The sequence below is a fragment of the Streptantibioticus parmotrematis genome (genome assembly GCF_019890615.1).
In the GTDB taxonomy this organism is placed as follows: domain Bacteria; phylum Actinomycetota; class Actinomycetes; order Streptomycetales; family Streptomycetaceae; genus Streptantibioticus_D; species Streptantibioticus_D parmotrematis.
Genome location: NZ_JAINVZ010000007.1, coordinates 113,337 through 170,249 on the forward strand (window position 1 = coordinate 113,337; position 56,913 = coordinate 170,249).

Consider the following 56,913-nt stretch of genomic DNA (forward strand, 5'->3'; position numbering starts at 1 on the left):
GTTCGGCGTGGCGCGGACTGAGGTTCTGCGACCACTGGCCGACCGCCCCGCACACCGTCACCGACCACGACCTGGGGTGCGACAGGTCCACGACCACCCGCCCGGCCGCCACCGGCTCCCGCTCCCCGCCCGGATCGACGCGCACCAGCCAGCCGCCCGGCAACGGCTCCAGCGCGCACCGGCCGAACGCGGGCAGCCACATCTCACCGGCCGCCGGCCGCTCGGGCAGCGCGATCCGGTCCACCGGCGCCATCCCGGTGACCGCCGCCGTCCACCCGTCCCGGTCCACCGCGATCGCCCTGCCGCCGGTGCGGGCCAGCACCGGCGCGGCGACCGACCGCAGCCGCCCCACCGACTGCCAGTGCCGGGCGCGCAGTTCGCCCTCGGCGACCTTGGCGACCGCGGTCACCAGCGCGAACATCGCCGAGGGGCGGCAGTCGGCGGGCGAGGTCACGTTCACCACGCCCAGCAGCCGCCCGTCGCACGGGTCGTGCAGCGGCGCCGCCGCACAGCTGAGCCCGTGGTAGGCGCGCACGAAGTGTTCGGAGGCGTGCACCAGGATCGGCTTGCGGGCCACCAGCGTGGTGCCGATGCCGTTGGTGCCGGCCACCTCCTCCAGCCAGCCGGTGCCCTCGACCAGCTCCAGGCGGTCCGCGCTGCGCCGCATCGACCGGCTCCCGTCGCGCCACAGCACCCGGCCCTCGGTGTCGCAGACCAGCATCAGATGGCTGTCGGCGTCCGACAGCGCCGACAGCCCGTCGCGCAGCGTCGGCAGCATCTCCCGCAGCCGGGTGTTGCGGCGCAGGCCCTCCAACTCGTCCAGCGGCAGGTAGCTGGGCCGGTTGCGGCGGTCGGGATCGAGGCCGCTGCGCAGCGTGCGGTGCCACGACTCGCCGATCAGCGGTCTGGGCGCGCCGCCCTGGCCGGACGACGCCGCCCGCCCACCGGTCGTCCCGAACGCGGCCTGCCCCTCCACCGAAGCCACTGACTCGCTCCCCCCATGTCGTTCCGCGTCGGCCGGACGCCGGGTGGCTCGCGCCCGCAACCCCCCGTCGCGAGACTTGCAACGTACTGCAACTGTTGTGTGTCGTCTGTGCCCTGACGGAGAGTTGGGCGGGGCCACGTCAGCAGCCCAGACCCCCTCCGGGCCGCTGACCGCGGACCGGGGGTGGTGCCGAGTCGGCGCGGCACCACCCGTATTCTTCTGCCTCCTGCCACGTCCGCGCCCCCCAATCACCCGAACAGGGGACACAGCAAGGGGTTTGCGCGGACGGCGTACGAAGAGCGAACGGCCGGGGAAGAGGGGGCGCCTCGATCGCCGTGTGCGCCCCCGCCCGCGTGCCGGTCACGCCATGGCGGCGCTCACTCCACGACCGGGCGCGCCCGGTCCACCACCGCCGCCAGGTCCAGCGTGTGCGGCAGCGTGCCGAAGGCCGTACCCCAGTCGCCGCCCAGCCGGGACGCGCAGAACGCGTCGGAGACCGGCGCGGGCGCGTACCGCACCAGCAGCGAGCCCTGGAGCACCACCGCCATCCGCTCCACCACCCGCCGGGCCCGCGCCTCGACGCCCTCCAGGTCGCCCAGTTCCGTCAGCAGGTCCTTGACCGCCGCGTCCAGCCGGTGGTCGGCGCCGCGCGCCTGCCCGATCTCCACCAGGAACGCGTTCAGCGCCTGCGGTTCCCGCTGCATCGCGCGCAGTACGTCGAGCGCCTGGACGTTGCCCGAGCCCTCCCAGATCGAGTTCAGCGGCGACTCGCGGAACAGCCGCGGCATGCCCGACTCCTCCACGTAGCCGTTGCCGCCCAGGCACTCCAGCGCCTCCCCGGCGACCGCGGGACACCGCTTCGTCACCCAGTACTTGGCGACGGGCACCGCGATCCGCCGCAGATGCCGCTCGTGCTCGCCGTCCGCGTCGTACGCCGCCGCCAGCCGCAGCGCCAGCGTGGTCGCCGCCTCCGACTCCAGCGCCAGGTCGGCCAGTACGTTGCGCATCAGCGGCTTGTCGATCAGCGGGCCGCCGAACGCCTCCCGGTACGCGGCGTGGTGCGTCGCCTGCGCGACCGCCTGCCGCATCAGCGCCGCCGAACCCGACACGCAGTCCAGCCGGGTCGCCGCGACCATCTCGATGATGGTGGCGACCCCGCGCCCCTCCTCGCCGACCCGGCGCGCCCAGGTGCCGGAGAACTCCACCTCGGACGAGGCGTTGGAGCGGTTGCCGAGCTTGTCCTTCAGCCGCTGGATGGCGAACGGGTTGCGGGTGCCGTCCGGCAGCACCCTCGGCAGCAGGAAGCAGGTCAGCCCGCCCGGCGCCTGCGCCAGCACCAGGAAGCCGTCCGACATCGGCGCGGAGCAGAACCACTTGTGGCCGGTCAGGACGTAACAGCCCTCCTCGGCCAGCGGTTCGGCCCGCGTGGTGTTGGCCCGCACGTCCGAGCCGCCCTGCTTCTCCGTCATCCCCATGCCGAACAGCGCGCCCGGCTTGGCGCCCGGCGCCATCAGCTCCGGCTCGTAGGTCCGCGAGGTCAGCCGCGGCTCCCACTCGGCGGCCAGCGACGGCTCCGCGCGCAGCGCGGGCACCGCGGCGTGCGTCATCGACAGCGGGCAGCCGTGGCCCGCCTCGGCCTGCGTCCAGGTGATGAAGCCGGCGGTGCGCCGCAGGTGGCCGTCGGGACGGGCCCAGGCGGTGGTGAGCCCGGCCGACACCGCGTGCCCCAGCAGCCGGTGCCAGCTCGGGTGGAAGTCGACCTCGTCGATCCGGTGGCCGTAGCGGTCGTGGGTGCGCAGCACGGGCGAGCAGGCGTTCGCCTCCTCGCCCCAGCGCTGTGCCTGCGCCGAGCCTGCGGAACGGCCCAGTTCGCTCAGCTCGGAGGTGATCTCGTCCAGTCGTTCGGGCGCGGCGTGTCGTGCGACGCCCTCGGTGAGGGCCGGGTCGGACGCGTAGACGTCGTATGCGACCAGGGGCGGAACCTGGTTCGTCACCGTGTGTGTAGGGACTGCCATGACAGCTACGGTAGGCAGGTGCACGCAGCAGAGGGAACACCACCGAGGAGACCGGGGAGGTTGCACCGGGCCCGCGCCCTGTACGCGGAGGTCTCCAAGCGCAAAGTGCTCTGGCTGCTGGTGAAGGACACCTTCGACGCGTGCATGGAGTACCGCGTCACCGGCCTCGCCGCCGAGGCCGCCTTCTTCGTGCTGATGTCGCTGCCGCCGCTGCTGCTCGGCCTGGTCGGCGCGCTCGGCTACCTCGACACCGCGCTCGGCGCCCACACCATCGACCACATCCGGCAGAACATCCTGACCGCGTCCGGCACCGTCCTGTCGGGCAAGGGCGTCAACCAGCTGGTGCGCCCGCTGGTCGACACGGTCTTCCGGCGCGGGCGGCCCGACATCATCTCGGTCGGCTTCGTCATCGCCCTGTGGTCCGGCTCCCGCGCGGTCAACGTCTTCGTCGACACCATCACCATCATGTACGGGCTGGAGGGCCGCCGCGGCATCATCCGCACCCGGCTGCTGTCCTTCGGGCTCTACGTGGTCGCGCTGGTCGTCGGCGCGGTCGTGCTGCCGCTGCTGGTGGCAGGACCTGACGCGGTCGTGAACTGGATCCCGCACAGCGCGGGGACGGTCCGGGTGCTGTACTGGCCGGTCGTCCTGGTGCTGTCCATCGCGTTCCTGACGACGCTTTACCACGTTTCCGTACCGGTGCGCTCGCCCTGGCTGGAGGACGTGCCGGGGGCGCTGGTGGCGCTGCTGATGTGGGTGCTCGGCAGCTTCCTGCTGCGCATCTACCTCACCCACACCGTCGAGGGGCCCACCCTGTACGGCTCGCTGGCGGCGCCGGTCGCGGTGCTGCTGTGGATCGGCGTGTCCGCGTTCGCCGTGCTGGTCGGCGCCGCGGTCAACGCCGCCGTCGACCGCGTCTGGCCGTCGCTGGCCACCGCCACCGCGCGCGAGGAGCGGGCCCGGGCCAACGAGGCGGCCGCGGCGGAGGTCGTGGCCCGGGCCGCCGCCCGGCGCGCCGGACGCCGGTACGGGGAGACGGCGGGGGAGTCCGACGACGAGGACGAGGACGACGAAGAGGGCGAGGACGACGGCTCCGACACCGGGGACGACGGCGAGCCGCCCTCCGAATTCCCCGAGCGCTGGGCCGACTTCCTGCCCCCCGACGACGTACGGTCCCGGCTGCGCAAACACCACGAGCCCGGCGGCCAGGGGAAGCGGCGACTCGAACGGGACGAGGGGAAGCACCGGGGTAACGGGGACTCAAGGGACTCCCGGGACGGCGGGGCGCCGCCCGGCGACAAATCGGTGGACGGCGACGAGGACGATCAGTAGCGTCGCCCGCGACATCGAAGAGCAGGCCCCCAGCGGCACGCGTGAGCGAGGAGGAGGTGGGACCCATGGCCGTCATCGCGCCGGGCACCGCCCGTACCCGTACGACCGTTCCTCAAGCCTCGCTCACCTCGAAGGGCCTTCCCCTTGAACTCCACGCTCTCCGGCTACGGCTGGGACAGCACGCTCGACACTGACTTCACGCCGCACGCCGCCCGGGGCCTCGTCCCCGCCCGCGTGCTGCGCGTCCACGGCACCCTCTGCGACGCCATCACCGGCGAAGGGCCGGTGCGCGCCGACATCTCACCGGTGACCTCGCCCGACCCGACCCGCTGGGTCTGCACCGGCGACTGGGCCGCGCTGGACACGACCGGCGACCCGGTGCTGGTGCGGGCGCTGCTGCCGCGCCGCAGCGCCATCGTCCGCAACGGTTCCTCCAAGCGGTCGGACGGCCAGGTGCTGGCCGCCAACGTCGACCACGTGGTGGTCGCCGTCTCGCTCGCCACCGACCCCGACCTCGGCCGGGTCGAACGCTTCCTCGCCCTGGCCTGGGAGTCCGGGGCCCAGCCGCTGGTCGTGCTCACCAAGTCCGACCTGGTCCCCGAACCGCAGCTCGGCCACCTCGTCGCCGACACGCAGGACGCGGCCCCCGGCGTCCCGGTGCTGGCGGTCAGCGCGGCGACCGGCGCCGGACTCGACACCCTGGCCGCCTCCCTCACCGGCGGCACCACGGTCCTGCTCGGGCAGTCGGGCGCCGGCAAGTCCACCCTGGCCAACGTCCTGACCGGCCGCGACACCCAGCTCGTCCAGACGATCAGGGACGCCGACGGCAAGGGCCGGCACACCACGACCAGCCGCGACCTGCTGCCGGTCCCCGGCGGCGGCCTGGTCATCGACACGCCCGGGCTGCGCGGCGTCGGCATGTACGACGCGGAGTCCGGGGTGGAGCGGGTCTTCGCCGAGATCGAGGAACTGGCCCGGGACTGCCGGTTCCACGACTGCGCGCACACCGCGGAACCGGGCTGCGCGGTCCTCGGCGCCGTCGAGGACGGCGTGCTGGGACAGCGCAGGCTCGACAGCTACCGCAAACTGCTGCGGGAGAACGCCTGGATCGCCTCCCGCACCGACGCCCGGCTGCGCGCGGAACAGCGCCGCGAGTGGAAGCGCAGGGCGGCGGTCGGCCAGGCGCAGAGCGCGGCCAAGCGCGGCGGAGCCTGAGGAGTCCGCTCCGGGCGTGGCACGAACGCCTCCGGCGGGGCGAGGCTTCCCTCCGGCGGGGCCTGAGGCATCCGCTCCGGCAGGGCCTGAGGCATCCGCTCCGGGCGCGGCCCGAACGCCTGTTGACCGGTCCCTGACCCGTCCCGTCAGCCGGCGCCGTTGTGGCGCCGGCGGCGGGCGGTGATGGGGCTGCCCTCGTGCCAGAACGTGTAGAGCACGGTGCCCACGCCGAGCGCGACGATCACGACGCCCAGCACGATCGTGTAAACCATGGGCTCCTCCAGGGAGTTGGCGCGGGCTTCACGCGGTCTTCACGGCTGCTCCGTGCCCGTGACATTCCCGTGAGGAGGGCTCCCCACACCATCACTTGTCCTTCGCGCGGGAATTCGGCACGAACGAACAGGTTTCCGCCGGGAGTTGGGCCCCGGGCGCCTCGGGCCGGACGGCCGGTCAGCGACGGGACGTGGAGTTGACCGCTCCCGCTGCTCCTGCTCCTCCCGCCGCCCCCGTCGCGCCGTCGCCGTTCGCGCCCTCCGGGCCGCCTTCGGCCTCCCCCTCCCGCGCCTTGCCCGTCCTGCCTGTCTTCCCCGTCTTGCCTGTCTTGCCTGTCTTGTCGTGCGTGGCCGAGTTGACCCGGTCGGCGGCCCAACTCGCCCAGTGGTGAACGGTGTCGGTGACTCTTATCCCGTACTCCAGCGCCAGCCGCCCGTTGGCCGCCAGCGGATGGTCGTCGTCGGCCGTCGGGTCGCGCAGCGCGAGCAGTTGGTCGTGGTAGGCCGAGGCGGCGGCGGCCCGGCGTTCCAGGAAGGTGCGGGCCTTGTCGGGGGCGACCTGGTCGAGGAAGAAGACGCGCAGCAGCATCCCGTCGCGACGCGGCCGTTCGGGCTCCACCTCGGTCATCCAGTGGTGGAACTCCTCGCGCCCGGTGTCGGTGATGGCGTACTCCTTGCGCCCGCGCGGGCCCTCGGCCCGGACCGTGACGAGTCCGGCGTCGGTCAGGCGGCCCAGCTCCGTGTAGAGCTGGCTCTGCGTGGCGGGCCACACGTTCGCCAGTGACTGGTCGAAGGTCTTGAGCAGGTCGTATCCGCTGGCCGGCCCGTATGCCAGCAGTCCCAGTACCGCGTGTCGAAGGCTCATGGAGGGAATTCTACCTTCCAGCATTGACATGTCGAGCAGGGAAGCTCTACCTTCGACATGTCAACAGTGGAATGTCGGTCCGAGGAGGACCGGCGTCCGGCCTCGGGGGGTTCCCATGCTCGGCTTCATCCGTCCCTTCCTGCCCTGGATCGCGTACTCGGTCGTGGCCTCCGCGCTCGACTGGCGCTGGGGCGCGCTGGTCGGCCTGCTGTGGACCGCGGGTGAGCTGCTGAGCGCCCGCCGCTCCGGCCGCGGCTGGGACTCGCTGGTGATCGAGGTCTGCTCGTCGCTCTACTTCGTGATCGTGGTGGCGGTCGCCTTCGCCGAACCGCACTCGTCCGCCCGCCCCTACATCCAGGCCGCGTCGTCGCTGTGGCTGGCGCTGGCGGCCTGGGGCTCCCTGGCGATCCGGCGGCCCTTCACCCTCGGCATAGCCAAGCAGACGGTGCCGGCCGAGTTCTGGAACAACCCGGTCTTCTACCGCGTCAACGCGGTCATCACCTCGGCCTGGGCCATCAGCTTCACCCTCAGCGGCGCCGCGATGTTCGCCCTGCGTGCCACCCACGGCTCCGACTCCCTGGTCACCCTCGTCACCATCGCGGGCTTCGTGGTCCCGGCCGTCTTCACCGCCCGCTACCCCGCCGCCGCCCGGGCCCGCGCCGCCGCCGCGACCCAGGCCTGACCCCGGCTCCCGGAGCGCCTGACCCCGGCGCCCCGAGCGTCCTTCGACCCCGTACCGCCTCCCGCGCGACCCCGTACCGCCCCCCGCGCCGCCCGCGACGCCTCGCCACCTCACCGAGGAGGAACCATGACGACCAGCCAGACCACCTCCACGTCCCCTTCCATGGGGTCGTCCACCTCGACCGGATCGTCCGCCCCGCGCTACCTGACCGGTCACTTCGCCCCGGTGCCCGACGAGACCGAGGGCTTCGGCCTGGAGGTCACCGGCACCCTGCCGCCCCAGCTCAACGGCCGCTACCTGCGCAACGGGCCCAACCCCCGCCCGGGGGAGGACCCCGGACACTGGTTCGCGGGCGCGGGGATGCTGCACGGCGTCAGGCTGCGCGGCGGCCGCGCCGAGTGGTACCGCAACCGCTGGGTGCGCACCCGCAAGCTCGAAGGCGCCCCGTTCTTCCGTCCCGACGGCACCCCGGACCGGGCCGCCGTGACCGCGAACACCCATGTCATAGCCCACGCGGACAAGCTCTTCGCCCTGGTGGAGAGCGGCTTCCCCTACGAGGTCACCCCCGATCTGGACACCGTCGGGCCCTGCGACTTCGGCGGGCGGCTGACCACCGCGATGACCGCCCACCCCAAGGAGGACCCGGTCACCGGCGAACTCCTCTTCTTCGGCTACAGCCCGGTGCCCCCCTTTCTGACCTACCACCGGCTGTCGGCGGCGGGGGAGTTGGTGGAGAGCCGCCAGGTCGAGGTCCCGGCGGGCACGATGATGCACGATTTCGCGATCACCGAGCACTACGTGGTCTGGATGGACCTGCCGGTCGTCTTCGACCTCACGCTGCTCGGACAGGGCATGCCGACGCGCTGGGACGACGGCTACGGCGCACGGCTGGGGCTGATGCGGCGTGACGGCGCGGGCGAGGTGCGCTGGTTCGACATCGACCCCTGCTACGTCTTCCACGTGGGCAACGCGTACGAGGACGCCGCCGGGCGGATCGTGCTGGACGCGGTGCGCTACTCCCCGGCGGGATTCGCCGCGCTGTGGAAGCCGATCGGCGGCGCGGTCGAGGACCCGTCGGTGACCGGGCGCCTGCCGGAGGCGGACCAGGCGGCGTGCCTGTACCGCTGGCGGCTCGACCCGGCCACCGGCACGGTGGGCGAACAGGCGCTGGACGACCGCGAGGTGGAGTTCCCCACCCTCGACGACACCCTCACCGGGCGGCCCAGCCGCTACCTCTACACCGCCGCCGAGCACGCGATCGTCAAGTACGACACCGTTTCCGGCACGTCGCACGCGTACGACACCGGTGCGGACTCCGCTCCGGGGGAGGCGGTCTTCGTGGCGGATGACGGCGCCGCCGAGGAGGACGGGGGGTGGCTGCTGTCCATCGTCTCCGACCGGGCGGGCCACGGTTCGCGACTGCTGGTGCTGGACGCCCGGGAGATGACCCCGGTGGCCACCGTGACCTTGCCCCGCCGGGTCCCGGCGGGCTTCCACGGCAGCTGGATACCGGACGCGCGGGCGTAGCCCGGCCGACGGCCGGGGGCGTCACCCGCCACCCGTCACCCGCACGTTGCCAAGGCCGCGTCTGATTTCCGCCAGTCGTGCGAGCCGGGGATGACGGAGACTGGAAGACGTGATCGACGCGGAGACCGGATACCAGGCGGTGCGCAGCCGTGACGCGCGGTTCGACGGGGTGTTCTTCACGGCGGTGCGGACCACCGGCATCTACTGCCGCCCCAGCTGCCCGGCCGTCACCCCCAAGCGGCACAACGTCAGCTTCTACCCGACCGCCGCCGCGGCCCAGTCCGCCGGATACCGGGCCTGCCGCCGCTGCCGCCCGGACGCGGTGCCCGGCTCACCGGAGTGGGACGTGCGCGCGGACCTGGTCGGCCGGGCGATGCGGCTGATCCGGGACGGCGTGGTGGACCGCGACGGGGTGGCGGGGCTGGCGGAGCGCCTGGGCTACAGCGAGCGGCAGGTGCACCGGCAGCTGACCGCCGAGGTCGGCGCGGGACCGGTCGCCCTCGCCCGGGCGCAGCGCGCGCAGACCGCGAGAGTGCTGTTGCAGACCACGGCGCTGCCGATCACGCAGGTGGCGTTCGCGGCCGGGTTCGCCAGCGTGCGGCAGTTCAACGACTCGATCCGCGAGATCTACGACCGCACCCCCACCGAACTGCGCGCGGCCGCACCCGCCCCGCGCCCCGGCCGCACCCCTGCCGGAGCGGGCCGCGCCGTCCTGTCGCTGCGGCTGGCCCACCGCGGTCCGTACGACGCGGCGGCCGTCTTCGACTACCTGCGGCGGCACGCCGTGCCCGGGATCGAGGAAGTGGTCGGCGCACCGGATTCCCGCCGCTATCGGCGCACCCTGCGCCTCCCGCACGGCGCCGCGGTCGCCGAGGTCGCGGAGCCGAACGCCGCGGCCCGTGCCGGGAGTTGGCTGGAGTGCCGACTGCGCCTGAGCGACCTGCGCGACCTGACGACGGCCGTGCAGCGGGTGCGCCGGTTGTTCGACCTGGACGCGGACCCCGGAGCCGTGACGGCGCGGCTGGGCGCGGATCCACTGCTCGGGCCGCTGGTCGCGGCCCGGCCGGGCCTGCGTTCACCGGGCTCGGCGGATCCGGCCGAGACGGCGCTGTGCGCGGTCGCGGGTTCGCCGCGGGCGGCCGGGGACCTGGTGGCGGCGTACGGCGACCTGCTGCCGGGCGGGGCGGACGGCGGGCTCACCCATCTGTTCCCGACCGCGGCGACGCTCGCCGACGCCTACCCGGCGGAGTACGTGGACCCCGCGGTGCGCGCGGTGGCCGCCGCGCTCGACGACGGCACGCTGCGGCTCGACCCCGGCGCGGACCGCGAGCGGTCGGCCGGGGCGCTGCGGGCGCTGCCCGGCGTCGGACTGTGGACCACCGGATACGTGCGGATGCGGGCGCTGGGCGACCCGGACGTGTTCCTGCCGACCGGAGTCGTGGACGAGGAGACCGCCGAGCGCTGGCGGCCCTGGCGCTCGTACGCCCTGCACCACCTCTGGCAGGCCGACCGCGAGCGCTCCGCCGCGGTCGGGGCGTCCTGACGGCCGCACCGGTGCGGCTCGTTCAGCGCACCGGGAAGCTGAAGCCGTAGCCCTGCTGCCTGAGCCAGGGCAGGATCTCCTTGAGCGCCGCGACGGTCTGGCCGCGGTTGCCGCCGCCGTCGTGGAAGAGGACGGTCGGGCCGTTGGGCAGTTCGCTCTTGAGGGTCTTGACGATGGTGGGCACGCCCGGGCGGTCGAAGTCCTTGGTGTCGACGTTCCAGCCCAGCGGGCGCATGCCCTGGGACGCCGCGATCTGACGGCTGTACGGGGTGAAGGCGCCGCCCGGCGCGCGGTAGTACATCGGCTTCACCCCGCCCGACGCCTTCTCGATCATCTGCTCGGCGTCCAGGATCTCCTTGGACTGGTAGGAGTCCGGCATGTGGTCCATGGACGTGTTGTGCGACACGGTGTGGTCGCACAGCCGGTTGCCGTCCGCCACGACCTGCCGGACCACCTCGGGGTGCGCGGCGGCCTGCGGGCCGATCATGCAGAACGTGGCCTTGACGCCGTTCTCCTTCAGCACCTGGAGCACCTTCGGCGTCCACACCGGGTCCGGGCCGTCGTCGATGGTGATGTTGACCGCCTTGCCGCCGGTGGCCGCCGCGTGCGCGATGTCCATGTTGACCAGCGGCGCCGGGAGCTTCGGGTCCGGCACCGAGGTCTGCCCGGGGACCGGGGCCGCCGCGCCGTGCGACGAGGACGGACCGGAGGCGGCGGACGAGGCGGGGGCCGCGCCGGTCCGGTGCGAGGGCTCGCCCGCCTGGGCGGTCCACACCCCGGCCAGCACGCCCGCCGCCGCCAGCCCCGCCACCGAGGCCGCCGCGATCCTGGCCCGCCGACGCCGCACGTGCCGCCCGGGCCCGCCGCCGAGCAGACCGCCGCCCGCCCCCGGCCACTGACCCCCGCCGCCGTTGCCGTTCCCGTACGAGCCGGGGCCCTCGCCGCCACCGTTTCCGTACCAGCCGGGGTCGTCGCCGCCCCCGTTGTCGTACGGGCCGGAGCCCTCACCGTTCGCGTTCCAGCCCTCGCTGCTGCCGGGTGTCCGGTCCTCGCCGCTCAACCCGCCCCGCACCCGCGCCATCTCAAGCCCTCCCGGTCCCGCTCGCTGGCGTCCCGTGTGCGGACGCCGTGTCTTCCTGCCGTGGCGGTGCCCGCGGTTCTCGAAGGACGCGGGCACGGTCGGGGAGACGCCGGAAGCCCTGGCCTTGGATGCGCTTGTTGCTATTTCCTCATATTCGGCCTTAATACTGGGCCGCATGTCGCGAGTGCTGCTGATCGAGGACGACCCCGCCGTACGCCACGGGGTGAGCCTCGCCCTGCGCCGCCGCGGCCACGAGGTCGAGGCGGCGGCGACCGGCGAGGACGGGCTGAGGGTGCTGGACACCTTCCGGCCCGAACTGGTGCTGCTCGACCTGATGCTCCCCGGCGCCTCGGGCTTCGAGATATGCCGCCGTATCCGCGACACCCGCCAGCTGCCGATCATCATGCTCACCGCGCGCGGCGACGACATCGACATCGTGCTGGGCCTGGAGGCGGGCGCCGACGACTACATCGTCAAGCCCGCGCGCGGCGAGGTGCTGGAGGCCCGCATCCGCGCCGTGCTGCGCCGCACCGCGCCCGCCGAGGCCGGGGACGCCGCCGGGGTGCTCACCCCCAGCACCGTGGAGACCTACGGCGAGCTGGCCATCGACCGCGCCGGGCTGATCGTCGCCAAGAACGGCCAGGACCTCGCGCTGCCGCCGTCCGAGATGAAGCTGCTGCTGTACCTGTCCGCCTCGCCCGGCCAGGTCTTCAGCCGCCAGCAGTTGCTGGAACGCGTCTGGGAGCACAGCTACCACGGCGACTCCCGGCTGGTGGACGCCTGCGTGATGCGGCTGCGGGCCAAGGTCGAGGACAACCCGCGCGCCCCGAAGTACGTCCAGACGCTGCGGGGCTTCGGCTACCGCTTCGGCCCGCTGTGACCGAGCCCGCTGTGACCGAGCCCACCGCGCCCGCCGCCTCCCCGACCGCCGATGCCCCAGTCTCCGTCGCCGCCGCCCCGTCCAACCCGTCCGAGCCCACCCGCGCCCGCCGCGCGTGGCGGGCGCTGCGCGGCAGCGTGCGCGGGCTGCGGGCCCGGCTGGTCGTCGCCTTCCTGCTGGTCGCCGCGGTCAGCTCGCTCACCACCGCGGCGCTCACCTTCCGTGAGGCGAGACGCGCGATCCTCCAGCGCAGCCAGGACACCGCCGTCAACGCCCTGCGCGCCCAGGTCGACTCGCTCGCCCCCGACCTGACCTTCCCGCCCAGCCAGGCGGCGCTGGAGAACTTCGTCCACCAGATCAACGGCGGCGGGCAGGCGCAGGGCTGGACCGCGTACGCGACCTACGGCGACGAGACCACCGCCCCCGACGTGGCGGACACCGCGCCCGAGGCCATCACCTCGGGCCTGCGCGACGCGGTCAGCAAGCGGGGCGTGCCGGTCTTCCAGCGCGTCGACGTCGCGGGCCGCCCGTGGCTGGCGATCGGCATGCCCGTCACCTACGCGGGCGGCGAGCGCGAGCAGTCCGGCCTCGCGGTCTACGCCGAACTGCCGCTGACCGCCGAGAAGACCAACATCGACGCGCTGATCCAGGCCGCGGAACGCGGTGCGCTGCCCGCCCTCGCGCTGTCCCTGGTGCCCGCGCTGCTGGCCGCCCAGGGCGTGCTGCGTCCGGTACGGAAGCTGCGCAGGGCCGCGGGCGACCTGGCGGCGGGACGGCTCGACACCCGGCTCGGGGTGCGCGGCGGCGACGAACTCGCCGAGTTGTCGCGCTCGTTCAACCACATGGCCGCCACCCTGGAGGAGAACGTCATCGAGCTGCGCCGCCTGGAGGCCACCGCACGGCGCTTCGCCTCCGACGTCTCGCACGAGCTGCGCACCCCGCTGGCCGCGATGACCGCCGTCACCGACGTGCTCGACGAGGACGCCGACACCCTCGACCCGGACACCGCCGCCGCCGTGCGGCTGGTCAGCGAGGAGACCGGCAAGCTGGTGCGGATGGTGGAGGACCTGATGGAGGTCTCCCGGTTCGACGCGGGCGCCGCCGCGCTGCACCTGGACGAGGTCGACGCGGCGGAGACCGTGCGCAAGTCCCTCCATGCACGCGGCTGGCTGGACCAGGTCAGGGCCGAACTCCCCGAGCACACCCGGGTGTCGCTCGACCCGCGCAGGATCGACGTGGTCGTCGCCAACCTGGTCGGCAACGCGTTGCGGCACGGCGGCGGGCCGGTCCGCGTCACCCTGCGCACCACGCCCCGCGCGGCGGACGGCACCGGCCGCCTGGTCATCGAGGTCGCCGACCGCGGTCCGGGGATCGCCCCCGAGGTGCTGCCGCACATCTTCGAGCGTTTCTACAAGGCCGATGCCGCACGCGCCCGTTCCGAGGGCAGCGGCCTCGGCCTCGCCATCGCCGCCGAGAACGTCCGGCTGCACGGCGGCGAACTACGGGCCGCCAACGCGCCCGGCGGCGGCGCCGTCTTCACCGCCGACATGCCGTTGCGACCCCTGGAGCAGTCATGAACGCGGCGAGGCGGCCGACCGCCGCGGTCTCCCGGCTCGCGGCGAAGCGGCTGATCACCGCGTCCTGTCGGCGTACCGCGAGGCGGCTGATCGCCGTCGTGCTCGGGCCGGTCGCCCTGCTCGGCGCGCTCACCGGCTGCGGGATCGCGCCGACCGGCGTCATCGAGGCGGGCGAGCCCGCGAGCGGGGTCCAGCCGCCGGGCAAGCCGAAGGAGGCCGTGGTCCGGCTGTTCTTCCTCTCCGCGGTCGGGCTGCGCCCCGCCTCCCGGCCCGCCGCCGGGATCGTCGACCCGCAGCAGGCGATCGACCTGCTGCTCGCCGGGCCCAACAGCGCCGAGCTGGCCCGTGGCCTGACCACCGAGATCGGTCCCGCGGTCGGCGGCGCCAAGGTGGTCTCCGCGCCCGGCTGGGTCCGCGTCGTGCTGACCTCCAACGCGGGCCAGCTCACCTCCGGCGCGGTCAGTCAGCTGGTCTGCACGGCGGCGAGCGCGGCCGAGGCGGCGGGCGACGGTTCCGCGTCGAACGTGGACGTCACCGTGGCAGGCGGCGACACGGCCCTCAAGCCGGTCCGGTGCACCACCCCGGCCACCGCCGTCCCGCAGCCGCCCGCCCCCACCGAGGCGGTGCCCACGGGCCCGTCGCAGAGCACGTCGGCGCCGCCCGCGCACTGACCCGCCCGCGCGTCCCCCGCCCGCCCACCGTCCTCAGGTCGCCAGGACCGCGCCCAGCCAGGCGCCCGCGACGAGCAGGCAGCTGAACAACTCGGCCAGCACCGAGAGCCCCACCGCGCGCATCGCCCGCCGCGTCGAGACCCGTGCGGCGCCGTGACTGCCGAGTCGGACGCGTTCCTGCGCGTAGATCGCGCCGACGAACGCCGGGATCGCGCCGAGCACCGGGACGGCGAAGAACGCGGCGATCGCGCAGACCCCGGCCAGTGCCAGGGTCTGCCGGGTGATCCCGGCCTCCCGGGCCCGCCGTCCCGGCGCCAGCCACTTCCCCGCCTGCCCGGCCGCCAGCACCACGGCCGAGCCGAACAGCACGTACCAGGCGAGCGCGGTGTGCACGGCACCGGCCCACCACAGCGTCGCCGCCCAGCACACCAGCGGGCCCGGCAGCCCCGGAGCCAGGACCGCGAGCAGCCCGGCGAGCATCGCCAACCCGACAAGGCACAGCTGTGCGGTCCCCATGCGCACAGCCTGCCCCAAGCGGTGGGCGAATCGCGGTGATCCCGCGCGGGATCCGTCAACTACCGCCTCTCCGGGTGCGTCCCGGTGGACAATAGGGACATGAGTCCCCTGGGGGAGTCCCGTCGCCAGGCGGAGGACGCGTGGTGGCGTGAGCTCTACGACAACGGCGACAGTGACGAGCTGCTGGAACGCATGCCGGACGAGGCGGAGGCAGGTGAGGCGCTCGATGACGCTTCGGGCGCGCCGCCCAGCGGCCCGGCGGACGGCGACACGGGTGACGTCGAGGACGCCGTGGGCGACGCGCTCGGCGATCCGCTGCGCGACTCGCTGGACGCCCACTTCGCCTCCGCGCTCACCGCCTCCGGTGGCCCGCCGCAGTCGTTCCCGCGGCTTCGGCCGCCGCGCGAGGCTCCCGACGACGAGTCGTCGCCCGACACGCTCCGGCTGCGCAGACCCGTGCTGCCCGAGCCGCGCGAGCCCGAAGCGCCGGCGGCCGAAGCACCGGCGGCCGAAGCACCGGCACCCGAGGCGACGCCCGTGGCCGGCCCCGAGACGGACGCCCCGGACGACGGCGCCCCGGACGACCACGGCCCGCATGACGACGGTCCGCAGCACGGCGCGCCGCACGACGGCGGCCACGACCCCGCCCCCGCACTCGGGCCCGCCGCCGCACCGCCCCGGCTCGTGCACGTGGGCGACCGTCCGCCGACCTACGATCCTGAGCCCACCGCCTGGCCGCAGGCCGATCCGGAGCGGCTGGGCGCGCTCGAACCCGACACCGTGCTGGACGGCGCCCGCTACGGCGCGTTGACGTTGCGCGCGGTCTCGGTGCGCGGTGACTCGGCGCGCTACCGGGGCCGGGCGCGCTCCGACACGCTGCTGACCGCGCGGTTCGGCGGCGGGGCCGACGCGTTGCTGTTCGTCGCGGTCGCCTGCGGCACCAGGGCGGCGGGGGACGACGGGCACCGTGCGGCGCGCGAGGCGTGCCAGGCCATCGGCGCCGCGGTCGGCCGCAGCCACGCCCGGCTCGCCGAGGACGTGCGCGCCGCCCGCCGCACCGCGCTCAGGTCAGGACTGCAGCGCCTCGCCGACCGCGCCTACGGCAAGCTGCGCGCGGTGCCGGGCAGTGACCTGGGTGAGCCCGAGGGCGAACGGGACCACGACGGCGGGGAGTTCGCCGCCTCGCTGCGCTGTCTGCTGCTGCCCGCCGATCCCGAGTGCGACACGCGGGTGTTCTTCGGCGTGGGCGCGGGCGGGCTGTTCCGGCTGCGCGACGGGGTGTGGCAGGACCTCGACCCCGACTCCGGCGACCCCGGCGCGGATCCGGCGGCGTTCCGCTTCCGGGCCTCGGCCGCCCGGCCCGACGACGTGCTGCTGCTGTGCGGGGCCGGGTTCGCCGAGCCGGTGCGCGAGGTCCCGGCCCTGGCGGCGCGGCTCGCCGAGCGCTGGGGCCCGCCCCAACCCCCGCCGGGACTGGCCGAGTTCCTCGCCGACGCGCAGACCCGGGTCAAGGGCTACGCGGACGACCGCACGGTGGTCGGCGTCTGGGAGGAGTGACCCACCGCCAGCCGCAGCGTGAGGATCTGGAACGGCCGCAGCCGCAGCGTGAACGCCGCGCCCTCGCCGTCCGCGAGCGCCCCCGCGCGTTCCGCCGCCCGCAGCGGCCGTTCCAGCAGATCCGTCACGTCGGCGCGGGCCACGGGGAACCGGGTGGTCACGGTGGTGGTGACGCGGGTGCCGCGCGACTCGTAGAGCCGTACGACGACGTCGCCGGAGCGGTCGTCGGCCAGCTTGACCGCCTCGACGGTGACGGCCGGGTCGTCCACGCCGATCAGCCCCGCGACGCTGCCGCCGCTCCCGGGCGCGGACGGTCCCGTGCCGTTCTCGGTCACCCGCAGCGGCAGGTTGACCGCGAGCCCTTCGGCCACCGCGTCGCCGGTGTCCGCGCCGGGCAGCAGCGCGTAGGAGAAGCGGTGCGTGCCCTGGTCGGTCTCCGGGTCGGGGCTGTGCGGCGCGCGCAGCAGCGTCAGCCGTACCGTCGTCCCCACCCCTTCCGGGTGCGGCGTGCGGGTCACGTCGTGGCCGTAGGTGGAGTCGTTGAGCAGCGCGATCCCGTAGTCCGGCTCGGCCACCCGCACCCAGCGGTGCGCGCAGGTCTCGAACCGGGCCGCGTCCCAGCTGGTGTTGGTGTGCGTGGGGCGCTGGACGTGCCCGAACTGGATCTCGGACGCGGCCCGTTCGGCCTGCACGTCCAGCGGGAAGGCGGCCTTGAGGACCTTCTCCGACTCGTGCCAGTCGACCACGGTGTCGATGTCCACGCGCCGCGCGCCCGCACGCAGAACGATGTCCTGGGTGACGCGCGAGGAGTCGCCGACCCGGCGCACCACCCGGACCACCGCGCGCAGCGGCCCGTCCTCGGCCGACTGCACCGACTCGGCCTCCGTCAGGTCGGTCCCGCGCCGCCGGTAGTGGCGGTCGATGTCCCAGGCGTCCCACTTGTTGGGGTGGTCGGGGTGGAGCCGCAGCAGGTTGCCGCGCGCCCCCGGGGCCAGCGCCTCGCGGCCCGCGGCCTTGTCGCGTACCGAGGACAGCAGCCCGTCGCGGTCCACCACGATCCGCAGTGCGGCGTTCTCCAGCACGTACGAGCCGTCCCCGGCCGCCGTCACGGAGACCCGCGCGTCGCCCGGCGCCTCCCCGGCGACCGCCGCGCCCAGGGCGGGGACCGCGGCCCAGGCGGTGCGGCCGTCCGGCAGCGCCACCGGCTCGGAGCGCGGGTAGGGCGAGGCGTTGAACACCACCGGCGCACCGGCCGGGGCGATCACCCGGACCGCGTCGGCGACGAGCGACTCCAGCTCCCGGCGCACCTCTTCGTACGTCTCCCGCGCTTCCCGGTGCACCCACGCGATGGACGAGCCCGGCAGGATGTCGTGGAACTGGTGCAGCAGCACCGTCTTCCACAACCGGTCCAGGGCGTCGTACGGATAGGAGTACGCGGGATCGGCCAGCGCGGCCGTCGTCGCCCACAACTCGGCCTCGCGCAACAGGTGTTCGCTGCGGCGGTTGCCGCGCTTGGTGGCCGCCTGCGTGGTGTAGGTGGCGCGGTGCAACTCCAGGTACATCTCGCCGGACCACACCGGCGCCCGCTGCCCGTACTCCTGCTCGGCGGCGGCGAAGAAGGCGGACGGCGGCTCGACCTCCACCCGGGGCGAGCCTTCCAGCGACCGGGTGCGCCGGGCCTTCTCCAGCATCTCGCGCGTCGGCCCGCCGCCCCCGTCGCCGTAGCCGAACGGCACCAGTGAACGGGTGGCGAGTCCCTTCTCCGCGAACTGCCGCACCGCGCGGGCCAGTTCGTTGCCACGGATGCCGCTGTTGTAGGTGTTGACCGGTGGGAAGTGGGTGAAGACGCGGGAGCCGTCGATGCCCTCCCACCAGAAGGTGTGGTGCGGCATGCGGTTGGACTGGTTCCACGACAGCTTCTGGGTGAGGAACCAGCGGATGCCGGCGAGCTTCGCCAGCTGCGGGAACGCGGCGGTGTAACCGAAGGAGTCCGGCAGCCAGATCTCCTCGGTCTCCACGCCGAACTCCTCCAGGAAGAAGCGCTTGCCGTGCGTGATCTGCCGCACCAGCGCCTCGCCGCCGGGCATGTTGGCGTCCGACTCCACCCACATCGACCCCACCGGAGTCCAATTGCCGTGCTGCACGGCCTCCTTGATGCGGCGCCAGATGAGCGGCTGATGCTCCTTGACCCACGCGTACTGCTGCGCCTGGGAGCACGCGAAGACCAACTCCGGGTATTCGGTGGCCAGTTGCGTGACGTTGGCGAAGGTGCGGGACGCCTTGCGGACCGTCTCGCGCAGCGGCCACAGCCAGGCCGAGTCGATGTGCGCGTGGCCCACCGCGCTCAGCCGGTGCGCGCTGGCGTGCGCGGGACGCGACAACACGCCCGCCAGCTCCGCCCGCGCGCCGGCCGCCGTGCCCGGCACGTCGTGCAGGTCGAGCGCGTCGAGGGCGAACTCCAGCGCCCGCAGGATCTCGTGGCGCCGCGGGTCCTCCGGCGACAGCTCGCGCATCAGTTCCGAGAGCACCTCGACGTCGAGCACCAGGTGCCACACCTCGTCCGAGCGCACCGCCAGCCGCGCGTACCCGAAGCGGTACAACGGCTCGTCGCCCGAGGTCAGCACGTCGCCCAGCGGGGTCGGGCGGAAGCCGTCGCGCAGCACGGCCGGGTTGGCCGCCGCCTCCAGCAGCAGCCGCACCGGTTCGCCGCCGCGCGCCGGGGCGGCCACGGGGACGTGCCGGTTGAGCGGGTGCACGCCCTTGACCGGCACGCCGTCGGCGTCGTACACCAGCCCCTCCGCCTGGAAGCCCGGCCCGCCACCGGCGAACCCCGGGTCGAGCAGCACCTCCACCCGGCGCCCCGCCCACTCCCGCGGCACCTCGCCCTCGATGCGGAACCAGCTGGTCGACCAAGGCGAGCCCCACGCCGTGCCCGGCGCGAACGGCTCGTAGCGCGCCCGTAGCGCTTCGGCCACCGGGACCGGCTCGCCCGGGGCGTGCCAGGCGCTCACCGCGAGGTCCGTCCACTCCGGGTGGACGGCGGGCCTGACGAACTGGTCAAGCGCCCGTTCCAGACGCCCTTCGACCAGCGCGCGGTCGTCGTGCATCGGGGGACCTCCTCGGGGCCGGGGGATGGAGCACTCCTCTCACACCCTTCCCCGGACCGCCCTGCGGCGCACCCCCTCGTCCCGCCTTGTCCGTTGTCCGCTCTTCGTCCGCTGCTGTCCGGAATCCAGCGATCGGGGGGAGTGGACCGTGGGGGGATGGGCATGAATCCCGCGACACTGTTCGAAGGGGGACCGAGTGGCGGGGGCGGATACGGAGCCGATGGATCGGGGCCCGGGCGACGTGCTCGCGCGGGACGTCGCAGCGCCGGAGCGCGAGTTGCGGCACGAGTTGCGGCACGCGGACCTGCCGGCGGTGGCGGAGGTACGACGGCTGTTACGCGACCGGCTCAGTCAGTGGAAGGTGCCGGACCTGATCGACACCGCCGAACTGCTGGCCAGCGAGGTCGTGACCAACGCGCTGGTGCACACCGACCGCGGCGCGGAGCTGACCGCCCGGCTGACGGAGGGCGGCTGTCAGCGGCTACGAGTGGAGGTGCGGGACTACGTGGCCCGGCGGCCCAAGGTGCGCCGGGCGACCGACCACGCGGCGCACGGCCGGGGCCTGCTGCTGGTGCAGGCGCTCGCGGACCGGTGGGGGGTGCGGGCGCAGGAGGTCGGCAAGGTGGTGTGGTTCGAGCTGACGCAGAAGGCGAGCTGACCCAGAGGGCGAGCTGCCGCCCGTCGCGCAAGGCGGGCCGCGCGGGCTGACGCACACGCTTGAGCCCCGCCGTCCGTCCGGCGTGCCGGAAGGGGGCGGGGCTCACGCGGCGAGCGCGGGGGCGTCAGCCGAACTGCCGCTCCAGGTCCTTCAGTTTGGCCTCCAGCGAGTCCAGCCGCGGCAGCGCCTGGGTGTCGTCCTCGGCCGTCAGATCGACCACTCCTTTGTCGGACGCGGTGGTCGTGCTCCCCCCGGACGTGCCCTCACCGGAGACCGGCTGGAGCGCGGGGCGGCGGCGCACCGGCAGCTCGGCGTCTATGGCAGGCTCCGCGACGTCGGCCGGGGAGGCCGGGGTGCTCGCCGCGGGCAGCTCCACCTGGCGCCCTCCGCGCGGCCGGATCCACCCGCCGTGGTGCTGCCGGGTTATGGCCTTGAGCCGGGCGCGCTCCAGGCGGTCGTGGTCGCGGCGGCGCAGGCGGTTCTCCTCGCGCTCCCGCTGCTCCTCGCGGACCTCCTCGACCGCCTCGTCGAGGGTGCGCACGTTCTCCAGCAGCATCAGCGACCACGCCTTGTACGTCTCGCGCGGCGCCCGCAGCCAGCGGACCATCCGGATCTGCGGCAACGGCCGCGGCACCAGGCCCTGTTCGCGCAGTGCCGCCCGGCGGGTCTGCTTCAGCGCGCGGTCGAAGAGCACCGCCGCCGACAGCGACATGCCCGCGAAGAACTCCGGCGCCCCCGCGTGGCCGAAACCACGCGGCGCGTGCACCCAGTTGAACCACGCCGACGCCGCCGCGAAGGTCCACACCAGCAGGCGCGAGCCGAGCGCCGCGTCACCGTGGCTGGCCTCCCGCACCGCGAGCACGGAGCAGAACATCGCCGCGCCGTCCAGCCCGAACGGCACCAGGTACTCCCAGCCGCCGGACAGATCGAGGTTCTGCTGACCGAAGCCGACCAGACCGTGGAAGGACAGCGCGGCGGCCACCGCGGCGCAGCAGAACAGCAGCACGTAGGAGGCGCTGCCGTACATGGCCTCCTTCTTGCGCCGCCGTTCCTCGCCGCGCTCCCAGGAGTCCAGCGCGGCGTCCTGGGCGGCCTTGGCCTTGCGGCCGCGCACCACCACCAACACGGCCGCCGCCAGGACCGCGAGGCCCACGACGCACGACAGCGTCCAGTCCAGCGATATGTCCGTAAGTCTCATCTGGTCGGTCCCTTAAGTCATCTGTCTTCGCGCTGCGCGCCATCCTGACGAATGACCCGCGTTCTTGGGGTGGTTTCGGGACAAGTGAACGCCAATGAGCGGGTGTTGACCGGAAGGTGCGTGCCGAAGTATCGAACTCCCGCTCGCCACCAGGGGAGTTGATCCAATCCGCCGCACCTTATCAGGTGAGTTCCGGCCGTCCGGACCGTTGCCGCGGGGCGACCTCCGTTGCCCTGGGATGGCGCTCCAGCGTGCCCTCGCTGTTCGAAGTGGCACTTTTGTGATCGTTGGTGTTCGATCACCGTCGCCGGATGGTGAAATAGGGTGCATTCGCCCGAACGAGGGACGAGCCGACACGGGCATGGACAACGGACAGCGGAACGCCGACGAACACGGACAGCGGAACGCCGACAAACACGGACAGCGGAACGAGGAGCGACCGGTGGAGCACGACCCGCGCCGATCCGGGGCCGAAGCGCGCCCCAGGGTGCCGGGCCAGGCGGGCCCCGGGGCCGCACCCCGCCGCCACTCGCTGCGCGACCAGGTGCTCGGTGCCCTGCGCAGCGCCCTGGTCACCGGCGAGATGCGGCCCGGCGCTGTCTACTCCGCCCCGGTGCTCGCCGAGCGCTTCGACGTCTCGGCGACCCCGGTCCGCGAGGCCATGCAGCAGCTGGTGCGGGAAGGCGCCGTGGAGGTCGTGCACAACCGCGGCTTCCGGGTGGCCGAGCGCACCGGCCACGACCTCGCCCAGCTGGCGGAGGTACGGGCGCTGATCGAGGTGCCGGTGGTGCTGGAGCTGGCCCGCACGGTGTGCGCCGGCCGCTGGGAGGCGCTGCGGCCGCTCGCCCAGGCGTCGGTACGGGCCGCGGCCGACGGCGACCGGGCCGCCTACGCCGAGGCCGACCGCGCCTTCCACCGCGCCCTGCTGGCGCTGTCCGGCAACGCCCAGCTGGTCACGATCGCGGAGGAGCTGCACCGGCGGGCGCAGTGGCCCGCGGCCGACGGCGGGGCCCCGCACCCGGCCGGGCTGCTGGCGGACGCCACCGAGCACGAGGTGCTGCTCGACGCGCTCATCCGTGGTGATCTGCCCACCGTCGAGTCACTGATCCGGGAGCACTTCTCCGGTTCCGCCTGGGCCTGATCGCGGCGAGCCGCCGCCCGGCCCGCCACGGCCCCGGCTCGCCACGCCCCTGGCTCGCCCACGATCCCGTCATGCCTCGCCCAGCAGGTCCGCCAGCCACACCGGCTGCCCGCCCAGCAGCCGGAACAGCCGGGTCGCCTCGCCCCGCAGCCGGGCCGCCTTCGGCTCCGGTTCGACCTCGGCGAGCGAGACCAGCGCGGGCGGCGTGCCGATCAGGTACCCCAGCTCCTCGCGGATGCGCAGCGACTCGGCGAACCCGTGCCGCGCCTCGGCCGCCTCGCCGTCACGCAGCGCGAGCCCGGCCAGATGGCGCCAGGTGAACGAGCACAGCAGCAGGTCGCCGTGGGCGGTCGCGCCCGCGTGGGCACGACGGTAGGCGGGTCTGGCCCGCGCCGGGTCGTCCGAGAGGTTCTCGGTGATCAGCCCGCGCCGGAAGTCCAGCAGCGCGCGGTCCGGCGCGCCCGGACGCAACAGCGCGGCGGCCCGCCCCAGCGCGGAGCGCGCCTCGTCGACCCGGTCGTGGACGTGCAGCACGGTCGAGGCGTACGCCAGGTGCCCGCGCTCGCACGCCGCCCGCCCGCGTTCCTCGTCGGTGTGGGCGCTCGCCTCCGCGATCCGCAACGCGTCCTCGGCCCGCTCCCAGCCGTCCGCGGTGAACAGGCAGCCCTCGATCAGCAGCGCCGCCCGGCGCAGCGCCGTGTGCGGGCCGGAGCCGGTCAGCGCGGCGGCGGCCTCCGTCCAGCAGCCACGCGAGCGCAGCCGCCACACGGCGGGCGGATCCGCCCCCGCCCCCGCCCCCGCCCCGGCGTCGTCGGCCGGTCCCTCCTCCGGCGCCCAGGCGTCCGCCACCGTTCCCTCCCCGTTGAGCCGTCGAGCCGTCGAGCCGTACGAACCGGAAAGCGATGGGCGCAGTCCAGCACGCCGGGGCGGGCGGGGCCAAGGGGTCTGCCGGAAAGTGGGTGAACGGATTCACAAACGGCCGGATCCCACCGGGACCCGCCCGATCGCGGGTGAGGGCCTGCGGCCCACGGGCGGAGGACCCGCGCGGGGTCAGCTCATGCGCAGCGCGAGGAAAAAGTCCACCTTGTCCTCCAGCCGGGACAGGTCCCGGCCGGTCAGCTGCTCGATGCGGCCGATGCGGTAGCGCAGCGTGTTGACGTGCAGGTGCAGCCGGGTCGCGCAGCGGGTCCACGACCCGTCGCAGTCGAGGAACGCCTCCAGCGTCGGGATCAGCTCGGCGCGGTGGCGCCGGTCGTAGGCGCGCAGCGGATCCAGCAGCCGCGCGGTGAACGCCCGCCGCACGTCGTCGGGGACGAACGGCAGCAGCAGCACGTGGGAGGCCAGCTCCTCGTGGCCCGCGACGCAGACCCGGCCCGGCCGGGCGGCGGCCACCCGGCGGGCGTGCCGGGCCTCCTCCAGCGCGCCGCGCAGCCCCTCGGCGGAGTGCACGGACGCGCTCACCCCGATCGTCAGCCGCCCGTCGCCGTCCAGCCCGCGCGCCAGCGGGCCGCCGACGGAACGCAGCAGCTCGTCGGCGCGCAGCCCGCGCGGCCCGGCCGCCTCCGCCGCCTCGTCGCCTTCCCGGTCGCCCGGCGCGACCGGCAGCGGCAGCAGGGCCATCGCCTCCTCGTCGTCGTGCGCCACCGCGACGCGCTCCAGCGGATCGCCGCCCGGGCCCGACGGGTCCACCAGGATCTCCTCCAGCAGCGTCTGCGCCGCCGGGCCGCCAGAAGGCCGCTCGTCGTCCCAGTCGACCCGGGCCACCACGACCTGCCAGTGCGGCGCGGCGCCCGCCCCCGGCAGCAGCACCGGCGCCGCCACCCGCAGCCGGGCGGCCACCTCGGCGGGCGGCGCCCCGGTCTGCACCAGTTCCAGCACCTCGTGCGCGAGGCGGCGGCGTACCGCGCCCGCGGCGTCCTGGCGGTCGCGTTCGGTGGCGATCAGCTGGGTGACGCCGGTGAGCAGGTCGAGGCGTTCGGCCGGCCATTCGCCCGCGTCGGCCTCGACCGCCAGCAGCCAGTCCGACAGCGGCGAGGCGTCCGGCTTCTCGGCGCGCCCCGGGCCGCCGGGCCGGATCGCGAAGAGCGAGAAGGTCCGCCCGCCGACGGTCAGTCGGTGCGGGCCCGGGCGGCCGGTGCGGGTCGCGGCCAGGTGCTCACCGGCCAGCTCGGCCCGCACCTGCGCGGGCAGTTCGGCCGCCGAGCCCGCGATGCGCCGTCCGGTGGACGACAGCACCCAGGCACGCAGGTCCAGATCGGTGACGAGCAGGTCGAGCACCGCGTCGGGACCGCCGCCGGAGGGCCCGGACGACATCAGCCTGCGGTGCCGGTCCACCACCGCCGCCAGGTCGCCCGCGCGCTCGGTGGACACCTGCCGCACCACGTATTCGGTGATGGTCGCGAACGCCACGTCCTCGTCCACCGCGAACAGCGGCAGCCGGTGCCGCTCGCACGCCTCCACCAGGTCCCGCGGCACGCCGCCGACCTCCGCCTCACCGGCCGCCAGCGCCGCCACCCCGGCCGCCGCCACACGCCGTACGAACGGTTCGGAGTCCTCGGGGCCGCGTCGCCAGGCCAGCCCGGTCAGCACCAGCTCGCCCCCGGACAGGTAGCGGCTGGGATCGCGCAGGTCCGTGGTCATGACGCCGCGGACCGTACGGTCCAGCTCGTCCTGCCCGCCGAGCAGCCGCAGGCCCAGTGCCTCGGTGTCCAGCAGTGTGCGCAGCCGCATCGGTCCCGCCTTGTCGCCGTGTCTCGATCGTGTCGTCGTGAAGTCGTGTTGTCATGCCATCGGGCCCGCCGTGCCGCGTTCCCCGCGTGGCCGGAATCCGGCCCGCCCGGGTGAAGGTCGCGACCATCCGGAACCAGGTCTTTCAGAGGAATCTACAAGGTGCATCCACCGACCGGCCAAGCGCTTCATGGTTTCGGTGACTGCACCGAACCGGCCACGCGGCCGTGTACTGGGGTCACACCACGTGAACAGGACATGAACTCCCCGTCCGCCAGCACCCCTCAGCACCCCTCAGCGCAACCGACGCACCACGAGATCGAGAAGAGATCCCCCATGGACTTCCTGCGCCCCGCCAGCTGGGAGGAGGCGCTCGCCGCCAAGGCCGAGCACCCCACCGCTGTGCCGATCGCGGGCGGCACCGACGTGATGGTCGAGATCAACTTCGACCACCGCCGGCCCGACGTGCTGCTGGACCTGAACCGCATCGGCGAGCTGCACGACTGGGAGGTGGGCGAGGACACCGTACGGCTCGGCGCGTCGGTCTCCTACACCCGCATCATCGAGAACCTGCGGTCCGTGCTGCCGGGCCTGGCCACCGCGAGCCACACCGTCGCCTCCCCGCAGATCCGCAACCGCGGCGGCGTCGGCGGCAACCTGGGCTGCGCCTCCCCGGCCGGTGACGCCCACCCCGCGCTGCTCGCCTCCGGCTGCGAGGTCGAGGTCGCCTCGGTACGCGGCACCCGCATGATCCCCATCGACGAGTTCTACGTCGGCGTCAAGCGCAACGCCCTCGCCCCCGACGAGCTGATCCGCGCGATCCACCTGCCCAGGGCCGACGGCCCCCAGCAGTTCTCCAAGGTCGGCACCCGCAACGCCATGGTCATCGCGGTGTGCGCCTTCGGCATCGCGCTGCACCCCTCGACCCGCACGGTCCGCACCGGCATCGGGTCCGCCGCGCCCACCCCGATCCGCGCCAAGGCGGCCGAGGAGTTCCTCGCCGCCGCGCTGGAGGAGGGCGGCTTCTGGGACAACGGCAAGATCATCCCGCCCGCCGTGGCACGGCAGTTCGCGGAGCTGGTCTCCGGCGCCGCCAACCCCATCGACGACGTGCGCGGCTCCGCCTCGTACCGCCGTCACGCGCTGGGCGTCATGGCCCGGCGCACGCTGGGCTGGACCTGGGACGAGTACCGCGGCAACGAGAGGAGCGCACGATGCGCGTGACGTTCACGGTCAACGGCCGCGAGCAGGAAGCCGACGACGTCTGGGAGGGCGAGAGCCTGCTGTACGTCCTGCGCGAGCGGATGGGCCTGCCCGGCTCCAAGAACGCCTGCGAGCAGGGCGAGTGCGGATCCTGCACGGTGCGCCTCGACGACGTGCCGGTCTGCTCCTGCCTGGTCGCCGCCGGTCAGGTGCAGGGCCGCGAGGTCGTCACCGTCGAGGGCCTGGCCGACCAGGCCCGCGAGCGCGGCGGCCGCGCCACCGACGGCACCACGCTCGACCAGGCCAAGGGCTGGCAGGCCAAGCCGCACGGCGCCCAGGCCGCACAGCCCGGTCAACTCGCCCCGATCCAGCAGGCGTTCATCGACGCCGGAGCCGTGCAGTGCGGTTTCTGCACCCCCGGCCTGCTGGTCGCCGCCGACGAACTGCTGGAGCGCAACTCCTCCCCGACCGACGCGGACATCCGCGAGGCGCTGTCGGGCAACCTGTGCCGCTGCACGGGCTACGAGAAGATCCTCGACGCGGTCCGCCTGGCCGCCGCCCGCCAGGACGAGGTGGTCTGAGATGGCTGGAACGACCCGCACCCCGACCAACCTGACCCAGGGCGCCAAGGCGGACGCCGGCATCGGCGCCTCCACGCTGCGCCCGGACGGCACGCTGAAGGTGACGGGGGAGTTCGCGTACTCCTCCGACATGTGGCACGAGGACATGCTGTGGGGCTTCACCCTGCGCAGCCCGCACGCCCACGCCCGCATCCTGTCCGTCGACACCTCCGACGCGCTCGCGCAGGCCGGGGTGTACGCCGTGCTCACCCACGACGACCTGCCGACCGAGCACAAGAAGTACGGCCTGGAGTTCACCGACACCCCGGTGCTCGCCGACGGCGTCGTACGCCACCACGGCGAGCCGGTCGCCCTGGTCGCCGCCGACCACCCGGAGACCGCCCGCCGCGCCGCCGCCAAGATCAAGGTGGAGTACGAGGAGCTGCCCGTCGTCCACGACGAGGCCAGCGCCCTCGCCGAGGACGCGCCGCTCCTGCACCCGGGCCGCGACGACCACCACGCGCACGAGGTGCCGCACCCCAACATCGTCCACCGCCAGCCGATCATCCGCGGCGACGCGAACGCCGCCGCGCGGCGCGCCGACGTGATCGTCACCGGCGAGTACGAGGTCGGCATGCAGGACCAGGCGTTCCTGGGCCCCGAGTCGGGCCTCGCGGTGCCCGGCGAGGACGGCGGCGTCGACCTGTACGTCGCCACCCAGTGGCTCCACTCCGACCTGCGGCAGATCGCCCCGGTCCTCGGGCTGCCCGAGGAGAAGGTGCGCATGACGCTCTCCGGCGTCGGCGGCGCGTTCGGCGGACGCGAGGACCTGTCGATGCAGATCCACGCCTGCCTGCTGGCGCTGCGCACCGGCAAGCCGGTCAAGATCGTCTACAACCGCTTCGAGTCCTTCTTCGGCCACGTCCACCGCCACCCGGCGAAGCTGTGGTACGAGCACGGCGCCACCCGCGACGGCAAGCTCACCCACATGAAGTGCCGCATCGTGCTGGACGGCGGCGCCTACGCCTCCGCCTCCCCGGCCGTCGTCGGCAACGCCTCCTCGCTCAGCGTCGGCCCCTACGTCATCGAGGACGTGGAGATCGAGGCCGTCGCCCTCTACACCAACAACCCGCCCTGCGGCGCCATGCGCGGCTTCGGCGCGGTCCAGGCGTGCTTCGCCTACGAGGCGCAGATGGACAAGGTCGCCGCCGAACTCGGCATGGACCCGGTCGAGTTCCGGCAGCTGAACGCGATGACGCAGGGCACGATCATGCCCACCGGGCAGGTCGTGGACTCCCCGGCGCCCGTCGCCGAACTGCTGCGCCGCGTCAAGGCGTTGCCGCTGCCGCCCGAGAACCAGTGGGAGAGCGCGGGCCAGACCGCGGACGTGCGCGCCCTGCCCGGCGGGCTGTCCAACACCACGCACGGCGAAGGCGTGGTGCGCGGCGTGGGCTACGCGGTCGGCATCAAGAACGTCGGGTTCTCCGAGGGCTTCGACGACTACTCCACCGCCCGGGTGCGCCTTGAGGTCGTCGCGGGTGAACCGGTGGCCACCGTGCACACCGCGATGGCCGAGGTCGGCCAGGGCGGCGTCACCGTCCACGCGCAGATCGCCCGCACCGAACTCGGCGTCCAGCAGGTCACCATCCACCCCGCCGACACCCAGGTCGGCTCCGCCGGATCGACCTCCGCGTCCCGCCAGACGTACATGACCGGCGGCGCGGTGAAGAACACCTGCGAGGCCGTGCGCGACAAGGCGCTCCAGCTGGGCCGGCGCAGGTTCGGCACCTTCCACCCCGCGTGGGCCACCGCCGAACTGCTGCTGGAGGGCGGCAAGGTGGTCACCGACGGCGGCGAGGTGCTCGCCGACCTCGCCGACGTGCTCGGCGACGACGTGGTCGACCTGGAACTGGAGTTCCGGCACCGCCCCACCGAGGCGTTCGACATCGTCACCGGCCAGGGCTTCGGCCACGTCCAGTACTCGTTCGCCGCGCACCGCGCGGTCGTGGAGGTGGACACCGAACTCGGTCTGGTGAAGGTGGTCGAACTCGCCTGCGCGCAGGACGTCGGCAAGGCGCTCAACCCGCTGTCGGTGGTCGGCCAGATCCAGGGCGGCACCACACAGGGACTGGGACTCGCGGTGATGGAGGAGATCATCGTCGATCCCAAGTCGAAGGTGCGCAACCCCTCCTTCACCGACTACCTCATCCCGACCATCCTCGACACCCCGACCATCCCGGTCGACGTGCTCGAACTGGCCGACGACCACGCCCCGTACGGGCTGCGCGGCATCGGTGAGGCGCCGACGCTGTCGTCCACCCCGGCCGTGGTCTCCGCCATCCGCGCGGCGACCGGCCTTGCCCTCAAGCGGGTGCCGGTGCGCCCCGAGCACATCACCGGCGTCTGACCCCGGCGGCGCCGCCCACGGTGCCGCCCAGCAGCTCCGGGCGGCGGTCGCGGATCTCGTCCCTTTCCGCCCGCCGCCCGGTACGGCCGTCCCCCACCCTCTGGCCGAGCAGTACCCGTTCGCCTCGGGCCGTCCCCCGGGTCGTGCGCATCCCAAATCCCGTGCCGCAGAGCGCGGGTGTCCCTGTGAACCTTGGGAGTTGCACCCATGACCCAGTCGCAAATCGAGCCGCCGGTGGTCGCGGAGGACGCCGGAGACGGCACACGCCAGCCCGCGGGCCGCTCCTGGCTCGATCGTTACTTCCACATCTCCGACAGAAGTTCGACGGTCGCCCGCGAAGTCCGCGGTGGTCTGACGACCTTCATGGCGATGGCGTACATCCTGCTGCTCAACCCCGTACTGCTCTCCGTTCCCGATGTGAACGGTCACCGCCTGCCGCACGCCGCGCTCATCACGGCGACCGCGCTGGGCGGCGCCGTGACCACGTTGCTGATGGGATTCGTCGGAAAGGTCCCGCTCGCGCTCGCCGCGGGACTGAGCGTCGCCGGGGTGGTCTCCACCCAGGTGGCCCCGGAGATGACCTGGCCGCAGGCGATGGGGATGTGCGTCATCTACGGCGCCGTCATCGTGCTGCTGGTGGTCTCCGGGCTGCGCGAGGCGGTGATGAACGCGATACCGCTGCCGCTCAAGCACGGCATCACCGTCGGCATCGGCATGTTCATCTCGCTCATCGGCCTGGTCAACGCGGGCTTCATCGGCAAGGGCGACCCGGTGACGCTCGGCACGGGCGGGCACCTGACCGGCTGGCCGGTGCTGGTGTTCTGCGTGACGCTGCTGACCATCTTCATGCTCCAGGCCCGCAACGTGCCCGGTGCCATCCTCATCGGCATCGTCTCCGGCACCGTGCTGGCCGCGGTCCTCCAGGCCGTCGGCGCCACCCACGCCAAGGACTGGGGCCTCAACGTCCCGGCCCTGCCGCACAACCCGGTCTCCATGCCCGACTTCTCGCTCTTCGGCCACGTCGCGTTCGGCGGCTGGGGCAAGATCGGCGGGATGACGATCGGGGTGATCGTCTTCACCCTCGTGCTGGCCGGGTTCTTCGACGCGATGGCCACCATCATCGGCGTCGGCACCGAGGCCGGACTCGCCGACTCCCAGGGCCGCATGCCGGGCCTGAGCAAGGCACTGTTCATCGACGGCGCCGGCGGCATGATCGGCGGTGCGGTCGGCGGCTCGGGACAGACGGTCTTCATCGAGTCCGCGACCGGGGTCGGCGAGGGCGCGCGCACCGGCCTGTCCAGCGTGATCACCGGCCTGCTGTTCGCCGCGGCGCTGTTCTTCACCCCCGTCGCCTCGATCGTGCCCGGCCAGGCGGCCGCCGCCGCGCTGGTCGTCATCGGCTCGATGATGATGACCAACGTCCGGCACATCGACTGGACCGACCGCTCGGTGTCGATCCCGGTCTTCCTCACCGTCGCCCTGATGCCCTTCACCTACGGCATCACCCCCGGCGTCGGCGCGGGCGTCATCTCCTACTGCGCCATCAAGGGCGCCCAGGGCAAGTGGCGCGAGCCCAGCGTCTTGATGTGGATCCTGTCCGTCGTCTTCGTCGTGTACTTCGCCCTCAACCCGATCCAGAGCTGGCTCGGGGTCCACTGACCCCGTCCGGTTCACGCAGCCCTGTCAAGGGAGTTGGCACATCATGCTGGACATCGCTGACGAGTTGCGCCGCTGGTACGCGGCCGGACGGCCGTTCGCCGTCGCGACCGTGGTGGCGACCGGTGGCAGCGCGCCCCGCCAGCCCGGCGCGGCGCTCGCCGTCGACGCCGAGGGCCGTGCGATCGGCAGCGTGTCCGGCGGATGTGTGGAGGGCGCGGTCTACGAACTGTGCCGGGAGGCCCTGGAGAGCGGCACCCCGGTACTGGAGACCTTCGGGTACTCCGACGAGGACGCCTTCGCGGTCGGCCTGACCTGCGGAGGCGTCATCGACATCTTCGTCCAGCGGGTGGACCCGGCCGCCATGCCGGAGTTCGGCGCCGCGCTGGACGCGGCGGGGGAGGGGGAGCCGGTCGCGGTCGCCCGGGTCGTCAAGGGCCCGGGCGGTCTGCTGGGCTCGGCGCTCGTCGTCCCCTCCGGGGAGAAGGACGGCCAAGGGGGCTTCGGTGACGCGGAGTTGGACGCCACCGTGCGCGCCGAGGCCGCCGCCATGCTGGACGGCGGACGCACCGGCACCATCGAGGTCGGCGCGGACGGCAGCCGCTGTGGCGAGCCGTTGACACTGCTGGTCGAGTGCCGCGTCCCCGCACCGCGCATGCTGGTGTTCGGCGCCATCGACTTCGCGGCGGCCGTGGTGCGCATCGGGACGTTCCTGGGCTACCGGGTCACCGTGTGCGACGCCCGTCCGGTGTTCGCCACCGCGGCCCGCTTCCCGCAGGCCGACGAGGTGGTGGTCGACTGGCCGCACCGCTACCTCGACTCCCAGACACTGGACGCCCGCAGCGTGCTGTGCGTGCTCACCCACGACGCCAAGTTCGACATCCCGCTGCTGGAGCGGGCGTTGCGGCTGCCGGTGGCTTACGTCGGGGCCATGGGATCGCGCCGCACCCATCTGGACCGGCTGGAGCGGCTGCGCGACGTCGGCCTGACCGAGCTGGAGCTGAACCGCCTGCGCTCCCCGATCGGCCTGGACCTGGGCGCCCGCACCCCGGAGGAGACCGCGCTGTCCATCGCCGCCGAGATCGTCGCCCACCGGCGCGGCGGCTCCGGCGCCCCGCTCACCGGCGCGCACACCCCCATCCACCACGACACCGGACGCGGCCGCACCCGGGTGGGATCGGCGGCCTGAGGCCCGCACGTCCGCAACCCCGGCCACGTCAGCGGTAGTTGAGCTCGGCCAGCTCGGTGGCGAACTTGGTGCGGAACGACGGGACGCGGCCCAGCAACGGCAGCAGCGTCCCGCGGGCCACCCGGCCGCCCACGCCGCGCAGCCCGGCGAAACGCGTCAGGCGGTCGGTGAACGCCACCACCCGCTCGGCGACCGGCCGCCGCAGCGCCTCGTAGGTGTCCACGCGGTCCTCGGCGATCGCCCGGCCCAGCGCGTGGCCGTCCTGGATACCGGTGTTCATGCCCTGGCCGCCCGCCGGGCTGTGCACGTGCGCCGCGTCGCCCGCCAACAGCAGCCGTCCGGCCTGGTAGCGGTCGGCGACGCGGTGGTGCACCCGGAAGCGCGAGGACCACCGCACCTCCTCGATCCGCAGCTGTCCCGGCACCCGCTCGTCCATCACCCGTTGCAGGAAGGCGAGATCGGGTCGCGCGGGCGCCTCGTCCACCGTCGCCACCACGCGGAACCGGTCACCGGGCAGCGGCGCGACCAGCGCGACGCCCTTCTCGTGCAGCAGCAGCGCCACCGTCTCGCGCCCCGGCGCCCACCGCGCGCGCACGTCCGCCAGCACGTAGGACTCCCCGTACGATCCGCCGGGGAAGCCGATGCCGGCCGCCTCGCGCACCACGCTGTGCATCCCGTCGGCGCCCACCGCGTACGCGGCGCGCAGGGTCTCGCCGGTGGCCATGGTGAGCGTGACGCCCGACTCGTCCTGGACCACGCCCGCCACCTCGTACGGCCGGTGCACGTCGCCGCCCGCCTGCCGCAGCGTCTCCAGCAGCACGGCCTCGGTCGTGTCCTGCGGCACCAGCAGCGCGTACGGGAACGGCGTCGCGAGTCCCGCGAACGGCACGTCCAGCAGCTGCCGGGTGCCCTCCCGGATGCTGAAGCGGTCCACCGTGAGTCCCCGGGACGTCAGCTCCTTCGCCGCGCCCAGGGTGTCCAGCACCTCCAGGGTGCGGGCGTGGACCACGGCGGCGCGCGAGGTGTTGGCGCCCTCCGCGAGCCGGTCGAGCAGGACGAAGTCGACCCCGGCCCGGGTCAGGGTGAGGGCCAGCGCGAGCCCGGTGGGCCCGGCGCCGACGATGGCGACCTCGGTGCGCTCCGGCAGCGCGGGGCGGGCGGCGGCGTGTGCGGCGGTGTCCATGGCGGTGCCCCCTTTCGTGATGCCAACGGTTGTTGGCCAACGTCTGTTGTCATGGTGCGCGGAGTGCGGCCCTGAAGTCAACAGGTGTTGGCCCACGGGTGTTGGCCTACAATCGTTGACGTGAAGACGACCGACGAGAACCAGCCACTCGCGGGGGCCCAGGACGCGGACGGGGCCCGGCGCTCGGACCGCACGCGCGCCGCGATCCTGCGGGCCGCCCGTGAGCGCTTCGCCGAGCACGGTTTCGAACGCACCACCATCCGCGCGGTCGCCGCCGACGCGGACATCGACCCGTCGATGGTCATGCGCTACTTCGGCACCAAGGAACGGCTCTTCGACGCCGCGCTCGACATCGACCTGCGCCTGCCCGACCTGACCGCCGTGCCCCTGGCCGACCTGCCCGAGCTGTTGGTGCGGCACTTCCTCGACCGCTGGGAGAGCGACCCGCCGGACGACGGGCTGCTGGTGCTGCTGCGCTCGGCGGTCACGAACGAGCGCGCCGCCCAGCGCACCCGGGAGATGTTCGCCGCGCAGGTCGCCCCCGCGGTGACCGAGGTGCTGCCGCCGCGGGCCGCGGCCCGCATCGGGCTGGTCTCCGCCCAGCTGCTCGGGCTGGCCCTCACCCGCTACCTGCTGCGCATGCCCGCGGTGACGGAGCTGACGAAGGAGGAGATCGTGGCGACGCTCGCCCCCGCGATCGCCCGCACGCTGGGGGTGTGACGGCCGTAAGCGCCAACGCGCGCGGGAATCCGTAGGGCGCCGACGCGCCGGGGGAGCCGTAGCGCGCCGACGTGCCCGGGAATCCGGCGTGTTACGGCAGCAGGCCCGCCCGGCGCGCCGCCACGACCGCCTCCAGCCGGGTGTGCGCCCCCAACTTCCGCATCGCCGACCGCAGATACGCCTTCACCGTCTCCGGACGCAGCCCCAGCCGGTCCGCCACGGCGGCGTTGGTGGCACCCCGCGACACGCACGAGAGCACGTCCACCTCGCGCGGCGACAGGCCCACGGCGCCGTCTCCGCGCGCCGTCCCGCCGCAGGCGCTCTCCAACCGGGCGCAGGCGGCGAGCAGTTCGTCCCGCAGGCGCACGTCCGGCACGTCGTGCGCCAGCGTCCGCAGGTGCGCGTGGGCGGCGCGCACCTCCTCCCAGGCCGCCGGGGCCGCCGCCCGCAACCGGTCCGCGTCGTCGCGCGCCGCCAGCGACCGCTCCAGCTCCTGCGCGGCCCCCACGGCCGCCGTCAGCGCCCGGTCGCCCAGGGCCGCGGGCTCGCGCAGCGCCGCGTAGAGCACCGCGCGCACCCGACGCCGCACCACCACCGGCACGGCCAGCACCGACCGCAGGCCCTCGGCGGCCACCGCCGCGTCGTACTCGTGGCTGATCGTGCGGGACGCCCGGTAGTCGGTGACCGCGACCGGCCGGGCCAGCGCGATCGCCTTGCCGCCCAGCCCGCTGCCCGAGCTGATCGCCAGCCCGCGCAGCGCCCGGGTGGTGGTGCCGACGAGCTGCGAGATCCGGAACCCGGCGTCACCGCCGCCGGGCGTGCGGGCCGCCGCCGGGGCGTCGTCGCCGGTCAGGCCGCCGAACGCGACGGGCAGGCCGCAGGAGTGCGTCAGGGCGGCCAGCGCCTCGCGGACGTCGGCGGCCTCGCCCCGGGCCCGCCCGGTCGTGCCGTCGGCGGCCTCGCCCTCGGCCCGTCCGGCCGTGCCTTCGATGCGCATGGCTGCCTCCCGGCCCCGGTCCGCGACGCTCGCGCGGGCCACCCCCGTTCGGGGGTGGTGAGACGTGGATCACTGGTCGCACGATGTTACTGCGACGTTACCGCTGCATGGAGGCCCCCGTGACCGCACCTTCCGCCGCCGAGCCCGAGCCGTCCTACGCCAGTGGAACGGGCACCACCCCGCTGCTCGGCGACACCATCGGCCGCAACCTCGCCCGGGCCGTGGCCGCCCACCCGGACCGCGAGGCCCTCGTCGACGTGCCCGGCGGCAGGCGGTGGACCTACGCGGAGTTCGGGCGCGACGTGGACGAGCTGGCCCGGGCGCTGCTGGCGCGGGGGATCGGCACCGGCGACCGGGTCGGCATCTGGGCGGTCAACTGCCCCGAATGGGTGCTCACCCAGTACGCCACCGCCCGCATCGGTGCCGTCATGGTCAACATCAACCCGGCCTACCGCACCCACGAACTGGCCTTCGTGCTCCGGCAGTCCGGAGTGCGGCTGCTGATCGCCTCGACCGCCCACAAGACCAGCGACTACCGCGCCATGGCCGCCGAAGTACGCGCCGACTGCCCCGAGTTGCGCGACGTGGTGCACATCGGCGACCCCTCGTGGGAGGAGCTGGTGGCGGACGCCCGGCGGACGGACGCGGAACGACTCGAAGCCGTCGCCGCCGGCCTCAGCTGCGACGACCCGGTGAACATCCAGTACACCTCCGGCACCACCGGCTTCCCCAAGGGCGCCACGCTCTCCCACCACAACATCCTCAACAACGGTTACTTCGTGGGGGAGTTGGTCGCCTACACCGAGCAGGACCGGGTCTGCCTGCCGGTGCCCTTCTACCACTGCTTCGGCATGGTGATGGGAAACCTCGGCGTCACCACGCACGGCGCCTGCATCGTGATCCCGGCGCCCTCGTTCGACCCGGCGGCGACCCTGCGCGCGGTCCAGGACGAACGGTGCACCTCGCTGTACGGGGTGCCGACGATGTTCATCGCCGAACTCGACCACCCCGACTTCGCCTCGTACGACCTGTCCACGCTGCGCACCGGCATCATGGCGGGCTCGCCGTGCCCGGTGGAGGTGATGAAACGGGTGGTGGACCGGATGCACATGGTCGAGGTCGCCATCTGCTACGGCATGACCGAGACCTCACCGGTCTCCACCCAGACCCGCCGCGACGACGACCTGGAACGCCGCACCGAGACGGTCGGCCGGGTGCTGCCGCACCTGGAGGTGAAGGTCGTCGACCCGGCCACCGGCGTCACCGTCCCGCGCGGCGAACCCGGCGAACTGTGCACCCGCGGCTACTCGGTCATGCTCGGCTACTGGGACGAGTCCGAGCGCACCGCCGAGGTGATCGACGCGGGCCGCTGGATGCACACCGGCGACCTCGCGGTGATGCGCGAGGACGGCTACCTGGCGATCGTCGGCCGCATCAAGGACATGATCATCAGGGGCGGCGAGAACGTCTACCCGCGCGAGATCGAGGAGTTCCTCTACACCCACCCGAAGATCGCCGACGTGCAGGTGGTCGGTGTCCCCGACGAGCGCTACGGCGAGGAGATCGTCGCCTGCGTCATCCCGCGCGACCCCGCCGACCCGCTGACGGCGGAGGAACTGGCCGCGTTCTGCGACGGCAGGCTGGCCCACTACAAGATCCCGCGCCGGCTGCGGCTGGTGGACGCCTTCCCGATGACGGTCAGCGGCAAGGTCCGCAAGGTGGAACTGCGCGAGGCGGCGGCGCGCGAGAAGGCCTGAGACGCGGGGTCCCCACTGGGCGGGCCGCCCGCTGAGCGGGGTGCCCACTTATGGGTGAATCAGGAGGAAGGCCCTGTTCCCACCCCGTATGGGATCGTTACGTTGGTCGTGCCCGCGGTACCCGACCCTTCCCGCGGGCACGGTCGCACGATCTCTGGGGGAATTCATGCGCCTGTCATGGCGTCAGTCACGCCTTCCGCGCTCGTCTCGTCCGCTGCGCACTCCACGTCTCGCGGTGGCCGCCGTCGCCGCCTTCGGGCTCGCGGGCCTCGCCGTGCCGGGTGCCGCGTCCGGCGCCGCGCGCGGGCCCGCCGCCTTCGCGCCGGAGGGCGGCATCGTCCAGGACGGCACGTACGTCCTGGTCAACGCCTCCACCGGGCGCTGTCTCGACGACAGCGTCGCGTACGGGCTGCGGACCTTCGTCTGCAACAACCAGAGCTTCCAGCAATGGCGCCTGCACGGCCTCAACGAGGCGGGCACGCTGTGGACGCTCACCAACCTCAACACCCACCGCTGCGTGGACGACAGCGTCGCCTACCACCTGCGCTCGTTCGGCTGCAACAACCAGGCCTTCCAGCGCTTCTGGGTCGGCGCGGACTCGCGCACCGGGACACCGATCGCGTGGTTCCAGAACCAGACCACCACCGGTTGTATGAACGACGATCCGCGCGTCGGCCTCCAGTCGGCCGGGTGCGACGGCCGCAACACCGAGAAGTGGGAGCTGGAGCACTGAGCGGATCCTGATCCGATGAGCTGACGACGGTCCCGACGACGGCCGGTCGACGTGGGCGCCCCTCCGGGCGGCCCGCTTCGACCGGCCGTCGTCGTGTCGTCGCGTCTTGACGTCCTTCCCGGCCCGCCCGTAGATTCATTCCATAAAGTAGAAACGCTATTCCGTATGGCGGAAGTTGGGCGCTTCGTCACGGCAGGCGTGGTCGACACGGGAGGGCTCAATGCCTCGGATGACCGCCGCTCGCGCGGCAGTGGAGATCCTCAAGAAGGAAGGCGTGACCCACGCGTTCGGCGTGCCGGGCGCCGCGATCAACCCCTTCTACGCCGCCCTGAAAGCGTCCGGCGGAGTGCGCCACACGCTGGCCCGGCACGTCGAGGGCGCGTCGCACATGGCCGAGGGCTACACCCGCACCCACCCCGGCAACATCGGTGTGTGCATCGGCACCTCGGGCCCGGCCGGGACCGACATGATCACCGGGCTGTACTCGGCCACCGGTGACTCGATCCCGATCCTGTGCATCACCGGCCAGGCGCCGACCGCGGTGATCCACAAGGAGGACTTCCAGGCCGTCGACATCGCCTCCATCGCGGCGCCGGTCACCAAGAAGGCCACCACCGTGCTGGAGGCCGCCCAGGTGCCGGGCGTCTTCCAGCAGGCGTTCCACCTGATGCGCTCCGGGCGTCCCGGGCCGGTGCTGATCGACCTGCCGATCGACGTCCAGCTGACCGAGATCGAGTTCGACCCCGACACCTACGAACCGCTGCCGGTCTACAAGCCGGCCGCGACCCGCGCCCAGGTCGAGAAGGCCGTCGCGCTGCTGAACGCCTCGCAGCGCCCCCTGATCGTCGCGGGCGGCGGTGTCATCAACGCCGACGCCTCCGACCTGCTGGTGGAGTTCGCCGAGCTGACCGGCACGCCGGTCATCCCGACCCTGATGGGCTGGGGCGCCATCGCGGACGACCACGAGCTGAACGCGGGCATGGTCGGCCTCCAGACCTCGCACCGCTACGGCAACGCCACGTTCCTGGAGTCGGACTTCGTCCTCGGGATCGGCAACCGCTGGGCCAACCGCCACACCGGCAAGCTGGACACGTACACCGAGGGCCGCACCTTCGTGCACGTCGACATCGAGCCGACCCAGCTCGGCAAGATCTTCGCCCCCGACTACGGGATCGCCTCCGACGCCAAGGCGGCGCTGGAGCTGTTCGTCGAGGTGGCCAGGGAGCTGAAGGCGAAGGGCGAACTGCCCGACCGCGCCGACTGGGCGGCCTCCGCCCAGGACCGCAAGGCCCGCCTCCAGCGCCGCACCCACTTCGACAACGTGCCGATCAAGCCGCAGCGCGTCTACGAGGAGATGAACCGCGCCTTCGGCCCGGAGACCCGGTACGTCACCACCATCGGCCTGTCGCAGATCGCCGGCGCCCAGATGCTGCACGTCTACAAGCCGCGGCACTGGATCAACTGCGGCCAGGCGGGCCCGCTGGGCTGGACCATCCCGGCCGCGCTCGGCGTCGCCACGGCGGACCCGCAGGCCACGGTCGTGGCGCTGTCCGGCGACTACGACTTCCAGTTCATGCTGGAGGAACTGGCGGTCGGCGCCCAGCACAACATCCCCTACGTCCACGTGCTGGTGAACAACGCCTACCTCGGGCTGATCCGGCAGGCGCAGCGCAACTTCGACATCGACTTCCAGGTCAACCTGGAGTTCGAGAACGTCAACACCCCGGAGATCGGCGTCTACGGCGTGGACCACGTGAAGGTCGCCGAGGGCCTGGGCTGCAAGGCGATCCGGGTGACCGAGCCCGACCAGCTGCTGCCCGCCTTCGAGGAGGCGAAGAAGCTGGCCGCCGAGTTCCGCGTCCCGGTCGTGGTCGAGGCGATCCTGGAGCGGATCACCAACATCGCGATGAGCGGCTCGGACATCGCGAGCGTCAACGAGTTCGAGGAACTGGCCACCGAGCCGGGCCACGCCCCCACCGCGATCCGCCAGTTGGCGGTGTGAGCGGGGGCCGCGACCCCATCGTGTGATCCCGCCGTGTGGACCTGGGGGTGGTTCCGGAACCGCACGGCGTCAGGAGGGCGTGCCGTCACCTGACGACGGCACGCCCTCCGGCATGCCCGGCCCGGCCGGGCGCGTCCTCCGGCGCCCTCAGCCGTCCGCCTCTCCGTGCCCCTTCGGCCGTCCGTCCTCCGCCAGCGCCCGTACCAGCCCCCGCAGGTCCTCCAGGTCCGCCTCGAACTCGGCGTCCCAGTCCACGGGTTCGTCCAGATGCCGCGCCAGCCGGGCGTGCGCGGGCAGCGTGCCCTCCGGCAGCTGTCCGCGTCGCGCGCGCGGATCGAGGTCACCGGGACCGAAGCGGCCCCCCGCCTCCGACGCCGCGTACCCGATCACGAAGGTGCTCAACAGCCGCTCGAGGCGCGGCACATGGCGCTCCGGGACGCCCGCGTCCAGCAGCGCGGTGTAGACGCCGTCGACGGTCCGCACGCCGTCCGGTGTGACGGACGGCCGCGCGAACAGCAGCGCCGCCGCCCACGGGTGGCGTCGGCCCAGGCCACGCGCCGCGTGCGCGAAGTGCCGCATCCGCTCGTCCCACGGCAGCCCCTCGCCGCCGACCGCCGGGGCGAGTTCGCCCAGCAGCCGTCCCACCATGCCGTCCAGCAGCGCGGCCTTGCTCCCCACGTGCGGGTAGAGCGCCATCGGCGTCACGCCGACCCGTTCCGCGACCGCGCGCATCGAGACCGCGTTCAGCCCCTTCTCGTCGGCGATCGCCAGCCCCGCGTCCAGGATCTCTTCTCGTCGTGCGCTCATGTCTGTACACTGTAGATCTATACGACGTAGATCATTTAGGTCGCGGGTGCCGGGCCCGGCGGCACGAACGGCAGGGGGACAGCGATGCTGGAGACGGAAGGGCTGGTCAAGCGGTACGGCACCGCGACCGCCCTGGACGGGTTCGGCCTGACCGTGGCGCCCGGCGAGGTGGCCGGGCTGATCGGGCACAACGGCGCGGGCAAGACCACCTTCGTGGAGGTCGTCGCCGGACTGGCGCGGCCGGACGCCGGCCGGGTCGTGATCGGCGGGACGGACGCCCGGCGCGCCCCGCGCGAGGCCCGGCGGCTGCTCGGCGTAGCCCCGCAGGAACTCGCGCTGTACGGCAACGCCACCGTGCGGGAGAACCTGCGGCTGTTCGGCGCTCTCGCCGGACTGCGGCGTACCGCGCTGGCCCGTGCCGTCGACCGCGTCGCGGAGGAACTGCGGCTGACCGACGTGCTCGACCGCCCGGCCGGGCTGCTCTCCGGCGGCCAGCGGCGGCGTACCCAGGCGGGCACCGCGCTGGTCGGCGAACCCGCGCTGCTCCTGCTGGACGAGCCGACCGCGGGCGCCGACCCGGACACCCGCGCCGCGCTGCTGGCCGCCGTGCGCGCCCGGGCCGCCGCGGGTGCCGCCGTCGTCTACACCACGCACTACCTGCCCGAACTCGACGAATTGGGCGCGACGTTGGCGGTGGCCAGGGGCGGCCGGATCATCGCCCGGGGCACCCGGCGCGAACTGCTCGACGGGCTGCCGGGCGAGGTGCGGATGAGCCCGGGGGAGAGCACCGACCTGCTGCGGCTGCCGCCCGCCGTGCGGGCCCGGGCCTGCCGCGAGGCCGGCGAACTGCGCGTCACCAGCGCCGATCCGCCCGCCGTGCTCGCCGCGGGCTACGCGCCCACCTCGGTGGACGTCCGCAGGCCGGGCCTGGACGACCTCTACCGCTCGCTCGCCTCCCGAGAGGCGAACGCCGACACGGAAGGAGGCCGTCATGCCGCGGCCTGAGTCAGCCGGGCGGGTGCGCGCCCTCGTACGCCACAACACCACCCTGCTGCTGCGCGAACCCGGGCCGCTGGCCAGCCGGATGATCCTGCCGCTGGTCTTCGTCACGCTGCTGCGCCCGTTGTACGAGGCGGCGCAGGGCGCGCGCGAGGGGACCACGCAGGCGGTGACCGGCACGCTGGTGACGTTCTCGCTGCTGGCGCTGAGCATCGCGGGCGGCTCGGTGCTGTCGGAACGCGTCGGGCACACCTGGGAGCGGCTGCGCACGACCGCCGCGCATCCGCTGGAACTGCTGACGGGCAAGGCGGTCCCGGTGCTCGGCGCGATGCTCGCGCAGCAGGTCGTGGTCGTCGGCTTCGGCGTGCTGGTCCTGGGCATGCCGCTGGGGCATCCGGGACTGCTCGCCCTCGTGCTGCTCGCGTGGACCGGCACGCTGCTGGCGCTGGGCACGATGGCGGGCGTACTGGTGCGCAGCCAGGGGGAGTTGTCGGCCGCGTACGACATCGGCGGCATGCTGCTCAGCAGCCTCGGCGGCGCGCTGGTGCCGCTCGCGTCGATGCCGGGCTGGGTGCGGCACCTGGCGCCCGCGTCGCCCGGCTACTGGGCGGTGTCCGCGCTGCACGCGGCACTCGGCGGCGACGCGGGGCGGACGGCGGTGTGCTGTGCGGCACTCGGCGCCTTCGCCTGCGCGGCGGGCACGGCGGCGGCGATCCGGGTGGGCCGGGGCTGGGGACGCTCGGCCACGCTGTGACGCGACGAGGCGGCGCCGCGGGTCACCGCGACGCGGGCCGTCCCCGCCTGGGTCAGCGCCGCCGCCGTCACCGCCACGGCGAACGCGAGTGCCGCGTCCACCTCGCGCAGCAGCACCGCCAGCGTGCCGAAGCAGACCAGGAACGCGTACTCGGCGCGCACCACACCACGCAGGAACGCGCGGACGGCCACCGCTCCCGCGACGCGGTGGGTGTGCACGGCCTGCGCGACCACCAGCACCGGGAACGGCGACAGCAATCCCGCCCCGCGTGCCCCGAGCGGGCCGCTGACCGCGCAGACCACGACCACCCACCCGGTGACCACCAGCATCCGCGTCCGCAGGCCGCCCCGCCCGGAGCCGGGCCCGGCGCCGCTGCCGTGGTCGCCCCCGGCGGCCTCGCGCGGCCACCCCCACGTCACCGCCGCCAGCGCCAGCGCTCCCGCCGCGCCCGCGCCCGTGATCCCGGGACGCCACACGTCCAAGGCCACCGCCCCCATCGCGAAAGCACCGCCCGCGCAGGCCAACGCACCGGCCTGGCCCAGGCGTCGGGCGACCCGGGCGTACGTCCAGCACAGCAGGCAGACGGCCCCCGCGCCGCCCAGCGTGGCGGTGGCGGCCCGCGCGGCGTAGGCGCTGCCGTGGGAGAGCGCGGTGAACAGGGTGATCGGCACCGAGGTGACCGGCAACCCGGCCAGCAGCCCGCCGACGGCGGGACCGAAGCGGCGCTGGACGAGGGAGATCACGGCGAGCAGGACGGGCGGAAGGGCGCACTGGGCGAGCAGAACGGGCATGCCCCGACCCTGCCGCCGATTCCGCCGCGTCGGACGCGGACCTCGCGGCGGAAACGGCGTCCGTGCTGTGGGATTCTCGGTCACATGGCTGATTCACCGAGAAGGACGCGGTCGGCTCCGAACGCGGTCGTCGCGCTCGACCGGATCGACCGGCAGATCCTCTCCGTGCTGGTGCGCGACGGACGGGCGACCTACCTCGACGTCGCCCGCCAGGTGCGGCTGTCCGCCAACGCGGTCGCCGACCGGGTGCGGCGGATGCGCTCGCAGGGGGTGATCCGCGGCTACCGGGCGGACCTCGACCTCGCGGTGACCGGGCGCGCGCTGGTGGCGCTGACCGACGTGCGGCTGCGCGACGGCGTGGAGGGCCGGGGCTTCGAGGCGGGCCTCGCCGGACTGCCGCAGATCGTCTGGGCCGCCCACACCACCGGCGAGTACGACTACCAGCTCCGCGTCGCCTGCACCGGCACCGCGGAACTGGAACAGGTCGTCGAGACCCTCAAACGCGACCACGGCGTACGGGAGTTGCGCAGCCGCATCGTGCTGCGGGAGATCGACCTCGACCCGCTGCCGTGAGGCGCGGCAGTCAGCCGGGTCCCGGGGCCAGGTAGCGGCGCAGCACCCGCTTGCACTCCGCGATCAGGGCCGGATCGCCGTCCGGGTCCACACGGAAGGCGAGTTGGAGCACCGCGTCCGCGCACTCCATCGCCACCCGCAACGCCAGCGACGGATCCGCGCCGCCCTCCGGGTCCGCGCCCTCGCGCGACTCCAGCATGCCGCCGATCAGGGTGCCGAGACGCTGGGCGACCGCCGCGTTGTTGTCCAGCACCGCGTCGAGGATGTGCTGCTCCGCGCGGTTGCCGGGCGGCCCGACCACCCCGAAGTCCAGCACCCCGAAGCCCGGCACCGCGCGCTTCATCGCGACGAACTCCTCCACCGCGAGGTCGGTCAGCGCGGCCACGTGGGCCGGGGCCTCGCACTCGATGCGGCGGGCCAGCCGGGCGAGATAGCGCTCCAGGTTCCGTTCGGCCAGCGCGGCCACCAGGGCGTCCTTGCCGGTGAAGAACTGGTACAGCGTGCCGATCGGGACCTCGGCGCGCCGGGCCACCTCCCGCGTGGTCAGCGCGCCGTACCCGGACTCCTCCAGCAACCGCGCGCTCGCGTCGAGGATGCGTTCCAGCCGTTCGGCGCTGCGGCGCTGCACGGGTCTGCGGCGCAGCGGCCCGGACGGTCCCTCGGGTCGTGCGTTCATGCGCCCACTCTGCCGGATCTGGCGCTCCGGCCGCGAATCATTATCATGAGCGATGCTCATGTTAGCCGGGTGGCCGATTCCGCGCGCCGCCCGCGCCGGTCCGTCGAAGGGTCGCCGTGATGCCGCACGAACCGTCCGCCCCCGCCCCGCAGCCGCACGAGCCCCCGCCCAACCGCCTTCCACCCGGCTTCCGTTGGGGCGTGTCGACCTCCGCGTACCAGATCGAGGGCGCCACCACCGAGGACGGCCGGGGCCGCAGCATCTGGGACACCTTCACCGAGCGGCCCGGCGCCGTGCGCGACGGCCACACCGCGGAGAACGCCTGCGACCACTACCACCGCTGGCGCGAGGACGTGGCGCTGCTGGCCGGGCTGGGCGTGGACGCCTACCGCTTCTCCGTGGCCTGGCCCCGCGTGCAGCCCGGCGGGCGCGGCCCGGCCAACGCCGCCGGGCTGGACTTCTACGACCGGCTCACCGACGCGCTGCTGGCGGCGGGCGTGCGGCCGTTCCCCACGCTCTACCACTGGGACCTGCCGCAGGAACTGGAGGACGCGGGCGGCTGGCTCACCCGCGACACCGCGCGGCGGTTCGCCGACTACGCGGCGCTGGTGGCCGACCGGCTCGGCGACCGCGTGCGGGACTGGATCACCCTCAACGAGCCCTTCGTGCACATGGCGTTCGGCTACGCGCTCGGTGTCCACGCCCCCGGCCGCGCGCTGCTGCTGGACGCGCTGCCCGTCGCCCACCACCAACTCCTCGGCCACGGGCTGGCGTCGGCCTCCTTGCGCGAACGCGGCGGCCGGGTGCACCTCGCCAACAACTGCACCCCGGTCACCCCGGCGAGCGACGCGCCGGCCGACCGGAAGGCGGCGGACGCGTACGACACGCTGCACAACCGGCTCTTCAACGACCCCTTGATGAACGGCAGTTACCCTGACCTGTCGGCCTACGGCGCGGGCGACGACCTGCGCGGGGCACTGCGCGACGGCGACCTCGACCTCATCGGCGGCACCCCGCTGGACGGGCTGGGCGTCAACTACTACAACCCGACCCGGGTACGCGCCGCGCCCGCCGGAGCCGGACTGCCCTTCGAGGACGTGCCGATCGACGGCGTGCCGCACACCGCGTTCGGCTGGCCGGTCGTGCCCGGAGGACTGCGCGACCTGCTGCTGGGCCTGCGCGAGCGCTACGGCGACCGCCTCCCGCCGCTGACCGTCACCGAGAACGGCTGCTCGTACGACGACGGGCCCGGCGCGGACGACACCGACCGCATCGGCTACCTCGACGGGCACATCGGCGCGGTGGCGGACGCGGTGGCCCGGGGCGTGGACGTGCGGGGCTACTTCACCTGGACGCTGCTGGACAACTTCGAGTGGGCGGAGGGCTACCACCAGCGCTTCGGCCTGGTCCACGTGGACCACGAAACCCGGACGCGGACCCCCAGGGCGTCCTACGCGTGGTACCGCGACCTGATCGCCGCGCACCGCGCCGGCGCGCGGCCCGACCCCGCGCGGGCGTGAGCGACGCGGACATGAGTGTCCCTCACGTCCCTCCGGAGCCCGCGCCCGCCGCCGCCCTCGCCGAACCGGCGCTCCGGGTGCGGCCGTTGTGGACCGCCGCCCTCAGCCTGGGCACCCTCGCCGTCTTCATGGCGTTCTTCACCCCCATCCAGATCCTGCTGCCCGACCAGCTCCAGCAGGCCGACCCGGCGCACAAGGCCGCCGCCCTGTCGTGGGTCACCGGGGCGGGTGCGCTGGTGTCGATGGTCGCGAACCCGGTGGCCGGAGCCCTGTCCGACCGCACCACGAGCCGCTTCGGCCGCCGCCGCCCCTGGATCCTGGGCGGCGCGCTGCTGGGCGCGGCGGGCCTGCTGCTGACCGCGGGGGAGCACACCGTCGCGGGGATCCTGCTCGGCTGGTGCGTGGCGCAGGCCGGGCTCAACGGGATGTTCGCCGGGCTCACCGCGCCGGTCGCCGACCAGGTCCCGGTCACCCAGCGCGCCGTGGTCTCCGGCTGGACCGGGATCTGCCAGTCGCTCGGCCTGGTGCTGGGCGCGTTGCTGGTCACCGAGGCCGTCACCGGCACCACGACCGGCTACGCGCTCACCGCCGTGCTGACCGTCGCCCTCGCCCTGCCGTTCGTGCTCGCCTTCCCCGATCCGGTGCTGCCGCGCGAACACCGGCCCGCCCGGCCCCGGATCGGCGCCTTCTGGGTCAGCCCGCGCCGCCACCCCGACTTCGGCTGGGCCTGGCTGACCCGCTTCCTGATCAACCTCGGCAACTCCATCGGCACCCTCTACCTGCTGTACTACCTCACCGACGCCGTGCACCGCCCCGACCCGGCGGCGGGCGTGCTCGTCCTCACCGCCGTCTACACCGTCGCCGCGCTGCTCACCGCGATCCCCTCCGGTGTGATCTCCGACCGCACCGGCCGCAGGCGCACCCTGGTGCTGGTCTCCTGCGTGGTCATGGCCGCCGCCGCGCTGCTGCTGGCCACCGTCCACACCTGGCCCGCGACCGTGCTGGCCGCCGCCGTGCTGGGCGCCGGGTTCGGCGTCTACCTCGCCGTCGACCAGGCCCTCGTCACCCAGGTGCTGCCGGCCGCCGCCGACCGCGCCAAGGACCTGGGCGTCATCAACATCGCCAACTCCGCACCCCAGGTGCTCGCCCCCGCGCTCGCCGCGCCCGTACTCGCCCACGGCGGCGGCTACTTCGGGCTCTACACCCTTGCCGCCCTCGTCACGCTCGCCGCCGGAGTGCTGGTGCGCCGGGTGCGCTCCGTCGCATGACCCCCGTACGGGGGTAGTGGCGGTCCGCCCCGCGGCGCGAGGATGGCCGGGCACGATCGTTTCGAGGAGGGCACATGGCGGACAGCGCGGCGACCGAGGAGTTCCGGGCGGCCCGGGACTTCCTGCTGCGGCACCGGGAGGACCACGACGCGGCCCGCGCGGGCTTCCGCTGGCCGCGCCCGGAGCACTTCAACTGGGCGCTGGACTGGTTCGACCGGATCGCCGACGATCCTGGACGGGCCGACCGCACCGCGCTGTGGATCGTCGAGGAGGACGGCACCGAGGTCCGGCTGAGCTTCGCCGCGCTGCGCGAGCGCTCCGACCGGGTCGCCAACTGGCTGCGCGGCCGGGGCGTGCGCGCCGGTGACCGGATCGTGGTGATGCTCGGCAACCAGGCCGAACTGTGGGAGACCGCGCTGGCCGCGATGAAGCTGCGCGCGGTGGTCATCCCCGCCACCCCGCTGCTCGGCCCGGCCGACCTCACCGACCGCGTGGAGCGCGGCGGCGCCGCCCACGTCCTCGTACGGTCCGCGGACACGGCGAAGTTCGACGACGTGCCCGGCGCGTACACCAGGATCGCGGTGGGCGGCGCGCCCGAGGGCTGGCTTCCTTACGAGGACGCTTACGCCGCCGACCCGGCGTTCACCCCGGACGGGCCCACGCGCGGCGACGACACGCTGATGCTGTACTTCACCTCCGGCACGACCGCGCTGCCGAAGCTGGTGGAGCACAGCCATCTGTCGTATCCGGTAGGCCACTTGACCACCATGTACTGGATCGGGCTGCGGCCCGGCGACACCCATCTCAACATCTCGTCGCCCGGCTGGGCCAAGCACGCCTGGTCCAGCCTCTTCGCGCCGTGGAACGCCGAGGCCACGGTCTTCGTGCACAACTACACGCGCTTCGACGCCGGGCGGCTGATAGCCGAGATGGACCGGGCCGGGGTGACGAGCTTCTGCGCGCCGCCGACCGTGTGGCGCATGCTGATCCAGGCCGACCTGACGCGGCTGGCGACACCGCCGCGCGAGGCGGTGGCCGCGGGCGAGCCGCTCAACCCCGAGGTCATCGAGCACGTCAAGCGCGTGTGGGGCCTGACCGTCCGGGACGGCTTCGGGCAGACCGAGACCACCGTGCAGATCGCCAACACCCCCGGCCAGCCGCTCAAGCCCGGCTCGATGGGCCGCCCGGTCCCCGGCTACACGGTGGCGCTGGTCGACCCGGTCACCGGCGCGGAGGGCGACGAGGGCGAGATCTGCCTCGACCTGCGCGGCGAGCGTCCCGTGGGCCTGATGACCGGCTACGCGGGCGACCCGGAGCGCACCGCCGCGGTCACCGCGGACGGCTTCTACCGCACCGGCGACATCGGCGCCCGGGACGCGGAGGGCTACGTCACCTACGTGGGCCGTGCCGACGACGTCTTCAAGGCCTCCGACTACAAGATCTCCCCGTTCGAGCTGGAGAGCGCGCTGCTGGAGCACGAAGCGGTGGCCGAGGCCGCGGTCGTGCCGTCACCCGATCCGGTACGGCTCGCCGTGCCCAAGGCGTACGTGGTGCTGGCGGGCGGCTGGGAGCCCGGCGAGGCGACCGCGAAGGCGATCTTCACGCACTCGCGTGCGGTCCTCGCGCCCTACAAGCGGGTACGGGTGCTGGAGTTCGCGGAGTTGCCCAAGACCGTCTCCGGCAAGATCCGCCGCGTCGACCTGCGGGAACGCGCCGCGCGCGGCGACGGCCAGGAGTACCGCGAGGCGGACTTCAGCTGAGGCCGTCCGGGGCGCGGCTCACCTGACGCGGCCCGGGGTGGACCTGATGAACTGGTCCGCCGCGTCGTTGACCGGCTGCGGGGTGCCGGTCAGGTCCATCACGAAGAGCGGGACGAGCAACTGGTCGGCGCGCAGCCGCGCGTCGTGCGCGTAACCGGCGAGCGAGAAGAAGGCGCCGGCCGCGTCCTCGTTGAGGCAGTTGAGCCAGAGGGTCTCGACCTCGCGCAGCGGCGTCGCCCGGGTGGACGGATCGACCTGGGCGACCAGGCCCTCGCCGCGCAGGTCCACCCCGGTCGCCGCGCGGTCGGCGGCCACCGTGACCTCGCGGAAGCCCAGCCACTTCAGGTACTGCGCCGCGGCGGCGACCGCGTCCCGCCCGGTGCGGATGGTCACCGGTCTGAACGGTGGGCGCCGCACCGCCCGCGGCGCGGTCGCGGTGACCCGGGCGCCCGGCGCGGGCAGCGACTCCGGGGCGGACACGTCGACCGGCGGACGGATCACCGTGCCGCAGGCACAGCCGAGTTCGGGCTGCGGCCAGTCGTCGCTGCGGCCGCAGGAGGGGCAGCGCAGGGTGATCCAGGAGTTGCGCCAGGTGCGTTGCAGGACACGGGTCGGCAGGCCACCGCGCAGCAACGGCAGGGTCAGCGGCGCACCGCACGGACAAGGGAACGTCGGCGGGGTGAACGCGTGCTCGCGGCGGCACGCCGGGCAGCGGACGGGCACGCTTTCGGCCATGACGGAACTCCAGGCGGATCCGGACCTGCGGGGGCGGTCTGCTCCTCCATGCTGCCATGCCGGGTCGGCCCGCTATGGCCAAGTAGCGCCATATGCACGGAGATTGACGGAGTGTCGCACGCTCTGCTAATCGGGCCGCCCTGGTCCGCCCGGACTCGGGCCGCCGTGATCGGCCCGTTCCGCCGCGGCTCACCGGTCCCGTTACGGCGTGCGGCCCCGGCGCGGGCGCCCGCACAGGCGCCCGCGCCGGGGCCGGTTGGTGCCGTCCGATGGTGCGACGGGCGCGACGGACAGGGTGTCGCACCGCCGGACGGGGCTGGTCGCGCCCGCGCCGCCTGTCTCCACCCCTCAGAAGAGACGGGCGGCGCGGACGGGTTCGTGGGCGGGGAGCCGTGCGGCGGCTCCCCGCTGCTGACGTGGCGTCAGCTCTCGCGCAGCTCGCGGACCGCGGCCTCGACGCGCTTGCCGTAGTCGGGGTCGGCGGCGTGGAAGTGGGCGAGGTTCTTCTCGACCACGTCGTCCCTGCCGACCTGCGACAGCCCGCCCGCGATGGTGGCCACCAGGCGCTTCTTCTCCTCCTCCGACATCAGTCGGTACAGCTCACCGGCCTGGAAGAAGTCGTCGTCCTTGGTGTGCGCGGGGGCCTCGTGGGTGCCGGTGTGGCCGGAGACCGCCAGCGGCGCGGACAGCGGCTGGTCGGTCTGGACCGGGCCGTCGTAGGAGTTGGGCTCGTAGTTCTTGGCGTGCCGCGAGCCGTTGCGGGTGGCCATCAGGCCGTCCCGCCCGTAGTTGGCGGCCTCGAACTTCGGCGCGTTGACCGGCAGTTGGGTGTGGTTGACGCCGAGGCGGTAGCGGTGCGCGTCCGCGTAGGCGAACAACCGGCCCTGGAGCATCTTGTCCGGCGACGGGCCGATGCCCGGCACGAAGTTGTTCGGCGAGAACGCGGCCTGCTCGACCTCGGCGAACACGTTGTCGGGGTTGCGGTCCAGCACCAGGCGGCCGACCCGCTGCAACGGGTAGTCGGCGTGTGGCCACACCTTGGTCAGGTCGAACGGGTTGAAGCGGTACGAGGGCGCTTCGGCGGCCGGCATGATCTGCACGTACAGCGTCCAGGACGGGTTGACCCCGCGCTCGATGGCCTGCACCAGGTCGCGCTGGTGGGAGTTGGCGTCCTTGCCGACCTGCTCGGCCGCCTGCTCACCGCTCAGGCAGCGGACGCCCTGGTTGGTCTTGAAGTGGTACTTGACGAAGAACGCCTCACCGGCGGCGTTGGTCCACTGGTAGGTGTGGGAACCGTAGCCGTTCATGTGGCGGTACGAGGCGGGGATGCCGCGGTCGCCCATCAGCCACGTGACCTGGTGGGTGGCCTCGGGGGCGTGCGCCCAGAAGTCCCAGACGTTGTCCGGTTCCTGCACACCGGTGAACGGGTCGCGCTTCTGGGAATGGATGAAGTCGGGGAACTTGATGGGGTCCTTGATGAAGAACACCGGGGTGTTGTTGCCGACCAGGTCGTAGTTGCCCTCGTCGGTGTAGAACTTCAGCGCGAAACCGCGCGGGTCGCGCACCGCGTCCGCGCCGCCCAGGCTGTCGGCGACCGTGGAGAAACGGGCGAAGACCGGGGTGCGCCTGCCCACCGAGCCCAGGAAGTCGGCGCGGGTGAAGCCGGTGACGTCGTCGGTGACCTCGAAGTAGCCGTGCGCACCCGAGCCACGGGCGTGCACCACGCGCTCCGGGATGCGCTCGCGGTTGAACCGGGCCAGCTTCTCCAGCAGGTGCTGGTCCTGCAGGAGCAGCGGGCCGCCGACACCGGCGGTGGCCGCGTTCTGGTTGTCGGCGACCGGAGCGCCGGACTCAGTGGTAAGGGTGGGCTTGGGCATGGCGACCTTCCGTTACTACCCGTAACTGCCGCGAAGCGGGAGTGCGTTTCCGTATGCCGGACTTCGTGGGTCGGACGATATGAACGGCTTCAACAAACTGTCAACAGTGCTGAAGTCGTCGAGTGGTGTTCCGCCCGGCGGCGCGCTTGGGCGCGACAGGACAGGTCGGCGCGCCGCCGGACGGAAGTTGTGGGGGCCGGCCGGGCCGCGGTGCGAGCCCGTCCCGCCGTGCCGGCGGTCGGTCAGGCCGCCGGGGTCTCGCCGGACAGCCGCTCCACGCCGCGCAGCAGCGCCGAGTGGTCCAGGCCGCCGTCGCCCTGGGTGCGCAGCGAGGCGACCAGCTGGGCGACGACCGCGCCGACCGGCAGCGCGGCGCCGACGTTGCGCGCGGCGTCGGTGACGATGCCCATGTCCTTGTGGTGCAGGTCGATCCGGAAGCCCGGGGCGAACTCGCGCTTGAGGAAGTTGTCCTTCTTGCGGGTCAGCACGGTCGACCCGGCGAGCCCGCCGTTGAGGACGTCGAGCGCGGCGGTCAGGTCGACGCCGGACTTCTCCAGGAAGACCACGGCCTCGGCGCACGCCTGGATGTTGACGGCGACGATGAGCTGGTTGGCGGCCTTGACCGTCTGACCGGAGCCGTGCGGACCGCACAGCACGATGGTCTTGCCCAGCGCGTCGAAGATCGGCTTCGCCTCGTCGAAGTCCGCGCGCTCGCCGCCCACCATGATGGACAGCACCGCCTCGACGGCGCCCGCCTCTCCGCCGGAGACCGGGGCGTCCAGCACGCGGATGCCCTTGTCCGCCGCGTTCTCGGCGAGGTCCACGGAGGTCTGCGGGGTGATCGAGGACATGTCGATCAGCAGGGTGCCCGGGCGGGCGTGGGCCAGGATGCCCTCGTCGCCGTAGGCGATCGCCTCGACCTGCGGGGAGGCCGGGACCATGGTGATCACCACGTCGGCGTCCTTGACCGCCTCGGCGATCGAGCCGGCCGCCGCGCCGCCGGCCGCGGCGAGCCGGTCCAGCTTGGCCTGCTCCAGGGTGAAACCGGTGACCTGGTAACCCGCCTTGATCAGGTTCTCGGCCATGGGGGAGCCCATGATGCCGAGGCCGATCCAGGCGATCTTCGGAAGCGTGTTGCTCATGGCGGTGACGTCCTTACGCGATGTCGTGCGGGGGAGGGTCGGGCGGAGGCGGGGCCGCCGGGCGCGGTCGGACGCGGGTCAGCCGCGGGCCGCGCGCCGTTCGCGGGGCAGCCAGTCGAAGGCGTCCGCGCTCGGGCCGTCGCCGGGCTTGTACTCCAGACCGATCCAGCCGTCGTAACCCGCCTTGTCCAGGCGGCCGAGCAGGTCGGCGAGATCCAGTGCGCCGCTGCCGGGGAAGGAGCGGCCGGGGTTGTCCGCGATCTGGACGTGACCGGTCCTGTCGGTGTAGCGGTCGATGACCTCGTGGAGGTCCTCGCCGTTCATCGACAGGTGGTAGAGGTCCATCAGGAAGCGGGCGTTGTCCAGGCCGGTGGCCTCGTTGACCCGCTCCACCACCTCGATGGCCTTCGGCGCGCTGACGATCGGGCACAGCGGCGACTCCGGCGCGTTGAGCGCCTCGATCAGCAGCACCGCGCCGACCCGGTGCGCGGCCCGGGCGGCCAGCGTCAGGTTCTCCAGGGCGAGTTCGTCCTGCGCCTCGGGGGCGACGCCCTCGACGCGGTTGCCGTACAGGGCGTTGAGCGCGGTGCAGCCCAGCGACTGCGCGAAGTCGGCGGCCACGTCGATGTTGGCGCGGAACTTCTCCGACTCCTCGCCGGGGACCGACAGCGCGCCGCGGTCGGGCCCGGGCAGCTGTCCCGCGTAGAAGTTCAGCCCCACCAGCTGCGTGCCCGCGTCGTTCAACGCGCCGCGCAGGGCGTCGAGTTCGGCCCGCTCAGGGGTGGGCGCGTCGACCCAGGGCCACCACAGTTCCACGGCGGTGAACCCGGCTGCGGCGGCGGCCGCCGGACGCTCCAGCAGCGGGAGTTCGGTGAAGAGGATCGAGAGGTTCACGTCGAAGCGCGCGTCGAGCAAGCCCACAGCTGGCGCCCCTTTCCGGTTCCTAGGGCCTTCCGCCCGCCCCCGACGGGGTTCACGGATGCGCGGGGTCCCTGACCGGGAATCCCTCCGCGTCTGATTCCGTATAGCGGAAGTTTCTTTCTGCTTAATGGAAGCCTGAACGAGGGAGGTACTCGATGTCAAGTGGTGACCTCGTGACGAGCCGGTGAGCGGTTAGGTTGTGGACGTGCGATTGAGGGTTGAGTTCACGACGGAACCGTTCGACCTCGACGAGGCGCCCCGCCATGCGGTGGTGGCCCGTGAGGTCATCCAGGAGGCCGGCCTCGACAGCGTCGACGTCGGCCCGTTCGGCAACACCGGCGAGGGGTCCGCCGACCGCGTGCTCGCCGCGGTCGACGAACTGCTGCGACGCGGCCTGGACGCCGGGGCCACCCGGGTCTCGCTCCAGGTCAACGTGGTCGCCGAGCCGGGGGAGGACGCGTCGTGACCGAGATGGCGGGCCACCCGTTCGTGGACGCGGTCAAGCCGCTGGTCGACGCGATGGGCGGGGTGCTCGTGCCGCCGGACCAGGCCCGGGGCGACGACGTCGTGCTCAGCTGGGAGGGCGCTCAGATCGTCGCCGTGCGGCTGCCGCACATAGCCGACTCGCTCGACCACATCCTCGCCGACCTGGAGCGCCGCCGCGGCCGCCCGCTCGCCGAGCTGGACCGCAAGGACAAGCAGACCGTGGTGCGGATCCTGGAGGAACGCGGCGCGTTCTCCGTGCGCCACGGCGTGGAAACCGTCGCTTCGGCCCTCGGCGTCAGCCGTTTCACCGTCTACAACTACCTCAACCGGGAGAACGCGGCCAAGGGCGGCCAGTGACCGCCCCGCCGGGGGCCTGACCGGGACGGCCCGGGCCCCCGGCCACCCTCCCGCCGGGCCACCGGTTGCGGCCGGTCACCGGTGAAATTAACTTCAACAAAGTGTTGACGCGATGTGTCGGCTGGATCTAGCTTTCCGGCAAGCCCGGTCCAGCGCGAGACCCACGGAGGTCGTGGATGTCAGCTCGTCTCCCGGCGGGTCTCGCCCGCTTCAACACCGCAGAGCCGGACACCGCGGCCCATCTGCTGCACGAGGTGTGCACCTCGCGCGGCTGGGCGGACGCGGTGCTCGCCAAGCGCCCGTACGACGGTCTCGACGCACTGTACGAGGCGAGCGACGCGGCGATGAGCGGCCTGAGCGCCGACGACCTCGCCGAGGCCATGGCCGGCCACCCGCAGATCGGCCGGCCCAAGCCCGGTGACCCGGTCTCGGCCCGCGAACAGCGCGGCATGGCCGGCGCCTCGGACGGCCTCAAGGCGGAACTGCTCGACCTCAACCTGGCCTACCAGGAGAGGTTCGGGCACGTCTTCCTGATCTGCGCCACCGGCCTGACCGGTGAACGCATGCGGGACGCCGCCCGGGCCCGTCTCGGCAACACCCCGGAGCGGGAACGCGAGATCGTCCGCGCCGAGCTGACGAAGATCAACCGCATCAGACTGGCCCGCCTGGCCGAAGCCGAAGGAGACCCGTCATGACGGACACGTCCGTCTCCACGCACATCCTGGACACCTCCGTCGGACGCCCGGCCGAAGGCGTGCCCGTCGAGCTGTCGGTCGGCGACGGCCACGGCGGCTGGGCGCCGCACGGCGCCTCCAAGACCGACGCGGACGGGCGCTGCAAGGACCTGCCCGCCCTCCCCGAGGGCACCACCCACGTACGGCTCCGGTTCGACACCGGGTCGTACCTCACCGCACACAGGCAAGCCGAGGAACAGCAGGACGCCCCCCGCGCAAGGGACAGCGACGCCTTCTTCCCGGAGGTGGCGATCACGTTCGCCGTCAATCCGGGTGAGCACTACCACGTGCCGCTGCTGCTCAACCCGTTCGGCTACTCCGTATACCGAGGGAGCTAGCAGACATGACCACCGTTCTCGGGCAGAACCAGTACGGCAAGGCGGAGAACCGCGTCGTCAAGATCACGCGGGACGGCGACACCCACCACATCAAGGACCTCAACGTCTCGGTCGCGCTGTCCGGCGACATGGACGACGTCCACTACTCCGGCAGCAACGCCAACGTGCTGCCCACCGACACCACCAAGAACACGGTCTTCGCCTTCGCGAAGGAGGTGGGCATCGAATCCGCCGAGCAGTTCGGCATCGCGCTCGCCCGCCACTTCGTCACCAGCCAGGAACCCATCGAGCGGGCCCGCATCCGCATCGAGGAGTACTCCTGGGACCGCATCGCCACCTCCGACGCCAACTCCCGCTTCATCGGCGCCGACGAGGTCCGGCACTCCTTCGTGCGCAACGGCACGCAGACGCGCGTCGCGCAGATCACCTTCGACGGCGAGCGGTGGGAGGTGCTGTCGGGCCTGAAGGACCTGACCGTCCTGAACTCCACCAACTCCGAGTTCTGGGGCTACGTCAAGGACAAGTACACGACGCTCCAGGAGGCCTACGACCGCATCCTGGCCACCAGCGTCTCCACCTGGTGGCGCTACAACTGGACCAGCGACGAGGACCGCGCCCCCAACTGGAACAAGTCCTACGACCAGGCCCGCACCCACATCCTCCAGGCGTTCGCCGAGACCTACAGCCTCTCGCTCCAGCAGACGCTGTACCAGATGGGCTCGCGCGTCATCAACAGCCGCTCGGAGATCGACGAGATCCGCTTCTCGCTCCCCAACAGCCACCACTTCCTGGTCGACCTGGAGCCCTTCGGCCTCAAGAACGACAACGAGGTGTACTTCGCCGCCGACCGCCCCTACGGGCTGATCGAGGCCACCGTGCTGCGGGACGGCGCCGAGCAGCGCATCCCGTTCGACATGACCAACCTCTGACCGCTTCACCCTCGGCACCCGGAGCGACCTGACGGGCGGCGCGGCCGGCCGGATCACCGGCCGCCCGCCCGGCTCCGGCACTCAAAACCCCCAGGGCCCTGCCGTGCCCGACCGCCGATCAGAAGAACGAGGAAGCACCATGGCAGCACCGGCAGCCCACGACGGCACGCAGCAACGTGTCGTCATCGAGAACTGTTCCGTCGCCACCGTGGACGCGAGCGACACCGAGTACCCCAGCGGTCACGTGGTCGTCGCCGGCAACCGCATCGAGTCGGTCGGCTCCGGCCCGG

The 56,913-nt window shown here is 73.4% G+C and carries 51 protein-coding genes (2 of these 51 running past the window's edge); 32 read left to right on the plus strand and 19 right to left on the minus strand.

The features are described 5' to 3' along the window. Both K7472_RS13105 and K7472_RS13110 read right to left on the minus strand, forming a co-directional pair. Positions 1-985: the 5' portion of a GAF domain-containing protein gene (locus K7472_RS13105; RefSeq protein ID WP_308013890.1), read on the minus strand. The gene continues 320 nt to the left of window position 1, outside the view; 985 of the gene's 1,305 nt are visible here — the first part of the coding sequence; the start codon lies at positions 983-985; its stop codon lies beyond the left edge, outside the window. A 377-nt stretch (positions 986-1,362) separates the two neighbouring features. Further along, complete coding sequence (locus tag K7472_RS13110; protein ID WP_222977374.1) at positions 1,363-3,000, minus strand: acyl-CoA dehydrogenase family protein; 1,638 nt, start codon at positions 2,998-3,000, stop codon at positions 1,363-1,365. A gap of 18 nt (positions 3,001-3,018) precedes the next feature. Here K7472_RS13110 and K7472_RS13115 point away from each other — a divergent pair, with 18 nt between their 5' ends. Both K7472_RS13115 and rsgA read left to right on the plus strand, forming a co-directional pair. Next, a complete protein-coding gene (locus K7472_RS13115; RefSeq protein ID WP_222977376.1) occupies positions 3,019-4,332 on the plus strand; it encodes a YihY/virulence factor BrkB family protein in 1,314 nt (437 codons plus the stop codon). 144 nt (positions 4,333-4,476) lie between these two features. Next, entirely contained in the window at positions 4,477-5,547 is a 1,071-nt protein-coding gene (rsgA, locus tag K7472_RS13120; RefSeq protein ID WP_222977378.1) for a ribosome small subunit-dependent GTPase A, read from the plus strand. A gap of 146 nt (positions 5,548-5,693) precedes the next feature. Here the strand turns inward: rsgA and K7472_RS33235 are convergent, their stop codons facing one another. Continuing rightward, entirely contained in the window at positions 5,694-5,819 is a 126-nt protein-coding gene (locus K7472_RS33235) for a hypothetical protein (protein ID WP_289678988.1), read from the minus strand. 178 nt (positions 5,820-5,997) lie between these two features. Then, positions 5,998-6,684, minus strand: coding sequence for a PadR family transcriptional regulator (locus K7472_RS13125; protein ID WP_222977380.1), 687 nt, complete (start codon positions 6,682-6,684; stop codon positions 5,998-6,000). Positions 6,685-6,799: 115 nt separating this feature from the next. On the opposite strand from K7472_RS13125, the gene K7472_RS13130 reads away from it, so the two are divergent. From K7472_RS13130 to K7472_RS13140, 3 genes are all read left to right on the plus strand, one after another. Continuing rightward, entirely contained in the window at positions 6,800-7,366 is a 567-nt protein-coding gene (locus tag K7472_RS13130) for a hypothetical protein (RefSeq protein ID WP_222977382.1), read from the plus strand. 126 nt (positions 7,367-7,492) lie between these two features. Continuing rightward, the gene (locus tag K7472_RS13135) at positions 7,493-8,893 is read left to right on the plus strand and encodes a carotenoid oxygenase family protein (RefSeq protein ID WP_222977384.1); all 1,401 of its coding nucleotides are present in this window, start codon (positions 7,493-7,495) and stop codon (positions 8,891-8,893) included. A gap of 109 nt (positions 8,894-9,002) precedes the next feature. Further along, positions 9,003-10,436: a DNA-3-methyladenine glycosylase 2 family protein gene (locus K7472_RS13140; RefSeq protein WP_222977385.1), complete on the plus strand. Its 1,434-nt coding sequence runs from the start codon at positions 9,003-9,005 to the stop codon at positions 10,434-10,436. Between the two features lie 22 nt (positions 10,437-10,458). Here the strand turns inward: K7472_RS13140 and K7472_RS13145 are convergent, their stop codons facing one another. Continuing rightward, positions 10,459-11,283 carry a polysaccharide deacetylase family protein gene (locus K7472_RS13145; RefSeq protein ID WP_372457962.1) on the minus strand — a complete coding sequence of 275 codons (825 nt, stop codon included), beginning with the start codon at positions 11,281-11,283 and terminating at the stop codon, positions 10,459-10,461. Positions 11,284-11,692: 409 nt separating this feature from the next. Here K7472_RS13145 and K7472_RS13150 point away from each other — a divergent pair, with 409 nt between their 5' ends. The 3 genes from K7472_RS13150 to K7472_RS13160 all read left to right on the plus strand — a co-directional run bounded on the left by K7472_RS13150 (position 11,693) and on the right by K7472_RS13160 (position 14,645). After that, on the plus strand, positions 11,693-12,397 hold the full coding sequence (locus K7472_RS13150; RefSeq protein ID WP_222977389.1) for a response regulator: 705 nt from the start codon (positions 11,693-11,695) through the stop codon (positions 12,395-12,397). Between the two features lie 125 nt (positions 12,398-12,522). Beyond that, complete coding sequence (locus K7472_RS13155) at positions 12,523-13,974, plus strand: ATP-binding protein (RefSeq protein ID WP_222977655.1); 1,452 nt, start codon at positions 12,523-12,525, stop codon at positions 13,972-13,974. After that, entirely contained in the window at positions 13,971-14,645 is a 675-nt protein-coding gene (locus tag K7472_RS13160) for a hypothetical protein (RefSeq protein WP_222977392.1), read from the plus strand. Before K7472_RS13155 ends, K7472_RS13160 begins: the two co-directional genes overlap by 4 nt. Before the next feature lie 33 nt (positions 14,646-14,678). Here the strand turns inward: K7472_RS13160 and K7472_RS13165 are convergent, their stop codons facing one another. Continuing rightward, positions 14,679-15,161 (minus strand): DUF456 domain-containing protein, encoded by a 483-nt coding sequence (locus K7472_RS13165; protein WP_222977393.1) that lies wholly within the window; start codon positions 15,159-15,161, stop codon positions 14,679-14,681. Between the two features lie 99 nt (positions 15,162-15,260). On the opposite strand from K7472_RS13165, the gene K7472_RS13170 reads away from it, so the two are divergent. Next, entirely contained in the window at positions 15,261-16,718 is a 1,458-nt protein-coding gene (locus K7472_RS13170; RefSeq protein WP_222977394.1) for a protein phosphatase 2C domain-containing protein, read from the plus strand. Here the strand turns inward: K7472_RS13170 and K7472_RS13175 are convergent. Beyond that, positions 16,676-19,825, minus strand: a complete 3,150-nt coding sequence (locus K7472_RS13175; protein WP_222977396.1) for an alpha-mannosidase — start codon at positions 19,823-19,825, stop codon at positions 16,676-16,678. The two genes, K7472_RS13170 and K7472_RS13175, sit on opposite strands and share 43 nt — an antisense overlap. A gap of 220 nt (positions 19,826-20,045) precedes the next feature. Here K7472_RS13175 and K7472_RS13180 point away from each other — a divergent pair, with 220 nt between their 5' ends. Then, positions 20,046-20,483, plus strand: a complete 438-nt coding sequence (locus tag K7472_RS13180) for an ATP-binding protein (RefSeq protein ID WP_222977398.1) — start codon at positions 20,046-20,048, stop codon at positions 20,481-20,483. 124 nt (positions 20,484-20,607) lie between these two features. On the opposite strand, the gene K7472_RS13185 is transcribed toward K7472_RS13180, so the two are convergent. Further along, positions 20,608-21,681: a DUF2637 domain-containing protein gene (locus K7472_RS13185; RefSeq protein ID WP_222977401.1), complete on the minus strand. Its 1,074-nt coding sequence runs from the start codon at positions 21,679-21,681 to the stop codon at positions 20,608-20,610. Positions 21,682-22,123: 442 nt separating this feature from the next. On the opposite strand from K7472_RS13185, the gene K7472_RS13190 reads away from it, so the two are divergent. Continuing rightward, positions 22,124-22,822 (plus strand): GntR family transcriptional regulator, encoded by a 699-nt coding sequence (locus tag K7472_RS13190; protein WP_372457958.1) that lies wholly within the window; start codon positions 22,124-22,126, stop codon positions 22,820-22,822. Positions 22,823-22,891: 69 nt separating this feature from the next. Here K7472_RS13190 and K7472_RS13195 read toward each other — a convergent pair whose 3' ends face one another. Both K7472_RS13195 and K7472_RS13200 read right to left on the minus strand, forming a co-directional pair. Next, complete coding sequence (locus K7472_RS13195; protein ID WP_372457959.1) at positions 22,892-23,671, minus strand: hypothetical protein; 780 nt, start codon at positions 23,669-23,671, stop codon at positions 22,892-22,894. Between the two features lie 201 nt (positions 23,672-23,872). Next, positions 23,873-25,552: a PucR family transcriptional regulator gene (locus tag K7472_RS13200; RefSeq protein ID WP_222977405.1), complete on the minus strand. Its 1,680-nt coding sequence runs from the start codon at positions 25,550-25,552 to the stop codon at positions 23,873-23,875. A gap of 333 nt (positions 25,553-25,885) precedes the next feature. Here K7472_RS13200 and K7472_RS13205 point away from each other — a divergent pair, with 333 nt between their 5' ends. From K7472_RS13205 to pucD, 3 genes are read left to right on the plus strand one after another with little or no spacing between them, the layout of a single operon-like run. Then, positions 25,886-26,773: an FAD binding domain-containing protein gene (locus K7472_RS13205; protein WP_222977407.1), complete on the plus strand. Its 888-nt coding sequence runs from the start codon at positions 25,886-25,888 to the stop codon at positions 26,771-26,773. Further along, the gene (locus K7472_RS13210) at positions 26,764-27,333 is read left to right on the plus strand and encodes a (2Fe-2S)-binding protein (RefSeq protein ID WP_222977409.1); all 570 of its coding nucleotides are present in this window, start codon (positions 26,764-26,766) and stop codon (positions 27,331-27,333) included. The genes K7472_RS13205 and K7472_RS13210 overlap by 10 nt, the downstream gene beginning before the upstream one ends. A gap of 1 nt (position 27,334) precedes the next feature. Continuing rightward, positions 27,335-29,719, plus strand: a complete 2,385-nt coding sequence (gene pucD, locus K7472_RS13215) for a xanthine dehydrogenase subunit D (RefSeq protein WP_222977410.1) — start codon at positions 27,335-27,337, stop codon at positions 29,717-29,719. On the opposite strand, the gene K7472_RS13220 is transcribed toward pucD, so the two are convergent. Then, on the minus strand, positions 29,706-29,870 hold the full coding sequence (locus K7472_RS13220) for a hypothetical protein (protein ID WP_222977412.1): 165 nt from the start codon (positions 29,868-29,870) through the stop codon (positions 29,706-29,708). The genes pucD and K7472_RS13220 overlap by 14 nt on opposite strands. A gap of 56 nt (positions 29,871-29,926) precedes the next feature. Between K7472_RS13220 and K7472_RS13225 the strand changes: the two genes are divergently transcribed. Beyond that, positions 29,927-31,378, plus strand: coding sequence for an NCS2 family permease (locus K7472_RS13225; RefSeq protein ID WP_222977414.1), 1,452 nt, complete (start codon positions 29,927-29,929; stop codon positions 31,376-31,378). A 43-nt stretch (positions 31,379-31,421) separates the two neighbouring features. After that, positions 31,422-32,564, plus strand: a complete 1,143-nt coding sequence (locus K7472_RS13230; RefSeq protein ID WP_222977416.1) for an XdhC family protein — start codon at positions 31,422-31,424, stop codon at positions 32,562-32,564. Positions 32,565-32,592: 28 nt separating this feature from the next. Here K7472_RS13230 and K7472_RS13235 read toward each other — a convergent pair whose 3' ends face one another. After that, entirely contained in the window at positions 32,593-33,747 is a 1,155-nt protein-coding gene (locus K7472_RS13235; RefSeq protein ID WP_222977418.1) for an FAD-dependent monooxygenase, read from the minus strand. Positions 33,748-33,867: 120 nt separating this feature from the next. On the opposite strand from K7472_RS13235, the gene K7472_RS13240 reads away from it, so the two are divergent. After that, a complete protein-coding gene (locus K7472_RS13240; RefSeq protein ID WP_308013891.1) occupies positions 33,868-34,467 on the plus strand; it encodes a TetR/AcrR family transcriptional regulator in 600 nt (199 codons plus the stop codon). Positions 34,468-34,558: 91 nt separating this feature from the next. Here K7472_RS13240 and K7472_RS13245 read toward each other — a convergent pair whose 3' ends face one another. Next, on the minus strand, positions 34,559-35,464 hold the full coding sequence (locus K7472_RS13245; protein WP_222977422.1) for a helix-turn-helix transcriptional regulator: 906 nt from the start codon (positions 35,462-35,464) through the stop codon (positions 34,559-34,561). Positions 35,465-35,583: 119 nt separating this feature from the next. Here K7472_RS13245 and K7472_RS13250 point away from each other — a divergent pair, with 119 nt between their 5' ends. From K7472_RS13250 to gcl, 3 genes are all read left to right on the plus strand, one after another. After that, positions 35,584-37,221, plus strand: a complete 1,638-nt coding sequence (locus tag K7472_RS13250; RefSeq protein WP_222977424.1) for an AMP-binding protein — start codon at positions 35,584-35,586, stop codon at positions 37,219-37,221. A gap of 235 nt (positions 37,222-37,456) precedes the next feature. After that, positions 37,457-37,954 carry an RICIN domain-containing protein gene (locus K7472_RS13255; protein WP_222977425.1) on the plus strand — a complete coding sequence of 166 codons (498 nt, stop codon included), beginning with the start codon at positions 37,457-37,459 and terminating at the stop codon, positions 37,952-37,954. A gap of 220 nt (positions 37,955-38,174) precedes the next feature. Then, complete coding sequence (gcl, locus tag K7472_RS13260; RefSeq protein ID WP_222977426.1) at positions 38,175-39,956, plus strand: glyoxylate carboligase; 1,782 nt, start codon at positions 38,175-38,177, stop codon at positions 39,954-39,956. A gap of 147 nt (positions 39,957-40,103) precedes the next feature. Here the strand turns inward: gcl and K7472_RS13265 are convergent, their stop codons facing one another. After that, entirely contained in the window at positions 40,104-40,763 is a 660-nt protein-coding gene (locus tag K7472_RS13265; RefSeq protein ID WP_222977427.1) for a TetR/AcrR family transcriptional regulator, read from the minus strand. A gap of 84 nt (positions 40,764-40,847) precedes the next feature. On the opposite strand from K7472_RS13265, the gene K7472_RS13270 reads away from it, so the two are divergent. The 3 genes from K7472_RS13270 to K7472_RS13280 all read left to right on the plus strand — a co-directional run bounded on the left by K7472_RS13270 (position 40,848) and on the right by K7472_RS13280 (position 43,880). Further along, positions 40,848-41,768 (plus strand): ABC transporter ATP-binding protein, encoded by a 921-nt coding sequence (locus K7472_RS13270; protein ID WP_222977428.1) that lies wholly within the window; start codon positions 40,848-40,850, stop codon positions 41,766-41,768. Then, positions 41,755-42,516 carry an ABC transporter permease gene (locus K7472_RS13275; protein WP_222977429.1) on the plus strand — a complete coding sequence of 254 codons (762 nt, stop codon included), beginning with the start codon at positions 41,755-41,757 and terminating at the stop codon, positions 42,514-42,516. Before K7472_RS13270 ends, K7472_RS13275 begins: the two co-directional genes overlap by 14 nt. Positions 42,517-43,391: 875 nt before the next feature. After that, positions 43,392-43,880 carry an Lrp/AsnC family transcriptional regulator gene (locus K7472_RS13280; protein ID WP_222977430.1) on the plus strand — a complete coding sequence of 163 codons (489 nt, stop codon included), beginning with the start codon at positions 43,392-43,394 and terminating at the stop codon, positions 43,878-43,880. Positions 43,881-43,890: 10 nt separating this feature from the next. Here the strand turns inward: K7472_RS13280 and K7472_RS13285 are convergent, their stop codons facing one another. Next, positions 43,891-44,556: a TetR/AcrR family transcriptional regulator gene (locus K7472_RS13285; protein ID WP_222977432.1), complete on the minus strand. Its 666-nt coding sequence runs from the start codon at positions 44,554-44,556 to the stop codon at positions 43,891-43,893. A gap of 119 nt (positions 44,557-44,675) precedes the next feature. Between K7472_RS13285 and K7472_RS13290 the strand changes: the two genes are divergently transcribed. The 3 genes from K7472_RS13290 to K7472_RS13300 all read left to right on the plus strand — a co-directional run bounded on the left by K7472_RS13290 (position 44,676) and on the right by K7472_RS13300 (position 49,104). After that, the gene (locus tag K7472_RS13290; RefSeq protein WP_222977434.1) at positions 44,676-46,076 is read left to right on the plus strand and encodes a GH1 family beta-glucosidase; all 1,401 of its coding nucleotides are present in this window, start codon (positions 44,676-44,678) and stop codon (positions 46,074-46,076) included. Between the two features lie 11 nt (positions 46,077-46,087). Beyond that, entirely contained in the window at positions 46,088-47,344 is a 1,257-nt protein-coding gene (locus K7472_RS13295; protein ID WP_222977435.1) for an MFS transporter, read from the plus strand. Positions 47,345-47,418: 74 nt separating this feature from the next. After that, complete coding sequence (locus tag K7472_RS13300; RefSeq protein ID WP_222977436.1) at positions 47,419-49,104, plus strand: AMP-binding protein; 1,686 nt, start codon at positions 47,419-47,421, stop codon at positions 49,102-49,104. Between the two features lie 18 nt (positions 49,105-49,122). Here the strand turns inward: K7472_RS13300 and K7472_RS13305 are convergent, their stop codons facing one another. The 4 genes from K7472_RS13305 to K7472_RS13320 all read right to left on the minus strand — a co-directional run bounded on the left by K7472_RS13305 (position 49,123) and on the right by K7472_RS13320 (position 53,779). After that, entirely contained in the window at positions 49,123-49,839 is a 717-nt protein-coding gene (locus tag K7472_RS13305) for a hypothetical protein (RefSeq protein ID WP_222977437.1), read from the minus strand. A 422-nt stretch (positions 49,840-50,261) separates the two neighbouring features. Then, on the minus strand, positions 50,262-51,716 hold the full coding sequence (locus K7472_RS13310; protein ID WP_222977441.1) for a catalase: 1,455 nt from the start codon (positions 51,714-51,716) through the stop codon (positions 50,262-50,264). A gap of 242 nt (positions 51,717-51,958) precedes the next feature. After that, positions 51,959-52,858 carry a 2-hydroxy-3-oxopropionate reductase gene (locus K7472_RS13315; RefSeq protein WP_222977442.1) on the minus strand — a complete coding sequence of 300 codons (900 nt, stop codon included), beginning with the start codon at positions 52,856-52,858 and terminating at the stop codon, positions 51,959-51,961. Positions 52,859-52,936: 78 nt separating this feature from the next. Then, complete coding sequence (locus tag K7472_RS13320) at positions 52,937-53,779, minus strand: TIM barrel protein (protein ID WP_222977443.1); 843 nt, start codon at positions 53,777-53,779, stop codon at positions 52,937-52,939. 205 nt (positions 53,780-53,984) lie between these two features. Here K7472_RS13320 and K7472_RS13325 point away from each other — a divergent pair, with 205 nt between their 5' ends. The 6 genes from K7472_RS13325 to K7472_RS13350 all read left to right on the plus strand — a co-directional run. After that, positions 53,985-54,245, plus strand: a complete 261-nt coding sequence (locus K7472_RS13325; RefSeq protein ID WP_222977444.1) for a thiamine-binding protein — start codon at positions 53,985-53,987, stop codon at positions 54,243-54,245. Next, positions 54,242-54,622 carry a helix-turn-helix domain-containing protein gene (locus K7472_RS13330; RefSeq protein WP_222977445.1) on the plus strand — a complete coding sequence of 127 codons (381 nt, stop codon included), beginning with the start codon at positions 54,242-54,244 and terminating at the stop codon, positions 54,620-54,622. Before K7472_RS13325 ends, K7472_RS13330 begins: the two co-directional genes overlap by 4 nt. 176 nt (positions 54,623-54,798) lie before the next feature. Next, the gene (gene uraD, locus K7472_RS13335; RefSeq protein ID WP_222977446.1) at positions 54,799-55,317 is read left to right on the plus strand and encodes a 2-oxo-4-hydroxy-4-carboxy-5-ureidoimidazoline decarboxylase; all 519 of its coding nucleotides are present in this window, start codon (positions 54,799-54,801) and stop codon (positions 55,315-55,317) included. Continuing rightward, positions 55,314-55,694, plus strand: coding sequence for a hydroxyisourate hydrolase (gene uraH / locus K7472_RS13340; protein WP_222977448.1), 381 nt, complete (start codon positions 55,314-55,316; stop codon positions 55,692-55,694). The genes uraD and uraH overlap by 4 nt, the downstream gene beginning before the upstream one ends. 5 nt (positions 55,695-55,699) lie before the next feature. Beyond that, on the plus strand, positions 55,700-56,623 hold the full coding sequence (gene pucL / locus K7472_RS13345; protein ID WP_222977450.1) for a factor-independent urate hydroxylase: 924 nt from the start codon (positions 55,700-55,702) through the stop codon (positions 56,621-56,623). A gap of 139 nt (positions 56,624-56,762) precedes the next feature. Beyond that, positions 56,763-56,913, plus strand: partial view of an 8-oxoguanine deaminase gene (locus K7472_RS13350; protein WP_222977452.1) — the 5' end (the start) only. 1,253 nt of this gene lie beyond the right edge of the window; 151 of the gene's 1,404 nt are visible here — the first part of the coding sequence; its start codon is at positions 56,763-56,765; its stop codon lies off the right edge, out of view.

Coding starts and splice junctions, on each gene's coding strand:
- K7472_RS13150 (WP_222977389.1), top strand. CDS start 11,693: ATGTCGCGAGTGCTGCTGATCGAGGACGACCCCGCCGTACGCCACGGG.
- K7472_RS13165 (WP_222977393.1), bottom strand. CDS start 15,161: ATGGGGACCGCACAGCTGTGCCTTGTCGGGTTGGCGATGCTCGCCGGG.
- pucD (WP_222977410.1), top strand. CDS start 27,335: ATGGCTGGAACGACCCGCACCCCGACCAACCTGACCCAGGGCGCCAAG.
- K7472_RS13290 (WP_222977434.1), top strand. CDS start 44,676: ATGCCGCACGAACCGTCCGCCCCCGCCCCGCAGCCGCACGAGCCCCCG.
- K7472_RS13275 (WP_222977429.1), top strand. CDS start 41,755: ATGCCGCGGCCTGAGTCAGCCGGGCGGGTGCGCGCCCTCGTACGCCAC.
- K7472_RS13315 (WP_222977442.1), bottom strand. CDS start 52,858: ATGAGCAACACGCTTCCGAAGATCGCCTGGATCGGCCTCGGCATCATG.
- K7472_RS13180 (WP_222977398.1), top strand. CDS start 20,046: ATGGATCGGGGCCCGGGCGACGTGCTCGCGCGGGACGTCGCAGCGCCG.
- uraD (WP_222977446.1), top strand. CDS start 54,799: ATGTCAGCTCGTCTCCCGGCGGGTCTCGCCCGCTTCAACACCGCAGAG.
- K7472_RS13270 (WP_222977428.1), top strand. CDS start 40,848: ATGCTGGAGACGGAAGGGCTGGTCAAGCGGTACGGCACCGCGACCGCC.
- K7472_RS13220 (WP_222977412.1), bottom strand. CDS start 29,870: ATGCGCACGACCCGGGGGACGGCCCGAGGCGAACGGGTACTGCTCGGC.
- K7472_RS13175 (WP_222977396.1), bottom strand. CDS start 19,825: ATGCACGACGACCGCGCGCTGGTCGAAGGGCGTCTGGAACGGGCGCTT.
- gcl (WP_222977426.1), top strand. CDS start 38,175: ATGCCTCGGATGACCGCCGCTCGCGCGGCAGTGGAGATCCTCAAGAAG.
- K7472_RS13225 (WP_222977414.1), top strand. CDS start 29,927: ATGACCCAGTCGCAAATCGAGCCGCCGGTGGTCGCGGAGGACGCCGGA.
- K7472_RS13205 (WP_222977407.1), top strand. CDS start 25,886: ATGGACTTCCTGCGCCCCGCCAGCTGGGAGGAGGCGCTCGCCGCCAAG.
- K7472_RS13125 (WP_222977380.1), bottom strand. CDS start 6,684: ATGAGCCTTCGACACGCGGTACTGGGACTGCTGGCATACGGGCCGGCC.
- K7472_RS13310 (WP_222977441.1), bottom strand. CDS start 51,716: ATGCCCAAGCCCACCCTTACCACTGAGTCCGGCGCTCCGGTCGCCGAC.
- K7472_RS13235 (WP_222977418.1), bottom strand. CDS start 33,747: ATGGACACCGCCGCACACGCCGCCGCCCGCCCCGCGCTGCCGGAGCGC.
- K7472_RS13170 (WP_222977394.1), top strand. CDS start 15,261: ATGAGTCCCCTGGGGGAGTCCCGTCGCCAGGCGGAGGACGCGTGGTGG.
- K7472_RS13230 (WP_222977416.1), top strand. CDS start 31,422: ATGCTGGACATCGCTGACGAGTTGCGCCGCTGGTACGCGGCCGGACGG.
- K7472_RS13285 (WP_222977432.1), bottom strand. CDS start 44,556: ATGAACGCACGACCCGAGGGACCGTCCGGGCCGCTGCGCCGCAGACCC.
- uraH (WP_222977448.1), top strand. CDS start 55,314: ATGACGGACACGTCCGTCTCCACGCACATCCTGGACACCTCCGTCGGA.
- K7472_RS13245 (WP_222977422.1), bottom strand. CDS start 35,464: ATGCGCATCGAAGGCACGGCCGGACGGGCCGAGGGCGAGGCCGCCGAC.
- K7472_RS13200 (WP_222977405.1), bottom strand. CDS start 25,552: ATGCGGCTGCGCACACTGCTGGACACCGAGGCACTGGGCCTGCGGCTG.
- K7472_RS13295 (WP_222977435.1), top strand. CDS start 46,088: ATGAGTGTCCCTCACGTCCCTCCGGAGCCCGCGCCCGCCGCCGCCCTC.
- K7472_RS13130 (WP_222977382.1), top strand. CDS start 6,800: ATGCTCGGCTTCATCCGTCCCTTCCTGCCCTGGATCGCGTACTCGGTC.
- K7472_RS13280 (WP_222977430.1), top strand. CDS start 43,392: ATGGCTGATTCACCGAGAAGGACGCGGTCGGCTCCGAACGCGGTCGTC.
- K7472_RS13160 (WP_222977392.1), top strand. CDS start 13,971: ATGAACGCGGCGAGGCGGCCGACCGCCGCGGTCTCCCGGCTCGCGGCG.
- K7472_RS13110 (WP_222977374.1), bottom strand. CDS start 3,000: ATGGCAGTCCCTACACACACGGTGACGAACCAGGTTCCGCCCCTGGTC.
- K7472_RS13265 (WP_222977427.1), bottom strand. CDS start 40,763: ATGAGCGCACGACGAGAAGAGATCCTGGACGCGGGGCTGGCGATCGCC.
- K7472_RS33235 (WP_289678988.1), bottom strand. CDS start 5,819: ATGGTTTACACGATCGTGCTGGGCGTCGTGATCGTCGCGCTCGGCGTG.
- K7472_RS13300 (WP_222977436.1), top strand. CDS start 47,419: ATGGCGGACAGCGCGGCGACCGAGGAGTTCCGGGCGGCCCGGGACTTC.
- pucL (WP_222977450.1), top strand. CDS start 55,700: ATGACCACCGTTCTCGGGCAGAACCAGTACGGCAAGGCGGAGAACCGC.
- K7472_RS13305 (WP_222977437.1), bottom strand. CDS start 49,839: ATGGCCGAAAGCGTGCCCGTCCGCTGCCCGGCGTGCCGCCGCGAGCAC.
- K7472_RS13135 (WP_222977384.1), top strand. CDS start 7,493: ATGACGACCAGCCAGACCACCTCCACGTCCCCTTCCATGGGGTCGTCC.
- K7472_RS13185 (WP_222977401.1), bottom strand. CDS start 21,681: ATGAGACTTACGGACATATCGCTGGACTGGACGCTGTCGTGCGTCGTG.
- K7472_RS13210 (WP_222977409.1), top strand. CDS start 26,764: ATGCGCGTGACGTTCACGGTCAACGGCCGCGAGCAGGAAGCCGACGAC.